A 55,695-nucleotide genomic window follows, 5' to 3' on the forward strand; every position below is an offset into this window, starting at 1 on the left:
CGAAACCGGCGATCAGCCTGAGCAAGGTGGTCTTGCCGCAGCCGGAAGGCCCGACGATCGCGGTGCGGCTGCCGCTTTCCACCGCAAGGTCGACGCCGGCGAGCGCCGTCACCGGGCCGTAGCTTTTCGCGACGCCGCTGAGTTCGAGAAAGCTCATCGTCCGGCCATCCGCTTCGACTGGATGTAGAGCCACCAGGTCATCGGCAATGACATCGCCACCATGATCAGCGCGTAAGGGGCGGCGGAGGCGTAGTCGATCTCGCCGCTATAGGACCAGAATGCCATCGCCAGCGTGCGGGTGCCGTTGGGCGCCAGCATCTGGGTGGCGGTGAGCTCGTTGGTGATGCCGAGCGCCACCATAGCCATGCCGGCCGCGGCGCCCGGCGCCGAAAGGCGGATGGTCGTCGACCACAGCGCCTTGACCGGCGGACGGCCGAGGCTGGAGGCGGCGCGCTCCAGCTCCACCGGCGCCTGCGCGATCGAGGCGCGCAGGCTTATCAGCGCGCGCGGCAGGAACATCAGCGCGTAACCGAACAGGATGGTGAACAGCGTCTGGTAGAGCGGCAGCACGACGCGCACTGTGATGGTCACCAGCGCCAGCGCGATGACCACGCCCGGCAACGCGCCGACGATATAGTTGCAGCTCTCGAGCAGGCGCTGCAGCGGCCCCGGCGCGCGGATCGAAATCCAGGCCATCGGCATGGCGGCAATTGTCGCGAGCACCGCGCCGGCAATGGCGAGGAACAGCGTCTGGCCGAGCGCCAGCCCGATCTCGTCCCAGCGCCAGACTTCGGTGCCCCCGGCAAGCAGCCAGCGGCCGACCGTGACGAAGGGCACGCCGAGCGACAGCAGCGCGACGCCGGCCGGCAAAAGCAGGCAGGGCAAGGTGGCGCGGCCGAGGCGAGCACGCTGCTGCTTGCGCGCGGCGCCGGAACCGACGCGGGCATAGCGCTCCTCGCCGCGTATCATCACCTCGAGGGCGAGCAGGAAGAGGCAGCAGACCACCAGCACGGCGGCCAGCATGTTGGCCGCCGGACCGTTGAAGGTCGACTGGAACTGGTCGACGATCGCGGTGGTGAAGGTGTCGAAACGGATGAAGACATAGAGGCCGTATTCGGCCAAGAGATGTAGGCCGACCAGCAGCGAGCCGCCGCAGATGGCGAGCCTCAGCTGCGGCAGCACGACGCGCGCGAAGACCCGCCACGGGTCAAGACCGAGCGCCGCGGCCGCATCCTCCAGCGCCGGATCGAGGCGGCGCAGCGCGGCGGCGATCGGCAGGTAAAGGAATGGGAAATAGGCGATTACGGAGACCAGCACGCCGGCCCACAGCCCGTGCAGGCCCGGAACGAAGCTGATCCAGGCATAGGAGTGCACGAAAGCGGGGATGGCGAGCGGTGCGACCGACAGCCAGGACCACCAGCGGTTGCCCGGCAGGTCGCTGCGCTCTGTCAGCCAGGCCAGTACCACCGACAGCACGATGGCGATCGGCACCGTGACGACGACGAGGAGCACGGTGTTGACCAGCAATTCGCCGACGCGCGGGCGGAAGATCAGCGCCGCCGCGGTGTCCCAGCCGGTCTGGATCGCGACCCAGACGATGAAGGCGAGCGGCAGCAGCGCAACGAGCGAGATGAGGGCCGCGGCGAGCGTGATCCACGACGCGGACCGGTGCTTCTTCATCCCGGCCGCCGGCAGCATTGCCGGCGTCATGTCGATCGCCGATTGCATCAGGCAGGCCGCTGGGTCGCCTCCGCCTGCCGGCGGAAGCGGTGCGATGTGACACTCGGGCGGGTCGAAGCGCAGTCGACTGTCATCGACGAGGCGATCTCCAAACAAAACGCTCCCGCGGAAGGCAAATTGCCGCGGGAGCACGGTCGTTCGCCCTTTTAGGACGAACGCGAACTAAAGCAAGCCGGCTTGCGTCATGAGTTCGATGACCTTCTTGGAATTCAATCTCGCCGGATCCACTTTCGGCGCCTGCAGATCGGCCAGCGGCACCAGCTTCGGGTTGGACTGGGCATCCTTGCCGACCGCATATTCATAGGACGTTCCGGTCTTCAGCACGTCCTGGCCGCCCTTGCCGGTCACCCACTTCAGGAACGCCTGGGCTTCCTTCGGGTGCTTGCTCGACGCCAGCACGCCGCCGCCGGAGATCGACACGAAGGCGCCCGGATCCTGGTTCTTAAAATAATGCAGGGCGACATTCCGGCTGTTTTCGCCGGTCTTGGCCTGATCGCCGAAATAGTAATAGTGATAGATCACGCCGCCATCGATCTCGCCGGCATTGACCGCCTTCATCACTGTCGAGTTGCCCTTGTAGGCGGTGAAATTCTCCTTCATCGCCTTCAGCCAGTCGGCGGTAGCGGCCTCGCCCTTGAGTTCAAGCAGGGCGCTGACAATGGCCTGAAAGTCGGGGCCGGACGGCGAGGCGGCCCAGCGGCCCTTCCAGCTCGGATCGGCGAGATCGAGCAGCGACTTCGGCAACTGGTCTTCCTTCAGCTTGGCCTTGTTATAGGCAAAGACGGTGCTGCGGGCGGCAACGCCGACCCATTTGCCAGTCGACGGCTGGTATTCCTGCGGAACCTGCGCCAGCGTATCGGCGTCGACCGGCGCGAACAGTCCGGCGGCCTCGACCAGCGCCATTGCCGGCGAATTCTCGGTCAGGAACACGTCGGCCGGCGAGGCCGCTCCCTCGGCGACGATCTGGTTGGAGAAGTCGCTGTCGCCGCCATTGCGCAGCGTGACCTTGATGCCGGTTTCCTTGGTGAATCCCTTCGCCCATTCCTTGGCCAGGCTCTCATGCTGGGCATTGTAGACGATGATGCCTTGATCCTCGGCCATGGCCGGGCCGGCGATCAGGCCGAGCGCCAGCACGGCGCCGGCAAGCGTGGAAAGGGCAATTTTCATGGGCATCGTCCTCACTTCGAGACAGGGGTTTTGGGCACGGCTGCACCTATCAATACATGATTGTTATAGTCAACATTGCGACCCTGCTTCAATCGGTCGCCATTCCGCAAACTTTCGTGATTTTGCGGCAGTTTGGCTTGGACATTATTTCGCCGGCCACGTAACAAACCAGGGCCGAGACGCGAACATTGGGGGTAAACTCTTGTGACCGGCAAGGACGAGGCCGAGCTTTCCCGGCTGCTCAGGGCCGCGATCGCGGGAGACGAAAGGGCGTATGCCGACTTTCTGCACGGGATCGCCGCCCTCGTTCGCGGCTTTGTCCGGCGCAAGATCGTTCAAGGCGGGGTCGATCCCGAGGATGTCGTGCAGGAAACCTTGCTGGCCATTCATGTCAAACGCCACACCTGGCGGCCTGATGCGCCGGTGCTGCCCTGGGTCTATGCGATCGCCCGGTTCAAGCTGATCGATGCGTTCCGCCGGCGCGGGCGGCGCATCGAGGTCGAGATCGACGAGATCGCGGAAACCTTCGCCGAGCCGGAGGCGGAAACAGTGAGCGAGCGCGACATCAACCGGGCGCTAGACGGCCTGCCGCCGGCGCAACGCTCGGTGGTGGCATCGATCTCGGTCGATGGCCATTCGATCGGCGAGACGGCGAGCAAGCTCGGCATCAGCGAGACGGCGGTGCGCGTGTCGCTGCATCGCGGCCTGGCCGCGATCGCCAAACGGTTTGGACGAACAGCGACATGAGGACAGAGGATCTCATCAAGGCGCTCGACGCCGATGCCCGCGACGAGGCGATGCCGATGGGCAGGGCCTGGTGGCTGGCGGTCGGCGTGGCCATGGCGATCGCGGCGATGGTCTTCTTTGCGACCATCGGGCCGCGTCCCGACATCATGCCGGCCATGCACACGATGCGCTTCATGTCCAAATTCGTGTTCACGCTGACGCTCGCCGCCAGTGCCTTCGCGTTGATTCGCGCGCTGTCGATGCCGGGTGCTTCGACCAGGCGGGCGATGACCTCGATGATTGCCGCACCGCTTCTGGTGGTGCTCGCGGTAGTTCTCGAGCTTTTCGTCGTGCCCGAGGCCGATTGGGGCAAGCGGCTCATCGGCTCGAACATGATGATCTGCATGAGCTTCATCCCGCTGATCGGCATCGGCCCGCTGGCTATCTTCCTCGGCATGCTGCGCTATGGCGCGCCGACGCGGCCGGTGTTGGCGGGCGCGGTGGCCGGCCTGCTCGCCGGCGGGCTCGCGGCGACCTTCTACGCCGCGCATTGCTTCGATGATTCGCCCCTCTTCGTCGCCACCTGGTATACGGTCACGATCGCCTTCCTGACCGCGCTCGGCGCGCTAGGCGGACGGTTTTTCGTCCGCTGGTAGGATTAGACACCGATCCTTCGGTACAGTTTTGAAACAGTACCTTAATCATACCGGCAATTGTTTGCCGGTTATCGGAGCGGCCGCTGCCGCTCATGCAACCATTCCTTAAAATCGATCCGCCAGAGTTGTGGCAACGCGCAGTCGCGCATTGGGTGGGATCGCATTGTGGCGTGGTTGAGTTGGAAAGGTCCGCGGGCCGGCAAGCGCGCCGTGCCCGTCTTGATGGCAGCCGGTCTCGTTGCCTTGACTGCATCGGTCCTGTTGCCGGCGCTGGAACTCGGCACGGACGCGTTGAAGGTCTGCCTGCAGATATCCGTCGCCGTCACGGCCGTCACGCTGTTTGTCTCCGCGCTGTCCATCCGCAAGATCATCGACGACCGCCGGCAGATTGCCGAGAGCGAGCAACGCTTCCGCCGGGCCATGGAGGATTCGGCGATCGGCGTCGCCATTGTCGGCCTCGATGGCCGCATCGTTCAGGCCAATCCTGCCTTCGCCGACATGCTGGGATACACCCGCTCGGAAATCGAGGCGCTGACCTTCTTCCAGATTACGCATCCCGACGATCTGCAGATCGGCCGCGAGACGATGACGAGCCTGAAGGAAGGCAAGATCCACTCCTTCCATTTCGAGAAGCGGTATCTGCGCAAGGACGGCACCCCGGTCTGGGCGCAGCTCGCCGGCTCGGTCATTCGTGAAGAGGAGACGGGTCGTCCTCTCTATCTGGTGTCGCAGATTGAGGACATCGATGCGCGCAAGCAGGCCGAAGCGCGCATCGCCGAGGCAGAAGACCGGTGGAATTTCGCGCTCACCAGTGCCGGACAGGGTATCTGGAGCCTCGATATGCGCAGGGGCGGCACCACCTATTCCGAAACCTGGGTGAAGATGCTGGGCTATGCCGATGGCGAGCTCGACGGCGACCCCGATCGCTGGCTGGCCATGATCCATCCCGACGACCAGGAACGCGTCGCCGAGGCGGATCGCGCGCATCTTGCCGGCGAGACGCCCTTTTTCGAGGCCGAGTTCCGCATGCGGCACAAGGACGGCCGCTGGGTCTGGATTCTCGACCGCGGCAAGGCGATCGAGCGCGATGGCGAGGGCCGGCTGATTCGAGCAATCGGCAGCCTGACCGATATCACGGAACGCAAGGAGGCCGAGGCGCGGCTGATGGTTTCGGCGGCCATGCTGGCCGACGAGAAAGAGCGTCTCAGGGTGACGTTGCAGTCGATCGGCGACGCGGTGATCTGCACCGATGCCGCCAACCGCATCACCTTCATGAACCCGGTCGCGGAAAAACTCACCGGCGTCGTGGTCGGCGAGGCCCTGGGCAAGCTGCTCGGCCATGTCTACTGGGCGGTCGACGAGGAAAGCGGGCAGAAAATCGGGCTCTCGCGCCCTTCCGCGAGCGAGCAGCCGCACTGCGACCAGAACACGCGCGCTGTGCTTGTCCGGCGCGACGACACGCGCTGCAGCATCCGCCAGGTGGTGTCGCCGATCATGAACGACCGCGACGAGTTCTGCGGCCTCGTTATCGTCTTCCAGGATTTCAGCGACGCGCGCGCCCTGCAGCGCCAGCTAGCCTACGCCGCCGCCCACGACGCGCTGACCGGGCTCGCCAATCGCTCGAGCTTCATCCGCATCATGGAAGATCTCGTTGACCAGTGCCGCCTCAATGGCGGTGAGCATCAGTTCATGTTCGTCGATCTCGATCACTTCAAGGCGGTCAACGACACCGGCGGCCATGCCGCGGGCGATGCGCTGCTCAAGCGCGTGGCCGACGCCCTGCGCAATGTGCTTGGCCCGGAAGACATCGTCGCGCGGCTTGGCGGCGACGAGTTCGCCATCGTCCTCAAATCGGGCGCCGCGGCGTGCGGGCCGATCGCGGCGCGCTCGATCATCGACGCCATCGGCAATCTCGACTTCAGCTGGGACGGGCGCCCGCATTCGATCGGCGCCAGCATCGGGCTTGCGCCGATCCGCGCCGGTTGCGGCGAAGTGGACGAGATCATCGCCCGCGCTGACGCCGCCTGCTATGCCGCCAAGGCGGCCGGGCGCGGCTGCGTTTCCGCCGCGCCCGACGGAGTTTCGACAGGCGAAATTTCGAACGGCGGCGTGCCACTTCCGCCGCTCGCCGCGGCGTCCTGAGCCGTTTCGAAAGGGTTCAGCCGGGGAAGATCAGCGCGTCGGCACCGGATGGTCGCCGCGATAGTCGTAGAAGCCGCGGCCGGTCTTGCGGCCGAGCCAGCCGGCCTCGACATATTTCACCAGCAGCGGGCAGGGGCGGTATTTCGAATCCGACAAGCCCTCATGCAGCACCTGCATGATCGACAGGCAGGTGTCGAGGCCGATGAAGTCGGCAAGCTGCAGCGGTCCCATCGGGTGGTTGGCGCCGAGCCGCATGGCGGTATCGATGGCGTCGACTGTGCCGACGCCCTCATAGAGCGTGTAGATCGCCTCGTTGATCATCGGCAAAAGGATGCGGTTGACGATGAAGGCCGGGAAATCCTCGGAAACGGTGATCGTCTTGTCGAGGTGCTTCACATAGCTCTTGGCGGCCTCGAAGGTCTGGTCCTCGGTGGCGATGCCGCGCACCAGCTCGACCAGCTTCATCACCGGCACCGGGTTCATGAAATGAATGCCGATGAAGCGTTCCGGCCGGTCGGTCTGCGCGGCAAGCCGGGTGATCGAGATCGACGAGGTGTTTGTCGCCAGGATCGCTTCCGGGTTGAGCTGCGGGCAAAGCTGCGCGTAGATCTTGCGCTTGACCGTCTCATCCTCGGTCGCCGCTTCGATTACCAGATCGGCGGCCGCGAGATCGGCCATGGTCGGGGCGGCGGAAATACGCGCCATTGCTTCGTTGCGCGCCTTCTCCTCGAGCTTGCCGGAACCGACCTGGCGCGCCATGTTGCCGCTGATGGTGGCGATGCCCTTCTCGATACGGTCGGGCGACACGTCGTGGATCAGGACCTTGTAGCCGCCCAGCGCCGAGACATGGGCGATACCGCCACCCATCTGACCCGCGCCGACAATGCCGATCGTCTCGATCTTGCTCATGACCCCGATCCCGTCCGGAGCATCTTCCGCGTCTTGAAGCGCGGAAACGCTCCTGTTGTTCATTTCCTGCAATCCGGACGCAAAATCGCCGGATTGGCTTCAGGCCTTGATGGCCCGCTTTTTGTGCAGTGCAAACTAAAAGGGCGGGGCGACTTCGTCTACCCCACCCTTCCGATTTTAATATGCCAGAACCGGTGGCGTCAAAGCGCCTTTTGCAGCTCCGGCAGGATGACGAAGAGATCGCCGACCAGGCCGTAATCGGCGACCTGGAAGATCGGGGCTTCCTCATCCTTGTTGATGGCGACGATCACCTTCGAGTCCTTCATGCCGGCCAGGTGCTGGATGGCGCCGGAGATGCCGACGGCGATGTAGAGATCGGGCGCGACCACCTTGCCGGTCTGGCCGACCTGCCAGTCGTTCGGCGCGTAGCCGGCGTCGACCGCGGCACGCGAGGCGCCGACCGCGGCGCCGAGCTTGTCGGCGACCGGCAGGATGACTTCCTGGAACTTCTCCGAGGAGCCAAGCGCGCGGCCGCCCGAGATGATGATCTTGGCCGAGGTCAGCTCCGGACGGTCGTTCTCGGAGAGCTTGTTCTCGATGAAGGAGGAGAGGCCTGGATTGGCAGCGGCGTTGACCGTCTCGACCGCGGCCGAGCCGCCTTCGGGCGCCGCCGCGAAGGACGCGGTGCGCACCGTGATGACCTTCTTGGCGTCGGTCGACTGCACGGTCTGGATGGCGTTGCCGGCATAGATCGGCCGCTTGAAGGTGTCGGGCGAGACCACCTCGATGATCTCGGACACCTGGGCGACGTCGAGGAGTGCCGCCACGCGCGGCGCGACGTTCTTGCCCGACGAGGTCGCGGGCGCGACGATCGCGTCATAGGAGCCGGCGAGCGAGACGACCAGCGCCGCCGTCGGCTCGGCGAGACGCTCGGCAAGCTCGTCGGCCTCGGCCAGCATCACCTTGCGCACACCCTTCAGCTTGGCGGCGGCATCAGCCGCGCCCTTGGCGCCCTTGCCGGCCACCAGCACGTCGACATCGGAGCCGATCTGGAGGGCGGCCGACAGCGCCTTGGCGGTCTGCTCGGAAAGACTTGTGTTGTCGTGTTCGGCGATGAGGAGAATTGCCATTTTCTTTGTCCTTTCCCGATCGCTTTAAAGCACGCCGGCTTCGTTCTTGAGCTTTTCGACCAGTTCGGCCACGCTCTTGACCTTGACGCCCGCCTTGCGGCCGCCGGGCTCCTCGGTCTTGATCACCTTGAGGCGCGGCTTGACGTCGGCGCCGTAGTCGGCCGGGCTCTTCTCGTCGAGCGGCTTCTTCTTGGCCTTCATGATGTTGGGCAGCGAGGCATAGCGCGGCTGGTTGAGGCGAAGGTCGGCGGTGACGATCGCCGGCATCTTCAATTCCACCGTCTGCAGGCCGCCGTCGACCTCGCGCGTCACCTTGGCCTGATCGCCTTCGAGCACGATCTTGGAGGCGAATGTCCCTTGAGCCCAGCCAAGCAGCGCCGCCAGCATCTGGCCGGTCTGGTTCGAATCGTCGTCGATCGCCTGCTTGCCGAGGATGACGAGGCCGGGCGCCTCCGCCTCGACCACGCCCTTCAGCACCTTGGCGACCCCGAGCGGCTCGGTCTGCTCGTCGGTCTTGACCAGAATGGCACGGTCGGCGCCCATGGCTAGCGCGGTGCGCAGCGTCTCCTGCGCCTGCTGCGGGCCGATCGACACGACGATGATTTCTTCAGCCTTGCCAGCTTCCTTGATGCGGATCGCTTCCTCGACCGCGATCTCGTCGAACGGGTTCATCGCCATCTTGACGTTGGCAAGCTCGACGCCCAGTCCGTCGGCTTTCACCCGGACCTTGACGTTGGCGTCCACAACCCGCTTCACGGGCACAAGGATCTTCATTTTCCTGTCACCTCTCCTGAGATAGTCGGGGCGCTATAGCAGCGTGCGCCCTGTCAGAGTTGTCGAAAGCCGACATCGCGGACGGAATATCCGCCCAACTGTGCCGTTTCCGTAGTGGCGACAAATCGGCGCGTCAATATCCCACGACGCACCCAAATCGGTTCAGTCCCGGGGCGCCGCTGCTCCACGGCCCCATTGCGCCGCCGGCTGCGCCGGATCGCTCGCGGCCGGCTCAACAGGAACAGGCGGCTGCTGGATGTTGGGCGTCGGGTCCGGCTCGCCGTCGGCGCCGGCCAGCAGCGGCACGCCCCGGCTGCGCAGAACCAGCACCAGGATCGATCCGGCGATGATGCCGCCGATATGGCATGCCCAGGAGATCTGGTCCTCGCCGGCCGCTGCGAACATCACGATCTGGAACAGGATCCATAGGATCAGCGGAATGAAGGCCGGGATGCGCAACGGAATGCGCGCAAAGGCCAGCACCCAGACTTTCACCCGGGGGTAGAGGATCAGGTAGGCGGCGACGACCCCGGCGATGGCGCCCGAAGCGCCGATCAACGGCACCTGCGAATCCCAGGCCACCAACCCCTGGAAGAAGGCGCCGGCGATGGCGCAGGCAAGGTAAAAGATCAGATAGCGGATATGGCCGAGCGCATCCTCGACATTGTCGCCGAACACCCAGAGGAACAGCATGTTGCCGCCGAGATGGAAGATGTCGGCATGCAGGAAGGAATAGGTGAGGTAGCTCAGGCTCTCGGGGATGACGACGAATTCGGGCGAGAGCTCGACCTTGTCGTGAACCACCGACGGGATGAAGCCGAGACCGAGAACCGCGGCATTGGTGAAGTTCTCACCGCCGAGCGTGGTCGCCAAGTAGACCAGCACGTTCGCCACGATCAGGCCGATCGTCACATATTGCAGCCGGATGTGACGCAGCCTGTTGGTGTCGTAAAGCGGGATGAACATCGGACCCTCCCGCCTGCGGATTCAGCGGTTCTTGCCGGGAACCCATAGCACGTCGGCCTTTCCATTGTCATTGACCGCGCGGGCGGCGACGAACAGGAAATCCGAGACGCGGTTGATGTATTTGAGCGCCTCGCGGTTGACATGCTCGGCCGGATCCTGCGCCAGCGCCACCATCAGGCGCTCAGCGCGGCGCGCCACGGTGCGGGCAAGATGGAGCGCGGCCGCGGCGGGCGTGCCGCCGTTCAGCACGAAGGATTTCAGCGGCTGCAGTTCCTTGTTGAGCGCGTCGATGTCCTGCTCGACGCGGTCGGTCTGGGCGGCGACGATGCGCAGCGGCTCGTATTCCAGCGGCCTGCCGTCATCCGGCACGGCGAGGTCGGCGCCCAGATCGAACAGATCGTTCTGGATACGCGACAGCATGGCGTCGATCGCGGGATTTTCGGCGGCGGTGTGGATGCGGGCCATGCCGATGCAGGCATTGGCCTCGTCGACGGTGCCGTAGGCGTCGACGCGCAGGTCGGATTTCAGCCGCCGCTCCCCGGTGCCGAGCCCGGTGGTGCCGTCGTCGCCGGTGCGGGTGTAGATCTTGTTGAGCTTGACCACGCCGTCCCTCTGAGATCCTCTATTTGCGCGTGAAATAGACAACCAGCAACAGCAGCGCCAGGGCCACGGCCTGCAGCATGATGCGCGCCTGCATCAGCTTGTTCGAGGTGAAGCCGGAGCCGCCGCGCATCATGTTGATCAGGCCGCGAACCAGCACGATCACCACGGCGGCCATCGCGACGATGGCGAGAATCTTAAAGATGATGAGCATCTGGCTGGCTCCGGTTCAAGTTCGGTCAGGCGCGCCTGGCGAGCACGCGGTAGAGCAGGGAGGCCGGCAGGATGCGTTTCAGCGCCGCGCCGATCCTGGCCGGCAGCGTTACCACATAGTGCGGGCGCGGGCGCTGTGACAGAAGCGCGTGGCGCAACGCCCTGTGCACGATCTCCGGTCCCGGCTTCAGCTTCGACACGCTGCCGCCCGCCTGAAGCCTTGCGAGCTGCGCCTGATAATCGGCGCGGTGGACGGAATTCTCGACGTCGATATTCTTCAAGAACCAATGCAGGCCATTGCTGGCGATCTTCGACCTCACCGGTCCCGGTTCGATCAAGGATAGGTGGATGCCGCTGCCTTCGAGTTCCTGGCGCATGCACAGCATCAGGCCTTCGATGGCATGCTTGGAGGCTGAATAGGCGCCGCGGAAGCGGACCGGAGCCAGTCCGAGGATCGAGGAGCAGTGGACGAGCCGGCCATGCCCCTGGCGGCGCATGACCGGCACGACCCGCCGGGTGAGATCGTGCCAGCCGAAGAAATTGGCCTCGAACTGCTCGCGAAGTGCTGCGACCGACAGGTCCTCGACGGCGCCGGGCTGGGCATACGCGCCATTGTTGAAGAGCGCGTCAAGCGTGCCGCCGGTCCGCTCCAGCACCGCATCGACCAAGGCGGCGATGGATTCGGGCTCGCGATAGTCGAGATAGAAGGCCTCCAGGCCGTCGGCCTCGAGGGCTGCGATGTCGGCCGGCTTGCGCGCCGTGGCGAAGACCCGCCAGCCTTCCGCCTTCAACGCCCGCGCGCAATAGGCGCCGATGCCGGAGGAGGCGCCGGTGACGATGACGGTGCGCAACTCTTCTGCCGCGGGGCGCGTTGTGAGACCTGGGGTTGCCATTTACCGCAATCACTTCCCATATTCGCGGCGTTGACACAATCGAGCGGAGCGCGGGCCCTTGCTGCGGAATATCGTCGCCCTCAAGCGCGTGCTCTACGATGCGATAGGCCACTTCAACACCGATGACGGCTGGGCGATGGCCAGCCATCTGGCGATCACCTCGCTGATGGCACTGTTTCCGTTCCTGATCTTCGCCACCACGCTTGCCAGCTTCCTCGGCGCGCGCGCCTTCGCCGACACGGCCGTGCATCTGGTCTTCGACACATGGCCGGAGCAGATCGCCAAGCCGATCGCGCATGAGGTGCTCAACGTGCTCACGGTGCGCCGCACCGACCTTCTGACCTATGGCGTGCTGCTTGCGGCCTATTTCGCTTCCAACGGCATCGAAGCCCTGCGCACTTCGCTCAACCGCGCTTATCGGGTTACCGAGACGCGCGGCATCATCCACCGCCGGGTGCAAAGCATCATCTTCGTCCTGATCGCCACCGCCTGCTTTCTCGCCATCAGCGTGCTTTTGGTGTTCGCGCCGCTGCTCGCACGGCTGGCGGAGGCGCATCTGGAGTGGATCAAGCCGTATATGGGCACGATCACCATCTGGCGTTACGTGATCGCCTCGACGGTCATCGTCATCGGGCTGTTCTCCGTGCATATCTGGCTGCCGGCCGGCAAGCGGCGCTTCGTCTCGATCATACCGGGCATCGTCTTCACGCTGGTCGCCTGGCTGGTCGGGTCGACGATCTTTGCCACCTATCTCGACCATTTCTCGTCCTATGTGACGACCTATGCCGGGCTCGCCTCGATCATGATCGCGGTCGTCTTCCTCTACATCATCTCGGCGATCTTCATCCTCGGCGGCGAGCTCAACGCCGCGATCAGCCGTTATCTCGAAGCCCGAGCGCGGGTTGGGTGAGTTGGCGCCGGTCAGAAGAGGAACTGAAGAACTGGAGAATTGAAGAACTGGAGAATTGAAGAACTGGAGAATTGAAGAATTGAAGAATTGAGGAACTGGGGAAAATGCGCCGACGCTTGGCTCCGCCCTTCTTCTTCAATTCCTCAATTCCTCAATTCCCCTTTCCTCGCCTGCCGCGCCGTCGCCAGGGCGACGCCGAGCGTGGCGATCGCCACGCCGGCGATCTGCAGCAGATTGAGCTGCTCATTGAAAAGCGCCCAGGCAATGACCGCGGTTACGGCCGGCACCAGATAGAACAGCGAGGCGACCTTCGACATCTCACCGTCCCTGATCATCACCATCAGCAGGAATATGGCGCCGACCGACAGCACCAGGACCAGCCAGGCCATGGCGAAGATCAATTCGCCATTGACGGTGACGGCGCGGGTCTCGAAGGCGAGCGAGCCAAGGATCATCACGGCGGAGCCGCCGACATACTGCCACATCGTCGCCGACACCAGATCGCCGCCTGAGGCATAGCGCTTCTGCCAGATGGTGCCGGCGCTCATGCCGAGCACGGAGACGAGCGAAGCCGTCAGCGTCGCCGGCGTGACGCCGCCGCCCAGCGCGCCCAGCTTCGGCCACAGCACGATGACGACGCCGAGAAGGCCGACGGCAAGACCGGCCCAATGGCGCGGCAGGATCGCTTCGCCGAGGAACTTTCCAGCGAGCACGGCGGTGATCAGCGGCTGCAGGCCGACGATCAGCGCCGAAAACCCGGCCGGCATGCCCCTGTGGATCGCCCAGAAGACGGCGCCGAGATAGACACCATGCATGAGGACGCCGGCCACCGTCGCGTGCAGCGCCTCTTCGCGCGTCGCCTTGCGCGAGCCAAGCAGAACGGTCAGCCCCGCGAACAGGATCGCCGCGATCACGAAGCGGATGGCAAGGAAGGTGAAGGGTTCCGCCCAGGGCATGGCATAGCGCGCGCCGATGAAGCCGGTCGCCCACAGAACGACGAAGGAGGCGGGAATGAACCGCTTGATGCTCTGCATGGGGGAGGCTGCCGGGATGAACGGTTGATGACGGCGATTGCTCTAATGCCGTTCAATCCCGCAAGCAAAACGAAACGGTTGATCCATAAGCTAAGTTGAATTCATCAAACCGTGCCAAGAGGGGCATGGCGTGTCGCCGCGCCATGGTGAGGCATGTTTTTGCATCTGGACACGACCTGGCTGTTGTTCGCCTTCGCGATCATTGCCGGCTTCGGCTTCTTCTTCGGCACGGCGCTCGACGCGATCATGAAGGAGAGCGGCTTCGGCCCGACCGGCAACACGCTGCTGTTCATCTTCGGCTTTTTCGTCGCGGTGGGGGTCGCAAACAAGCATGGCATCAGCCTGAGCGATCTCAAGCTGGCGGTGGCCTGCGGGCTGGGCGGCGCCTTTGTCTTCATCAGCGTGCTGGCGCTGATCAAGGCCGGGATGGCGCGCCTCTAGCCAGCTAAAAACCGACCAATCGTCTGACGTTCTGCGGCGACATGCCCGCCTCCCGGAGGGAGGCCAGGCCGGTGTCCTTGAAGCTCTTGGACAGTTTCCTGCCGTCCGGACCGAGGATCAGGCGGTGGTGGAAATAACGCGGCTGTGGCAGGCCGAGCAGTTGCTGCAGCAGGCACTGCACCCCGGTCGCCGAATAGAGGTCCTGGCCGCGCACGACATGGCTGACAGCCTGCAGCGCGTCGTCGACGACGACGGCGAGATGGTAACTGGTCGGGATCTCGCGGCGGGCGACGATGACGTCGCCCCAGGCCTGCGGTTGCGCTTCGATTGCTCGCGTCGCGGACATCGTCTCGTCAGTGAACTCCAGCCATGAGAGGCCGGCCGTGAGGCGCGCGGTCGCCGCCTCGACATCGAGGCGCCAGGCGAAGGGCGCGTCCTCGGCCAGCCGCCGCTTGCGCTCCCTGGCCGACAATGCCTTGTCGAGGGGTGGGTAGAGCGGTACGCCGTCCGGATCGCGCGGCCAGTCGCGGCCGCCGGTCTCGGCGATAAAGGCGCGGATCTCGCCGCGACTCATGAAGGCCGGATAGACGAGTTCCTCGGCGATCAACCGGTCCAGCACCTCCCGGTATTCGGCGAAATGCTCGGACTGGCGGCGCACCGGTTCTTCCCAGCGCAATCCCAGCCATTCGAGGTCGCGAAAAATGCCGGCTTCGAATTCGGGCGTGCAGCGGGTGACATCGATATCCTCGATGCGCAGCAGCAGGCGCCCGCCGGCCTGCGCCGTCATGCGCTGGTTGAGCAGAGCCGAGTAGGCATGGCCGAGATGCAATTGGCCATTGGGGCTCGGCGCGAAGCGGAATGTCAGGAGTGTCATATCTCGGGCGGTATTCGGGTTGAAAGGCGCTTCCGCCGGTTGCTAGTTAGCCATCAATTGCCATTTCGCGGGCGCCCTGGGAACAAGCAACGTGCAACGCATCGCCTCGCTGGACGACATTGCGACAGGGCTCGACGCGCTCTGCCGGATCGATCCGCGGCTGGCGACCGTGCGCGGCCGGGCGGGCGAAGTGCCGCTGCGGCTGTCGGAACCTGGCTTTCAGAGCCTCGCTTCCATTATCGTTTCACAGCAAGTTTCCCGCGCCAGCGCCGACGCCATCTTCGGGCGGCTGGTGAAGCTTGTCGACCCGCTGACGCCGCAGGCGATCCTTGCCGCCGGCGAGGGCGTGTTTCGCGAGGCCGGGCTGTCGCGGCCGAAACAGCGCGGGCTGCTCGCCGTCGCCGAAGCGGTGGCCGGCGGGCTCGATCTCGAGCACCTGTGCACGCTGGACGCCGGCGAGGCGATCGCGGCGATGACGGCCGTGCCCGGCATCGGTCCTTGGACGGCGGAATGCTACCTTTTGTTTGCCGCCGGCCACCCGGATGTGTTTCCCGCGCGCGACGTCGCACTGCAGACGGCGGTCGGCCATGCGCTCGGCATCGACCCGCGTCCGCCGGAGAAAATGCTTATCCGGCTGGCCGAATCATGGAGCCCGTGGCGGGGTGTCGCGTCGCGGCTTTTTTGGGCCTATTACCGGGAATTGAAGGGCAGGGATGCGGCGCCGACTGTCGAAATGGCAAAAAAAGCCTGAAAATCATGCGGTTTTGGCGATTTCGACGCACGACAATCCGCTTCACATCCCTGTCATGTCGGGCTTACAGTATCCGCGCCGTTCGGTTCTAGAGGCAAGGAGGCGAAGGTCGTGACGGTTGCCGTATCTCCGGATGGGCTTCCCGCGCTGGTGCTGAACGCGGACTACCGTCCGCTCAGCTACTATCCCCTGTCGCTCTGGTCGTGGCAGGACGCCATCAAGGCCGTCTTCCTCGACCGGGTGAACATCGTCGCCGAATATGAGCACGCCGTCTCTTCGCCGACCTTCTCGATGAAGCTGCCGAGCGTGGTCAGCCTGAAAGCCTATGTGAAGCCGTCCAGGCATCCCGCCTTCACGCGCTTCAACGTGTTCCTGCGCGACCGCTTCCAGTGCCAGTATTGCGGAACGCCCGAGGATCTGACGTTCGACCATGTCATCCCGCGCCATCGCGGCGGAGCAACGACCTGGGAGAATGTCGTCGCCGCCTGCTCGCCTTGCAACCTCCGCAAGGGCGGCATGATGCCGGCCCAGGCCAAGATGTGGCCGCTGCAAAAGCCTTATCAGCCGACGGTGCACGACCTGCACAACAACGGCCGCCTGTTCCCGCCCAACCATCTGCATGAAAGCTGGATGGATTATCTCTACTGGGATGTCGAACTCGAACCTTGAGATCGTTCACAGAATTCGGGAGGCTGGCCGTCTGAAGCAAGCGTCTGCGCTTCCGGTGCTCACGTACTGTAAGTACGCTCCGCTCCGGTCCTCGACGCTCACTTCATACGACTCATCCTGCCGAATTCTGTGAACGATCTCGCGCCGCCGCTTTGGTGCCGGCTCAGTCCCGCGCGAGCGCGCTGCGGAAGGCGACGGCGGCGAGGACGAGGCTGGCGATGGCGTTCCAGCCGGCGAGCGACAGGCCGAGGATGCGCAGCGCTGCCTTGTCGCAGGAGGGCGGCACGAACTTGTCGAGCGCGTCGAGCACGCCCTTGCCGCCAGTGTCGACCGGACCGGCGCCGGCGGTGCAGTCGGCCGGACCTTGCCACCATGCCCATTCGACGCCCGAATGATAGACGCCGAGATAGAGGCCGTAGAGCATCAGCAAGCCGCCGATCGCGAGCAGGCCGCGCGTCATCCAGGCCGGCGCGCGCAGCATCGAGGCGATCGCCGCCAGCACCATCAGCGGCACGCCGATATAGTAGGGCGTGCGCTGCTCCAGGCAGAGATGGCAGGGGATGTAGCCGCCGATATATTGGAAGGCGAGCGCCGAGCCGACCGTCGCGGCCATGGCGACGGCGAGAAAGAGCGCCGCGCGCATGCGCTGGCGTCCGGTGTCGGCATTCATGGTCGCGGTCATCTATCGGGTCCGTTGCTGAGTCGCTATCCGTGGGCGTATCTGACGAGGATATAGAGCAAAATCAGGGCAGCGGCGCCGGCGCCGACAATCAATCCCAAGCGCTTTTCGATGAACTCCCTGATCTCCTCGCCATAGCGGCGAAGCAGCCAGGCAAGGAGCAGGAAACGCGCGCCGCGCGCCACGATCGCGAGCCCGATGAAAAGCAACAGATTGACGCCGATGACGCCCGACAGGATCGTCACCACCTTGATCGGCGGCAGATGGGCCGCGCCCGAGGTGACCAGCATCAGGATGATGAAGCCGACGCCGGACGAGGTGCGCAACTGCTCGAACTCATCATATTTGCCGTAGAATTCAAGCACCGGCTTGGCGACCGCCTCATAGGCATAGTGGCCGATGAACCAGCCGGCGACGCCGCCCAGCACAGAGGCGACGGTGGCGATCAGCGCGTAGCGATAGGCGCGCTGGGGCTTGGACAGCGCCATCGGCAGGAAGAGCACGTCGGCCGGCACCAGGAAGACCGAGCTTTCGACGAAGGCAATGAAGGCCAGCCACCATTCGGCCGATTTGCGCGCCGCCAGCGACAGGGTCCAGTCGTAAAGTCCGCGAAGCATCGGCTCTCCTAATGCGATTGACACAATTCCGGACGGAAAACCGCTGCGCTTTTCCTGGAATCACCTAATGCATGTCACCCCAAACGGCGCAGCGGTTTTCGGCCACCGGCACGCACGAAACAAGGACCCAAAGCGCCGCAGCCGCCATTATCGGCCGGGCACCTTAAACATTCGCCTCTCTAGAAAGGTTTCCCGCGGCGCACAATGGCGGTGGTCCTCACAAGACCGCCGGATGGTGTTTGGCCGAAGCGGTGCCGGCAAATCCGCAACAGGCCAGTTGACGAAAGGCCGTCCAACCGTATAGTCCGCGCCCATCCAGGCCGCCCGGCCTGAGCCCCTATGGCGGAATTGGTAGACGCGCTCGACTCAAAATCGAGTTCCGCAAGGAGTGCTGGTTCGATCCCGGCTAGGGGCACCATTCTTCGCTCTGCGAGCTTCGCATGGCGGGCCTTCACAAAAGTGCCCTACCGCATGTTCCCCGTATGCCCCTGCGAGTAGCGCCCCGGCTGCGGCCACACCGTCAGGCCATGCGGCTCGGCGCCGACGCGGATTTTCCTCACGGCGCCGCTGGTGGTGTCGATCATATAGGCCTCGCTGTCGAAACGGCCCGACAGCCATAGCTGCCTGCCGTCGGCGCTGACATTGCCCATGTCGGGGCTGCCGCCGCCGGGGATCGGCCATTGCGCGACCACGGCGCGGGTGGCGAAGTCGATCACCGTGACGCTGCCCGGACCACTGGCCTTGCCCTGCTCCATTCTGTGCGAGCCGCGGTTCGAGACGTAGAGCCGCTTGCCGTCGCGGCTGACGACGAAGCCGTGCGCGCCGATGCCGGTTGGGATGAAGCCGATTTCCCGAAAACTGTCGCCGTCGACCAGGAACACGCCGTCATTCATCATGTCGGCGACGTAGAAGACCTTGCCGTCGGGCGACAGGCGGATGTCCTGCGGCATGCCCATCCTGGAGAAGTCGAGATGGCCGAGCAGCTTCTGGTTCTTGAGGTCGATCTTGGCCAGGCCGCCGTCGCCATATTCGCAGGTGAAGATCGCGTAGGAACCGTCGGCAGAGAAGTCGGCATGGTTGATGCCCGGGCAAGTCGGCGTCGGCAGCCTCGATTTCAACGCCATGGTGTGCGGGTCGCGGAAATCGAGCTGCTCCATCGCCTCGTCGACGACGATTGCCGCGCTGCCGTCCGGCATGAAATACAGATTGTAGGGGTCGTCGACCGGGATCTGCTGGCCGGGCATGGCCGTCATCGGGTCGATCGGCGTCAGGCTGCCGTTTTTGCCGGTGCCGTTGTTGGCGACCCACAGCGTCTTCAAATCCCAGGACGGCACGACATGCTGCGGCTTGCTGCCGACCGGGAAGCGGCCGACCTCTTTCAAGGTGACGGTGTCGATCACCGAGACGCTGTTGGAGGAGCGGTTCGGCACATAGACGCGCGGCAGTGCGCCGGCGGTGGCGGGGCTCAGATGGCCGGCCGTGGTCTGACTGTAGATGTTGACTGGGGGAGGGGGCGGATCGCTGCAATCCTCCGGGCAGGTGTCGGCCACGGCTCGAGCCGTAAACAAGGCGAGCAGGACAAGCGGCGCACAAAGGCGGGCGAAGCGCAGGACGGTATCGATCATTTGAAGTGCTTTGTGGTGAAGGCAGGCCGGGTCCGGCCGCCGCAAGCCATAGCCGGTGTCTCGCCGCCCATCTAGCGTCTTTTCAGCAGGCTCCGCATGCGGTTGCGCAGGATGCGCGCCATGTTGCGGGTCTCGCGGTAGAGATGCAGTTGCGAGGCGGCCTGACGGGCCAGCCGGTCGGCGTCCGGCGTCAGCCCGATCACCAGCGTGCCCATCGGCTTGCGCTCGCTCCACAGACGGCTCATCACCGGATGGTCCGGAACCGCGCAGGAATCGGTCATGATGATGTTGGGATCGTCGAGATGCTGCCTGGTCACCTCGATCATCAGCAGCGTTCCCGGCGAATAGGCGGAAAGCGCCTCGTCATAGGCCGTCTTCCAGGTATAGGCGACGCCGGCCTCGACGAAGACGACCAGGCAGGCGATGGTGCGGCCGTCGAGCGTCAAGAGGTGGATGCGGCACATGTCCTGCTCGGCCAGCCTGTGCACGGCCTCGCGGGCGAAGGCGGCGCGGTAGCGGTCGATCGCCATTGCGGTGCGCTCGCGGCCTTTCCAGCCGGCCGCTTCCAGCGTCAGGAAGCTTTCGATGGCGTGGCGGATCTCGTCCGGCCCGCGCGCCACGGTGTGCTCCAGCTTGCCGAGGTCGGCGAGACGCCGCTTCAGGCGGCGGAATTCGCGATAGTGATGCGCGCGCAGCGATGCCTTGAGGTATTCCTCGCCGTCGGCGTCGCTATCGAGCACCGGACGCTCGACCTTGCCGGTGGTCACCATGGTCAAGCCGCGGCTGTCGGCAAAGGAGGTGAGCAGGCTCGCCACCGGACCGTCAAGGCGCATATCGGGCAGCACGAAGACCTTGGGCAACTTGAGATGCGGCCGCGACAGCATCGAGAAGAAATCCTCGATGACGCCGACCGGATCGTCGCGATCGACCAGCGGCGTTCCGAGCGGGCCGAACGGGCTCGACCATGTGCGCATCACCGGGACGCCGAGCGGGATCGCCGGCCGCTCGACCGAGAACGGCGCCAGAAGCCGAAGCCGGTTGCGGTATTCGTCGCCGTCGCGGATGACGGCCAGCCGCACCTCGCGGTCTTCCAGCCGCGGCATCGCCGGCGCCAGGAAGCGCGGGTTGAAGAAGACGTTCGGCTCGATTGTGCGGGCGCTGAGATAGTCAAGCTCCTCGACGAGGTCGAAGCCGGCCGAGGCCGGGTAGATGGCGAGCTTGCGCTCCGGCCTGTTGCTGGCGAAGAGCTCGATATGGGCGGGGTCGACCTCGCGCGCCAGGCCGGCAAGGTTGGAAACCATGGCGCCGGCGGTGCCGCCGCTGGTCTCTTCGAGCAACGGGACGGCGGCCATCAGGCGATTTCCTTGTTTGCGGCCACGAAGATCGCCATCACGATGCCGAGCTTGCGCCAGACGGTGAAGGAGAGCGCGCTGGCCTCGAAGACCATGGCCAGGCTGGTGGCGATTGCCGCGCCCCAGAGGCCGAACAGCGGAATGAGGATCACGTTGAGGCCGATGTTGAGCGCAAGCGTCATGGCATAGACGGCGGCGCATATGTTCTGGTTGCCGCTCATGGTGAGCAGGCTTTCGCAGGGGCCGACGGCGGCGCGCGCCACGACGCCCAGCACCAGCAGGAAGAGCAGCGGGTAGCCGGCGGTGAATTCGGGACCGAACAGCACCAGCATCGGCTCGCCCAGCGCCAGCACCAAGAGCGCCATCAGCAGCGAGGGCCAGAAGGTCCAGGAGACGGTCTCGCGGGCGAAGGCGGCGAGCCGATGCGGCTCGCCATGCGTGAACTGGGCGTAGCGCTGTGCAACGCCGGCCTTGACCGCGAAATAGACGAAATGCACCAGCGCCAGCGTCTTCACCGTGGCGAAATAGACAGCGACGTCATTGGGATCGAGATAGGCGCCCACCATCAGCACGTCGGCATTGGTGAGCAGGAAGAAGAAGCCCTCGACCAGGAAGATCGGCAGCGAGACGAGGATCCACTGGCCGAAATGCACCGCCATCGGCCCGGCCGGGATCTTTTTCTCCATGCGCGAGGTGACGGCCATCAGCTGGCCGAGCGTGGTGACATAGGTTGCGGCGATGGAGGCGAAGATCGCGGTCTTGGCGTCTGGCACATAGTGCAGGCCAAGCATCAGCGCCATGAACGCCAGGATCAGCACCGGCCGCACCAGATAGGTGGGCGACAGCGCCAGCAGCGCCCAGGAATTGGCGCGCGCCAGCCCTTGCAGAAGGTCGCCGAGCGCGATCATCGGCAGACAGATGACACCGAGGATGAAGGGGATGACGTAGTAGTTCTCGATCCAATCCGAGGCGAGCCAGACGCCAAGGGCGCCGAGGCCTGCCACCAGCGTCGACGCGACGAGCACGAACAGGCGGCTCGCCTGCACGATGCCGCGCAGCTCGGCCAGCATGCCGCGCTCGCGATATTCGGGGATGAAGCGGATGACCGAGGTGTGGAAGCCGAGACAGGCGAGATTGCCGACGATGACCATCGTCACCCAGACCAGCACCGAGATGCCGTATTCGAACGAGCCCATCCAGCGCGCCATCAGCACCTGGCTGACAAAGGCGATGAAGGCGCTGACGATGCGGATGGAGAAGGCGATCAGCGACATGCGCCCGGCTTCGCCGCGCTCGTCGGCGGTGGACAGCACTGCGTCGATGCGGCCAAGCAATGGCCGCATGCGCAGCGCCCAGCGCTGCGGCAGGAACCGCCCGGCAGTCGTTGCCGCGGAAAAGCGCACCCCGAATACTCTCCGTTTTCCGCCTCTTTCCAAGGTTTCGGGTCTATCCGAAACACCTTAAGAAAGGGTGGGTGGGGAGCGGGCTTTTCCTTCTCCCCTTGTGGGAGAAGGTGTCGCCGAAGGCGACGGATGAGGGGTGTTCCAGGGAACGCAGACGTCTCACTCCGCTGGAACACCCCTCATCCGTCTCGGCGCTATCGCGCCGATCCACCTTCTCCCACAAGGGGAGAAGGCAAGGGCGCTGCTCACATCCCCTTCATCGCGTCGCAGGACACATTCGGGTTCATGTCGGCGAAGGCGCCGGTGGGGTTTTGCTTCCAGGCCCAGACATGCAGCTCGTAGAAGGGGCCGAGGCCGTAGCGGTTGGGCGCGGTGTTGAAGTTGAACAGATGGCCTTCGAGCGAGGCCGGGCCCTTCGCGGTGATATATTCGACCGCGATCAGCTTCAGCGTGCCGTCGGCCATCGGCTCGTACATCACGGCTTCCGGCTTGGCGACGTCGACGGCGTCGTCCTTCAGATAGGCGGCGTTGACGTAGTGGATGCCCATGGCGCCGCCGGTGAGGCCGCTGGCGCAGGGGATCGGCGCGTAGCCTTCAGCTTTCGCCACGGCGACGTCCTCGAAGCGGCTGTCGAGCGCCCGCACCTTTTCGGCAAGCGGATTGACGGTTTCCGCCGTGGCCGCGCCCGCCATCAGCATGATGATCGAGGCAGAAGCGCCGATAACGCATTTGATTAAGGTCTGAACGTTCATTTGTCTCTCCAATTGAGGCGGGCAAGCGGCGGCAGTCGGCCGGTAAGCCAACTCCGAACGCCGGCGGCGCCTGTCGGTAAAAGGGATGATCGCTGATCCCGACCAGAGCGGTTCACCGAACGAACCGCTCCAAGTCTTTGTTTTGCGCAATTCCGGACGGAAAACCCCTGCGCACTTTTCCTGGAATTGCCCGGTGCGGGATCAGCTGTGATGCCACCAATATTCCCAGTATTCGCGCGGGTTTTCCCGCTCGTGCAGGCCGACGTCGCGTCTCAGGTAGTCGTCCTGCGGCGGCAGAAGGCGTCGCCGGTTTCGCAGGGGCGAAAGCAACGCCGACACAGCCCGTCGCATGAAGCCGCGCCGTGGCGGGACATTATCCGCCGCGGCTGATACAGCCTCGTCCTCTGGCACGGCGTCAGGTCCGCCGGCGACGGGTATGGTCTGCCCGACATGGTCTGCCCGATCAGCGATAAAAGTAGGGGTCGAGGACCCGGACCTCCGTGATCTTGTCGACGGGAAGCGAATTCTTCTGCGCGGTGCTGCGGATCGCCTCCGGCGAGGGCGCATCGTAAATGCAGAAGCTCTTGCTCTTGTCCGGCGAGACGAAGGATTGCACCCAGGTGACGCCTTTCTCGGCGTTGCGGGCGATGACGCCGCCCATCGCGGTTGCGCCGGCATCGTTCATCGGCACGTGAAGCCCATCGGGGAAGGTACGTTCAATCAGGTAACGAGGCACGATCGGTTTCCTTTCATTGTGAATTGCGCTCGGTTCAAGCGCGACCCAGCAGAAATCACCTTCGCGGCAGGCGCGCATCGGAGCCATTCCCCATATTGGCCGGGACGAATCCCTATCTTTGCGACGTTTTATGTGGAAGATGGCACCTCAGTGTGTGGAAAGTCACATTTCGGTGCCGTTTCCCGCGTTATCGCGGCGGCCCGCCACGATGGAAATTCTGATTTCGTGAGAGAGTGACGATGCTTCTGGAACGGCAGACGCAACTGCAGCAAATGAATGCCTTGCTGGCGGATGCAACAGGCGGGCGCGGCCGCGTCGTGGTCCTGTCGGGTGAGGCCGGCGCCGGCAAGACGGCGCTGGCCGAGGCGTTCGCAAGCCGCTTGGGCGAGGGACTGACCGTGCTTCGCAGCGCCTGCGAGGACCTCTCCATTCCGGATCCCCTGGGGCCGCTTTACGATCTGGCCCGCGAGGCGCAGTGGGAGCCGCCGCGGGCGATCGACGACCGCCAGGTGCAGCGGCTGCCCTTGTTTTCCGAGGCGCTCGACGTCTTCGAGGCGAAAGGTCCTTGCCTGCTCGTCATCGAGGACCTGCACTGGGCCGATGACGCGACGCTCGATTTCGTGCGTTTCCTTGGCCGGCGCATTGCAAACACGCACATCCTGCTTCTGATCGCGGCGCGCACCGACCGCAGCGAAGGACAGATGCGCGTGCGCCGGGCGCTCGGCGAGATACCGGCCGGCAACATCCAACGCATAGAAGTGCCGCTGCTCAGCGAAAGCGCGGTGCTCTCGCTCGCCGCGGCGGCCGCGCGCGACGGCGACGCGATCTACCGCGCAACGGCGGGCAACGCCTTCTTCGTCACCGAGCTGCTCGCCGCCGCGGTCGATGGCGCGTTGCCGGCGAGCGTCCGCGACGCCGTGCTGGCGCGCGCCGAAAGATTGTCGCCCGGCGCCCGCTCGATGCTCGACGCGGTCTCGGTGTTTCCGCGCCGCGCCGATGCCTGGGCGCTGACCGGCCTTTGCGGGATCGCCGCCGCCGGCCAGCTCGCCGAATGCGTGGCCAACGGCCTGCTTGAGGATTTCGGCGATGGCTATGCTTTCCGGCACGAGATCGCCCGCACGGCCATCGAGATGGCGCTGACGCCCAGCAAACGACGCGAGTACAATGAGCGCGCGCTGGCGGCGTTACGGGAAAATCCGCAAGTCGCCACCGCAAGGCTGGTGCATCATGCCGTCGAAGCACAAAGCCTCGACGTGGTGCGCGAGCTGGCGCCGGTTGCCGCGCGCGAGGCATCCCGCGTCGGCGCGCATCGCGATGCGGCGGGCTATTACGAGGTCGCGCTGCGCTATGCGGATATCCTGCCGATCGAAAAGCGGGCGGAGCTCTACGAGGGGCATGCCTTCGAGTGCCACCTGATCGGCCGCGTCGAGGCGGCGATGGAGGCGCAGGGCCGGGCGCGCCAGCTGCGCCAGGCACTGGGGGATCGGCTGAAGGAAGGCGACAGCCTCAGGTGCTTGTCACGCTTCGCCTATCTGCTCGGCGATCGCGAGTCGGCGGATCGGTTCGGAGAGCAGGCCGTGGGGCTTCTGGAGACCGCGCCCGACAGCGCCGAGCTGGCGATGGCTTATTCGAACCTCTCGCAACTGGCGATGCTGGCCGAGCGGCTCGAGGACGCGCTTTCGCTTGGCGGCAAGGCGGTCGAGCTGGCGGAGCGGCTCAACCGGGCGGACATTCTATGTCATGCGCTGAACAATGTCGGCGCCGCCGGACAATGGCTGGATTTTGCCAAGGGGCGGCGCGATCTCGCCCGCAGCCTTGGGATTGCGCTGTCGGGCAACTACCAGGAGCATGCGGCGCGCGCCTTCACGAACTGCGCCTGCGTCGAGATGAACAGGCTCAACTTCAAGGAGGCGGCGTCGTTCCTGGATCGCGGCATCGGCTATTGCGTCGAGAACGATCTCGCGACATGGCGCGACTACATGCGCGGCGTGCAGGCGCAGCTTTTGCTTCGCCGCGGCTTCTGGAACGACGCCGCGACAATGGCGCATGAGGTTGTCGACGACGACGCAACGACGCCGCTGGTGCGCTATCCGTCGCTGGTGGCGCTGGCACGATTGCGCATCCGCCGCGGCGACCCGTCGGCCGAGCCGATCGTCGAAGAGATGAGGCGGTTCCTGGACAAGGGCATGGAGCTGCAGCGCCTCGTGGCGTTTGCCCAGGTGCTGGCCGAATCGGCCTGGCTTGGACAAGCCGACAAGCAGGAAGCCTTGCGGCTGATCGCGGTTGCCGAAAATCTCGCGCCAACGCCGGCCGTGTTCGGCGAACTTGCCACCTGGCGGGAACTGTTGTCGCCGGGATCCGAACCCGGCGACACGGACGGCATGGCGGAGCCGCACCGCCTGCAACTGACGGGCGATTGGCGCGCCGCCGCCAGGCTATGGGCCGAAATGGGGGCGCCTTTCGAGCAGGCAATGGCCTTGCTGCTCGGCGACGAAGCGGCGCAGCGCGAGGCGCTCGCCATTTTCGAGGACCTTGGCGCGAGGGCGGTCGCGCAGCAGGCGCGCAGCCTTATGCGGGAAAGCGGCGTCAGTCACATCGCGAGAGGGCCGCGACAGGCGACGCGCGCCAACCAGGCCGGCCTCACGCAGCGCCAGATGGAAGTCCTGGAACTTCTCGAGCGAGGCTTTTCCAACAAGAAGATCGCCGCGCATCTGACCATTTCGCCCAAGACGGTCGATCACCATGTCTCGGCCGTGCTGGAGAAGCTGGAAGTCATCTCGCGCGGCGAGGCGGCTGCCGCGGCGCGCGCGTCGGGTCTGGTGTGAGGCTTGTTTTCTGCGCCTGAAGGAAACCGCCGGCCCCGGCGCTGCCCCTCATCCGCCCTTCGGGCACCTTCTCCCCGTTGAACGGTGAGAAGGAAATAGGCGTCAGGCGAACGTGCCGTGGCAGTGCTTGTACTTCTTGCCGGAGCCGCAGGGGCAGAGCTCGTTGCGGCCGACCTTGCCCCAGCTCGCGGGGTTCTTCGGATCGCGGTTTTCCGGTGCGACGACGGCGTTGGTGTCCTGACGCACCAGAAGCGCGGTCTCGCCGCCCTGGAAATCATCCTCGCCGGTGGAGCCGTCGATATGGCTGCCGAACATCTCGGGCGCTTCAGGCGGCGGCGCATCGGCCGCCTGGCGCACCAGCTCGACGCGCATCAGCTGCGCGGTGACGGCCTGCTCCAGATTGCCGAGCATGGCCTGGAACAGCTCGAAGGCCTCGCTCTTGTATTCCTGCAGCGGGTCGCGCTGGGCGTAGCCGCGGAAGCCGACGACCGAGCGCAGATGGTCGAGGTTGACGATGTGCTCGCGCCACAGATGGTCGAGCGTCTGCAGCACCACCGAGCGTTCGACATAGTTCATCACATCGGGGCCGAAGCGGTCGGCGCGCTCCTTGGCGGCGGCGTTGGCGGCGGCCGTGATGCGCTCGCGAATGTCGTCCTCGGCGATGCCTTCTTCCTTGACCCATTCCTCGACCGGCAGGTCGAGGTTGAGGTACTGCGCCACTTCCTCCTTGAGACCGGCGACGTTCCACTGCTCGGCATAGGCGTTTTCGGGGATGTTCTTGGCGACGATCTCCTCGATGACGCCTTCGCGCATCTCGGCAATGGTTTCGGCGAGACCTTCTCCGTCCATCAGCTCGATGCGCCGCTGGAACACCGCCTTGCGCTGGTCGTTGGCAACGTCGTCATATTTCAGGAGGTTCTTGCGGATGTCGAAGTTGCGCGCCTCGACCTTCTTCTGCGCTTTCTCGAGCGCCTTGTTGATCCAGGGATGGATGATCGCCTCGTCTTCCTTGAGGCCGAGCTTCTGCAGCATGCCGTCCATGCGCTCGGAGCCGAAGATGCGCATCAGATCGTCCTGCAGCGACAGGAAGAATTTCGAGCGGCCGGGATCGCCCTGCCTTCCCGAACGACCTCTAAGCTGGTTGTCGATGCGGCGCGATTCGTGGCGTTCGGTGGCAAGCACATAGAGGCCGCCGGCGGCCAGCGCCTTTTCCCTCAGGCGCTCGACGTCGGCGTGGATTTCCCTTTCCCGGGCCTCGCGCTCGGGGCCCTCGGGCATGTCTCCAAGTTCCTCCGCGATGCGCATCTCGGCATTGCCGCCGAGCTTGATGTCGGTGCCGCGGCCGGCCATGTTGGTGGCAATGGTGATGGCGCCGGGCTTGCCGGCCTGAGCGACGATGGCCGCCTCGCGCTCGTGGTGACGGGCGTTCAGCACTTCGAAGTCCTTGAAGCCGTCCTTGCGCAGGCGCTCGGCCAGCTGCTCGGATTTCTCGATCGAGGTGGTGCCGACCAGCGTCGGCTGGCCTTTGGCGCTGGCTTCGCGGATTTCCCTGACGATCGCCTTGTACTTCTCCTCGACCGTCCGGTAGACCTCATCGTCCTCATCCTTGCGAATGACCGGCAGGTTGGTCGGGATTTCGGTGACCTCGAGGCCGTAGATGTTGCCGAATTCCTCCGCCTCGGTCAGCGCCGTGCCGGTCATGCCGGCAAGCTTCTTGTAGAGGCGGAAATAGTTCTGGAAGGTGACGGAGGCCAGCGTCTGGTTCTCGGGCTGGATCTGCACGTGCTCCTTGGCCTCGAGCGCCTGGTGAAGGCCTTCCGAATAGCGGCGGCCCGGCATCATGCGGCCGGTGAACTCGTCGATGATGACGATCTCGCCATTGCGCACGATGTAGTCCCTGTCCTTCTGGAACAACAGGTGCGCCTTCAGCGCGTTGTTGACGTGATGGACGATGGCGACGTTCTCGACGTCATAGAGCGACTCGCCCTTCAACAGGCCGGCGTCGCGCAGCATGTTTTCCAGCTTCTCGGTGCCGTCCTCGGTGAAGATCGTCGTCTTCTGCTTCTCGTCGACCTCATAGTCGGCCGGGCCGAGCTTCAGCATGAAGGTGTCGATGGTGTTGTACATTTCCGAGCGGTCTTCGAGCGGACCGGAAATGATCAGCGGCGTGCGCGCTTCGTCGACCAGGATGGAATCGACCTCGTCGACGATGGCGTACGAGTGTCCACGCTGCACCATCTGCGAGCGCTCATACTTCATGTTGTCGCGCAGATAGTCGAAGCCGAGCTCGTTGTTGGTGGCATAGGTGACGTCGCAGGCGTAGGCCTCACGGCGTTCCTCGTCGGAAAGGCCGTGGACGATGACGCCGACGTTGAGGCCGAGGAATTTGTAGACGCGGCCCATCCATTCGGCGTCGCGCTTGGCGAGATAGTCGTTGACGGTGACAACATGCACGCCCTTGCCGGCGAGCGCATTGAGGTAAACCGGCAAGGTGGCGACCAGCGTCTTGCCCTCGCCGGTGCGCATCTCGGCGATGCCGCCATTGTGCAGCACCATGCCACCGATCAATTGCACGTCGAAGGGGCGCATGCCAAGCACGCGGCGGGCCGCCTCGCGCACCGTGGCGAAAGCCGGAACCAAGAGATCGTCGAGCGCAGCGCCGTTGGCCAGATCCTGGCGGAACTTTTCCGTGCGCCCCGCAAGCTCGGCATCGGAAAGCGCCCGCATCTCGTTTTCCATGGCGTTGATGGCTTCGACCCTTGGCCGGGTCGACTTGACGCGGCGGTCGTTGGAAGAACCGAAAACCTTACGGGCGAGACCGCCGAGACTGACCATCCAATGGCCCTTTCGATAGCAATTTAGCCGTTTGCGACAGGCACCTGGCGGGCCCATCAAATCCGCGTGAGTGCGGACAAACGCAAAAAGCGCCCGGAAAACGGTTCTGGACGCCAAGTCGTTGGACAGATAAGAGGGGGCTCAATCGATGTCAACGCCGCGTTAGCCCTATCGGCAGCGCCAAATTCCGCCACAATTCGACTGATCTGGAACCCTTCCGCTCACGCGATCCTTATTGGCAATCCCCATTGGAGTTTATCTTGATGTCCCTGTCGATCCGCCGCGCCTCGCTCGCCAGCCTCGGTCTGGCCTTCGGGCTCTCGGCTCTTTGCCTGTCGCCGCTGATGGCGCAAGAGACCAAGCCCGCCCAGCCGGACGCCACGGCGCCCGCGGCTGCTCCGGTCGATCCCAATGCCGTGATCGCCACCGTCAATGGCGAGAAGCTGACCGAGGCCGATCTTCGGCTCGCCGAAGGCGAACTGTCGCAGCAGTTCGCGCAACTGCCGCCTGAACAGCGCCGCGCTGCGGCCCTCTCGGCGGCGATCGAAATCCGCGTCATGGCCAAGAAGGCCGTCGACAGCGGCCTCGACAAGGACGCCGACTTCCAGCGCCGCATGGCTTTCCTGCAGGCGCGAGCCCTGCATGGCGAGGTCGTCGAGAAGGAAGTGGTCGACAAGGTGACGGACGCCGAAGTGCGCGCCCGCTATGACCAGGAAATCGCCAACACGCCGCCGGTCAACGAAATCCATGCCCGTCACATCCTCGTGAAGACGAAGGAAGAGGCCGAGGCGATCATCAAGCAGCTCGACGGCGGCGCCGATTTCCAGAAGCTCGCCAACGAACACACCAGCGATCCGAGCGGCAAGACCAGCGGCGGCGATCTCGGCTGGTTCGGCCCGGGGCAGATGGTGCCGGAATTCGACAAGGCGGCGTTCGCGCTCGACGTCGGCAAATATTCGAAGGAGCCGGTGCAGTCGCAGTTCGGCTGGCACGTCATCAAGGTCGAGGACAAGCGCGCCAAGCAGCCGCCGGCCTTCGACGACGTCAAGGACCAGGCTAAGCAGGCGGTGATCCGCGACAAGTATTTCGCCATGGTCAAGGAGCTGCGTGCGGCCGCCAAGGTCGAGATCCCGGACGAGAAGCTCAAGAAGGACATCGACACGCTGGAAGCCGGCAAGTAATCCGCTTGCGGCTGGATAATTCTGAAAGGGCGCCTTCGGGCGCCCTTTCGCTTTCGGGGGTCAAGCGTTCATTATGCCCCGCGTGATGTAGCGAATGGCGGCGCGGATCGCCGCCTTGTCCTCGTCGAGCCGTTCGGTCAGCAGATGCCGCCAGGCGAAAGAAGCGACCAGGTCGGCCACGATCCCGGCATCGACGTCGGCCGTCACCTCGCCGCGCGCCTTGGCGCGCTCGATCATCCGGCCGGTATGGCTGCGGCGTCCTTTTGAATATTCGGCAAGCGCGGCCGCGGCCGTCTCGTCCGACTGCGCCTCTGCGATCAGCGAGCGGAAGATGTTGCCCGACGGGGTGTCGCGCCAATGCGCGAACAGGTTCTCGAGGAAGCCGGCCAGATCGTCCTCGATGTTTCCGGTGTCGGGCGTCTCGACGCGCTTCTGCCGCTGGTAAACCTCGATCAGCAGGGCCGCCTTGCTCGGCCACCAGCGATAGATGGTCGGCTTTCCCGCCCGCGCCCGCCGGGCGACGGCCTCGATCGAAAAGCCGGCATAGCCCGCCTCGCGCAACACCGCCTCGGCGGCGTTGAGGATGGCATCGGCGCTCTCGGGACTGCGTTTTGCGCCGATCGACTTGCGCCCGCGAGCGGCGGCTTCGCCCATCGAGGTCTTCCTTGGCCGGTGAATCTGCAGCCGATCATATTGGCTTCGGCGACGAAACGAAACGACGTGTTTCCAATTGCAAGGCCGCCGGCCAAGCCGGCAAGGCGCGGCCAGAACGCCTCTTGCGCCGGCGCGCGCTATCGGGCAAACCGGCTTCCTTCCTTTCGTGTTCTTGCCGCTCCGGGATACCGATGTCTGCTACGATTTCGCCGCTCGCACCGAAGAAATATCCGAAGATGCCGGTCATCGAGGGTGTGCGCATCGCGACCGCCGAAGCCGGCATCAAGTACCGCAACAGAACCGACCTGCTGGCCATGGCCTTCGATCCGGGCACGGCTGTCGCCGGCGTGTTCACCAGGTCGAAATGCCCGTCGGCGCCCGTCGACTTCTGCCGTCAGAACCTGCCCGCCGGCAAGGCGCGTGTCCTGGTGGTCAATTCCGGCAATGCCAACGCCTTCACCGGCAAGAAGGGCCAGGCTTCGACCGCGCTGACCGGCGAGGCGGCGGCGAAGGCCGCCGCATGCTCCGAGAGCGAGGTGTTCCTGGCCTCGACCGGCGTCATCGGCGAGCCGCTCGACACGACCAGATTCAGCCATCTGCTGGCCGGCCTGATCAAGGACGGCAGGCCGGATCAGTGGACCGAGGCGGCCAAGGCGATCATGACCACGGACACCTATCCGAAGGTGGCGACGGCGACGGTCAAACTCGGCGACACCGACGTCATCATCAACGGCATCGCCAAGGGCGCCGGCATGATCGCGCCCGACATGGCGACGATGCTCTCCTTCATCGCCACCGACGCGCCGATCGCAGCTCCCGTGCTACAGGACCTGCTGTCGCGCGGCACGGCCAAGACCTTCAATGCGGTGACCGTCGACAGCGACACCTCGACCAGCGACACGCTGCTCTTCTTCGCCACCGGCAAGGCCGCGGCGCGCGGCGCGCCGGCGATCGGCGATCCCAAGGATGCGCGGCTCGGCGCCTTCCGCCGGGCGCTCGGCAAGGTGCTGAAGTCGCTGGCGCTGCAGGTGGTGCGCGACGGCGAGGGCGCGCGCAAGCAGGTCGAGGTCACCGTCACCGGCGCGAAGTCCGCCCGCTCGGCCAAGCGCATCGCGCTCTCGATCGCCAATTCGCCTCTGGTCAAGACGGCCGTCGCCGGCGAGGACGCCAATTGGGGCCGCGTGGTCATGGCCGTCGGCAAGGCCGGCGAGCCGGCCGACCGCGACCGGCTGTCGATCTGGTTCGGCGACAACCGCCTGGCGCATGAGGGCGAGCGCGATCCGGCCTATTCGGAGGAAGCGACCTCGGCCTATATGAAGCGCGACGATATCCGCATCCGCGCCGATCTCGGCATCGGCCGCGGCAAGGCGACGGTGTGGACCTGCGACCTCACCAAGGAATATGTCGCCATCAATGGCGATTACCGGAGCTGATGGCGCCGGTGTCGAGGCATCCGGCAAGCGTGCTCGCGGTTGTGCGTCGCTACGAGGCGGCGGGTTTTCGCGCCTGGCCGGCGGCCGCCGTCCATTATGACGGGACCTGGGTCGTGCGGCTGACCGCAGGTCTCCCCGCCAAGCGCCTCAACTCCGTCAATCCGCTCGATCCGGGCGACACGCACGCCATCGAAGAGCGCATCGGCCGCGCCGCAAGACGCTTCGACGCCTATGGCAGGCCGCTCACCTTTCGCATGTCGCCGCTGTCGGGACAGGTCTTGTCCACGCATCTCGACAAGGCCGGCTGGAACATGTTCGACGAATCCCTGGTGATGCGGTTGCCGCTGAAAGAGGTCGAGCTTGGCGCGGCCATGGACCAGATTCCGCTCAAGGACATCAGCCGTTTCATCGGCGCCTCGCTGAGGACGAGCGGCTCGGACGCCTCGCTGCGGCCCGGTCTGTCCGAAGTCATCGGCGCCATCCAGCCGGAAGCGGGGCTATTCGCGCTCGAGGACGGCAACGAGCCGCTGGCGACGCTGATCTGCGTTCATGACGGCGATCTCGCGGGTCTGTTCGAGGTCGCCACCGAAAAGTCGGCACGCAAGAAGGGCCATGGCCGCAATCTCATCCTGTCGGCGCTGAAATGGGCACGGCTCCGCGGCGCGCGGGAGGCCTGGCTACAGGTCGAGGCCGGCAATGCGCCGGCGCTCTCGCTCTACCGGTCGCTCGGCTTCGAGGAAGTCTATCGCTACCACTATCGTCGGCCGCCGGGCGCATGAGCGAGGTCAAGCCGGCCGGAAAGCGACTGCTGCTGGTCGCCGCCTGCGCGCTGGTCGATACCGACCGGCGCGTGCTTCTGGCGCAGCGCCCGGAAGGCAAGCAGCTTGCCGGCCTGTGGGAGTTTCCAGGCGGCAAGGTCGAGCCCGGCGAGACGCCGGAGGAGTGCCTGGTCCGCGAGTTGCATGAGGAACTCGGCATCGAGACCGAGATCCCATGCCTGGCGCCGCTCACCTTCGCCAGCCATTCCTATGACGATTTCCATCTCCTGATGCCGCTTTATGTCTGCCGCCGCTTTCGCGGGATCGCGCAGCCCAGGGAAGGACAGGGGCTCAAATGGGTCAGGCCGCGGCAGATGCGCGACTACCCGATGCCGCCGGCCGATGCGCCGCTGATCCAGTTCCTCATCGACCTTTTGTAGTTTCGCGCCGACTTGGCGGCAGGTGGGCGTTTCCCGGGCGGCCGAGTGTTTCCGCAGGTTTCCGGGAGCTGGTTTAGTCAGCGTTAATGGAAGATTTATCTCGACGTGAAAAATTGCGCGAGGCCGTTTCGCGCGGCGATATCGTCGATGACTGGGAAACACGGCATGAGCCTTGAAAGAGACTGGGATTCGATCCGGCCCGACCGGGGATTTCGCGCGGTGGACGCCGGCATGGGCATCCTGCGGATCACGCTTCTCTTCGGCTCGGCGGCGGTGGCGCTGGCGCTGATCGCAACGCCTTTCCTGGACAACCAGGCCCGGCCGCAGAGCGTTCGCGACGGCTTCGCGGGCGGGCTCGACATGACCGCGACCGGATCGATCGGCCATCGCCCCAATACATATACGGTGCGCCGCAGCGTGCTGCAGCCCTTGCCCAGTTCAATCTGCGTCATCCGCAACGACGGCAGCCGCAGCGGCGAGTGCTGACTTGGTTAACGATTTTCCGGCGCGGCGGCGTTTCACTCGCTGTTAAGCTTTTGCCGTTAACCTTTCTTAACGGGTAGGACATTAGAGTTTCTGCATGAGGGATCGATGATCATGAAAAACCTGCTGCAGCAATTCATCCAAGACGAAACGGGCGCTACGGCCGTCGAATATGGTCTGATCGTCGCGGTGTTGTCGCTGGCCATCGTTGCCGGGGTCAAACAGGCGGCAGACGGGCTGGTGTGGCTTTTCACCGACAACAACAGCAAGCTTGCCAACGCCTTCGCTCACTGACGGCATCACGGGGGGCGCTCAGGTCCTGGACGGGTTCTCCAGGACCGCCTTGAGCGAGACCTTGGCGGATCCCGGCTTGAGCGGCTTTTGCTGCGAGGCGTCGGGCGCCCAGCCGGACATCCAGACAATCGAAAAACTCGCGCGGATACGGCCATCCGGATCCGCGAACCGCTCGGCGTAGAGCTCCGCGGCGCGGGCAAAAAGCCGTCTGCCGGCCGGCCTGCGGCTGCGATCGACGAGCGCGTTTGTTTCGCCCATGGCGCGCAGGTCGGCGGCGAGGTCGAACAGCGTGTCGTAGCGCACCGCGACCGTTTCGACATCGGCGACCGGCAAGGCCAGGCCGGCGCGCTGCAACAGCGCGCCCGCGTCGCGCACGTCGGTGAAGGGAAGGATGCGCGGGCTTGCGCCGCCGTAAATCTCCGTCTCGGCCGCCAGCATGCTCTCGCGCAATTCCGCCAATGTGCCCGCGCCGGCGAAAGCGCCGAGGAAAAGCCCGTCCGGTCGCAACGCCCGGCGGATTTGCGCAAGCACGCCGGGAATGTCGTTCATCGCATGCATCGAGAGCAGGGAGACGACGAGATCGAGGCTGGCCTCCTCGAACGGCACGGTCTCAGGCGGCGCTACCAGGCCGATGCCGCCGGCCAGAAGCGCTTCGTCCATCTCGACGCGCACGATTTCGCCGACCTTGCCGCTGCCGGCAAGCACGTCCACGGCCGCTGAAGTCTGACAGAACAGCGCGGCCGCCTTGCCGAAGCGGCGTTCGACGGCGCCCAGCCGGTCGGCAAGGTCCTCCGCGGCGCGGCGCATCAGGAAATCGGCGCCTTCGACGGGGCGCGCGAGTGCCCGGCGCTTGCGAGCGAGCCAGAGCTCGGTGTCGATCAAGGGCTGCAATGAAAGCTTCCTGTTGTCCGCGCGTGCCGGAGTGGTGTTAAGGTGGCGCGGGGTTTCCTTTCACGTGGCCGATCCGGTGCACAAGATCAAGACCACAGCGGTCCAGGATATGACGCGGCAGGCACTGGCCTGGCCGGCGCGGCTGTTGTTTCCGCCGGTTTGCGCCGGCTGCCGTCGTCATGTGTCGCAACCCGGCGTGCTGTGCGGCGCCTGCTGGCCGAAGCTTAGGCTGCTGGAAAAACCCTGGTGCCCGGTGATGGGCACGCCGTTCACGCACGACATGGGCGAGGGGTTTCTTTCCGCCGAGGCAATCGCCGATCCGCCGCCCTTCGAGCGGGCGCGGGCCGCCGTCCTCTATTCGGGCGTCGCGCGGCAGATGGTGCAAGGGCTGAAATATCAGGACCGAACCGACCTAGCGCCCTGGATGGCAAACTGGATGATGCGCGCCGGCGCGGAACTGATTGCGGAGGCCGACCTGGTCGTGCCGGTCCCGTTGCACTGGCGGCGCTTCTTCCGGCGTCAATTCAACCAGTCAGCGGAACTCGGACGGGCCGTTGCAAAGCTCAGCGGGCTGCCCTTCTCGCCATCCGCGGTCAGGCGCGTGAAGCTGACGCGCCAGCAGGTCGGGCTCGAACGGCACGAGCGCGAGGAGAATGTGCGCGCCGCGTTTCGCGTGCCGCCGGACGCTGAAATCGAGATAGCGGGGCGCCGGGTGCTCGTGGTCGACGATGTCTATACCACCGGCGCAACGGTGCGGGCCGTCGCCAAGGCGCTGAAGAAAGGCGGCGCCGGAGCGGTCGACGTGCTGACCTTCGCGCGCGTTCTGCCGGGGGACTTCCGAGCCGATGAGTCTGCAACTATATAGTGCTTAAGTTGTTGTTTTGGTGCATGTCGTTTTCGCGCAACTGTCGAGCGACGTGGATAGACAGGATTGCTGATTGATGGTCGATGTGACGATCTATACGCGCATGATGTGCGGCTATTGCACGGCCGCCAAGCGGTTGCTCGAGCGCAAGGGCGTGACCTATACCGAGCACGACGCTTCATTCTCGCCGAAATTGCGCCAGGAAATGATTTCACGGGCACATGGGCGCACCACTTTTCCGCAGATATTCATCGGCGACACGCATGTTGGCGGCTGCGACGATCTCCATAAATTGGAGTCGCAGGGGCGGCTGGACGTGCTGCTTGCCAACGAAGCGAGGGCTTGATCATGGGTGTTTTCAAGGCGGCGGCGGTGCAGATGCGTTCGGGGACCAGCCCGGAGCGCAATGCGGCCGACATGGAAAGACTGGTCCGCGATGCCGCACATCAGGGTGCCACCTACGTCCAGACGCCGGAAATGACCGGTGCGCTGATCCGCGACAAGCAGGCGGGGGCGGCCGCCTTCACCACCGAAGACAAGGACGTGGTCGTCGCGACCGCGCGCAGGCTGGCGAAGGAGCTCGGCATTTTTCTGCATGTCGGCTCGACGGCGATTCTGCGCGCCGACGGCAAGCTCGCCAACCGCGCGTTCCTGTTCTCGCCCGACGGCGCCCTTATTGCCGGTTACGACAAGATCCATATGTTCGATGTCGACCTCGACAATGGCGAGAGCTGGCGTGAATCCGCCTCCTACGAGCCGGGAACGGAAGCGGTCGTGACCGATATCGGGGGGACGAGGCTCGGCTTTGCCGTGTGCTACGACCTGCGCTTTCCGCAGCTGTTTCGCGCCGAGGCGATGGCCGGGGCCGAGGTGCTGACGGTGCCGGCCGCTTTCACGCGCCAGACCGGAGAGGCGCATTGGCACGTGCTGTTGCGCGCCCGCGCCATCGAGAACGGCGCCTATGTCATCGCCGCCGCGCAGGGCGGCCTGCATGAGGACGGGCGCGAAACTTATGGCCATTCGCTGATCGTCGATCCGTGGGGGCGCATCGTCGCCGAGGCCGCGCATGACGAACCCGGGGTGACCGTCGCCGAGATCGATCCGGCGCAGTCGCTTGCCGCGCGCCGCAAGATCCCCAATTTGAAGAACGCGCGGGACTTCACCGTCAATGCCGGGACAAGCGAAGCGCCGCGTTTCAGGGGTGCCGCCTCTTGATCCGTTTTTCCCTGATCTGCGAACACGAGCACGAATTCGAAGCCTGGTTCCGCAGCAATGACGACTTCGACACCCAGAAGAAGCGCGGTTTCGTCGATTGCCCGCGCTGCGGCTCGCACATGATAGAGAAGGCGCTGATGGCGCCCGCCGTCTCAACGTCCCGCAAACAGGAGAAGGTCGCCTTGGCCATGGGCGAGGCACAGAAGCAGGCGCTGGCTCAGTTGAAGGCGCTGGCCGAGAAGGTGCGCGAGAATGCCGACTATGTCGGCGACAAGTTCGCCGAGGAAGCGCGCAAGATCCATTTCGGCGAGACCGACCCGCGCGGCATCTATGGCGAAGCGACGCCGGAGGAGGCGCAAAGCCTCGTCGAGGACGGCGTCGAGTTCATGCCGATTCCGAGCTTTCCGGACGACCGGAACTGAGGTGTGTCGATATTCAGGTGATGCCGGCCTGCGAATGGCGGCTTCCTGCGCTTCCGGTGCTCACGTACTTTAAGTACGCTCCGCTCCGGTTCTCGTAAGCCACCATTCTCGGCTCGGCCTGACCTGAATCTCAATACACCTTGGCGCAAGTTCACGAAGGTGGAAAGCAGGAGGCATACGCTAGGCAGAGGTTTGGCCCAAGCTTCCGATCAGTTTTTCCAGCAGTTTCGCCAGCATGTCCCGGTCCTCGCGTGTCAGGCCGGCGAGGATTTCATGCTCGTTGGCGACGTGGGCGGCAAGCGCTTCGTTGATGAGCTCGAGCCCTTTCCCGGTCAATTGCACCACAACACCGCGCCGGTCGTTGGGATGCGGCGCGCGCTGGATAAGGCCGGCCTTCTCCAGCCGGTCGAGGCGTGCGGTCATGGCGCCCGACGTCACCATCGTCGCCTCGTAAAGCTCGGTCGGCGTCAGCGCATAGGGCGCGCCGGAACGGCGCAGCGTCGCCAGCACATCGAATTCGCCGGACTGCAGCCCGAAGCGGGCGAAGACCGGCGCCAAGCGGTCGCGCGCGATGAGCGCCGAGACCTCGTTCAGCCGCCCGATGACGCCCATGGGCGACACGTCGAGGTCCGGGCGCTCCCGTCGCCACTGTTCCATGGCTTTGCCTGCTCGATCCATGTTGCTCACCACAAAGTATCTTGACATAAAGAATCTTGGCATTATCTTACTGCAACAAGAACTGGCCGCCAAGCGGTCTCGCAGCGACAGGACGAACCAATGAGATTTCTCTGGGATTCAGCGATTTGGCTTTTGGTCGTGACGGGCGGCCTGCTCGGCATGACGCTGCCGTTCGGCAAGCTCGCCACCGCGGCCGGAGTGCCGGCCATGGTCTGGGCCTTCGTCATCTCGCTGGGCGCAGGCGGCGTGCTGTTTCTGGCGCTTCTGCTGGGCGGCGAGCGCATCCGGCTGACCCCGCACAAGCTGCGCTATTTCTTCGTCACCGCAGCGATTTCCTACGCCATTCCCAATCTTCTGATGTTCTCGGCCATCCCGCATCTCGGCGCCGGCTACACCGGCATCATGTTCACCCTGTCGCCGGTGATCACGCTGGTGTTCTCGATCGTGCTCGGTGTCAAGCGCCCCAATCTGCTCGGGGTCATCGGCATCGCCGTCGGCTTTGTCGGCGCGGCGATGGTCGCGCTGACGCGCGGCGAGGCAGGGCAGCCGGCCGATTATTTCTGGGTGGCGATCGGGCTGCTCATCCCGGTCAGCCTGGCCGCCGGCAACATCTACCGCACCGTCGACTGGCCGCAAGGCACGGGCCCGATCGAGCTGGCGGTCGGCAGCCATCTGGCGTCGGCCACGCTGCTCCTCATCGGCATTTTGACGCTTTTGGGCGGGCAAGCCTTCATTCCGCTCGGCGGCGTGCCGCTCGTGGTCGTCGGCCAGGTAGCGTCGGCCTCGGCGATGTTCGCCTTCTTCTTCCGCCTGCAGGCGGTCGGCGGGCCGGTCTATCTCAGCCAGATCGGCTATGTGGCGGCGGCCGTCGGCCTGTTCGCCGGCACGATCTTCCTCGGCGAGCACTACCAGCTTCTGACCTGGCTGGGCGCCGCCATCATCACCGCCGGCGTCTTCATCACGACCAAGGCGCAAAGCCAGACCGGCGCGCCGGCGCCGGTCCGGGTCGAGCCGGCGGCGTCCCGCAGCTAGAGCAATTCCAGGAAAAGTGTGAGCGGTTTTCCGTCCGGAATTGCGCCAAAACAAAGAGATAGAGCGGTTCGCCGTTTCCGTGAAACGGTGAAACGCTCTAGTTCTCGTTGCCGCCGGCCACTGGAGGCGTGAGGCGGGCGGTCCGGCTTGCCGCCGTTCAGACCGAAGCTTTCTCCGCCAACACCATGTAGTTGACGTCCATGTCCCTGGACTTCTGCCAGCGGTCGGCCAGCGGATGATAGATGACGCCGGTGCGGTCGATCACCGTGAGCCCGGCGGCGCCCAGCGCCTTCGCCAGCTCCTCCGGGCGGACCAGCTTGCCGAACTGATGCGTGCCGCGCGGCAGCCAGCGCAGCAGATATTCGGCGCCGATGATGGCAAGGCCGAGCGCCTTCAGCGTGCGGTTGATGGTGGCGACGAACATGATGCCGCCGGGGCGGACCATCTGGCCGCATTTGGCTACGAACAGGTCGACATCGGCGACATGCTCGACCACTTCCATGTTCAGGATGACATCGAAGGTCTCGCCGGCATCGGCCAGCGCCTCGGCCGTGGTGGCGCGGTAGTCGACGCTGACGCCGGCCTCCGCCGCGTGCAGCTTCGCCACTTCGATGTTGGTCGCGGAAGCATCGGCGCCGACCACTTCGGCGCCAAGCCTGGCCATAGGCTCGCACAGCAAACCGCCGCCGCAGCCGATATCGAGGAAGCGCAGGCCATCGAAAGGCCGCGCCGCGCGCGGATCGCGGCCGAAACGGGCCGCAACCTGATCGCGGATATAGGCAAGCCGCACCGGATTGAACTTGTGCAGCGGACGGAACTTGCCATTCGGGTTCCACCATTCGGCGGCAAGGGCGGAGAAGCGTTCCACTTCTCCGGCATCGATGGTCGATCGGCGGGGCTCTGGCATAGGCGGGTCTCCTCGAACGCCAAGAAGTCGGGGAACGCTAGGAAGTCGGGCGCGGGGGAGGGAATGTCAAGGCGGGTTTTTGCTGCTGACGTCAGACCGCCGGCAGGTCCAACCATGTCGATGGATCAGGCCGCGTTCTGTCAGCACCTGACAGCTTGGTTGCCGCGCTGCCGAAACAAATCGGATGGGCGAACGAAAAGCTGTCATGAACAGGGAGCGAGACCGAGACGGGAGTGTGCGAAAATGCGAATTCTGGCTTCGATCCTTTGGCAACGGCTCGACCTGGAGGGGCACGACGCTTGCCTGCTTGGCGAGACGGATGACAGCCGGGCTCTCAAGGGCCATGCGCTTTTCGTCCATGACGCCGGTCCGTGCGGCCTTGCCTATGAGGTGGATTGCGACCTGAGCTGGCGTACCCGCAGGGCGCGGGTCGACGGCTTTTGCGGGATGCGGGAGATGCATTATCAGATTGAACGTCTTGCCGACGGCCAGTGGCTGCTGAACGGCGCAAGCCAGGCGGAGGTTGCCGGTCTCGTCGACGTCGATCTCGGCTTCACGCCCGCCACCAACCTTCTGGCGATCCGTCGGCTCGAGCTTGGCGCCGGCATGGCGGCGCCGGCGCCGGCCGCCTATCTGGCCTTTCCTGAACTCAGGCTCTCGCGCCTCGAACAGATCTACCGGCGGCTCGACGACAGCCGCTATGCTTATGCCGCGCCCGTGTACGGCTACGATGCTGTCCTGACGGTCTCGCCGGCCGGTTTCGTTCTCGACTATCCCGGTCTGTGGCGAAGCGCTACCTGAGCCGCGAGCGCGCGACCGGCAATGTCGTGATCAACGCGAGAGCGCGATCGTTGCGTGGTTCATGGCGACGCTGGTCGGCTCGATCGCCTGCACGGCTTCGCTGCCGCCGATCTCGGCCATGATGCGGTCGGCCGCCGCCTGGGCCTGTTCCATGCTCTGCCAGCGCACCACATCCACCCAGCTTCCGTCCTCGCGCCGGCCGAGATGCCGGCTGAGGAAGCCTGGCTGCCGGGCGAGCCAGTCAGTGATGACGCCGTTGCTGGCGACAAAGCCGGCTTCGGCGCCGGACTTGAGGCGGAAGGTGACGATCTCCAGGGTTTCGGTCATGACAATCTCCCAACGGGCCGTTTCGTCGGTCTTATGGCATGATCGGCGACAAGATTCTGTCAGGATAGACGGTGCCGGGCCGCTCTTGGCCGCGCTCGCTTGCGAAGCGTTGCTGTTTTGGCTAAGGAGGCCGCGCATTCCGGCGCCGGGCTTACCCGGCGTTTCCTCTCGTTCCGGGCTCGAGCCGGCTTCAGTCAAAGGCATTTCGCTTCCATGGCGCGTATCGTGATGAAATTCGGCGGAACCTCGGTCGCCGACATCGCCCGCATCCGCAACGTGGCGCGCCATGTCAAACGCGAGGTCGATGCCGGCCACGAGGTTGCCGTGGTGGTCTCGGCGATGGCCGGCAAGACCAACGAGCTGGTCGGCTGGACCCGCGAAGCCTCGCCCATGCACGACGCGCGCGAATATGACGCCGTTGTCGCGTCGGGCGAGCAGGTCACGGCCGGTCTCCTGGCGATCACGCTGCAGAACATGGGCATCCATGCACGGTCCTGGCAGGGCTGGCAGATCCCGATCAAGACCGACAATGCGCATGGCGCGGCGCGGATCCTCGATATCGACGGCGCCTTCCTGATCAAGCGCTTCGGCGAGGGCCAGGTGGCCGTCATAGCCGGCTTCCAGGGCATCGGCCCGGACAACCGCATTGCGACGCTCGGCCGCGGCGGCTCCGACACCAGCGCCGTGGCGATCGCCGCCGCGGTCAAGGCCGACCGTTGCGACATCTATACCGATGTCGACGGCGTCTACACGACCGACCCTCGTATCGAGCCGAAAGCCCGTCGGCTGGCCAAGATTTCGTTCGAGGAAATGCTCGAAATGGCTTCGCTCGGCGCCAAGGTGCTGCAAGTACGCTCGGTCGAGCTTGCCATGGTACACAGGGTGCGTACCTTCGTGCGGTCGTCCTTCGACGATCCCGACGCGCCCGGAATGGGGGATTTGCTCAATCCGCCCGGAACGCTTATTTGCGACGAGGAAGAGATCGTGGAACAGCAGGTCGTCACCGGAATTGCCTACGCCAAGGACGAAGCGCAGATCTCGCTGCGCCGCGTCGGCGACCGTCCAGGCGTCGCCGCCGGCATCTTCGGCCCGCTGGCCGAGGCCAACATCAATGTCGACATGATCGTCCAGAACATCTCCGAGGACGGCAAGTTCACCGATATGACTTTCACCGTGCCGTCCGGCGACGTCGACAAGGCGCTTGCCGTGCTGGAGAGGCTGAAACCCGATGTCGGCTACGACGTCGTCCAGTCGGAAGCCGGCATGTCGAAGGTCTCGGTCATCGGCATCGGCATGCGCAGCCACGCCGGCGTCGCCGCCACCGCCTTCAAGGCGCTGGCCGACAAGGCGATCAACATCCGCGCCATCACCACTTCCGAGATCAAAATCTCGATACTGATCGACGGTCCCTATACGGAACTTGCAGTTCGTACTTTGCATTCCGTCTACGGGCTCGATAAGCAATAGCAAGAACTGAGTCAGTTGTTGCGTGAACGCCGGCCGCGGGAGAAACTGCGGCGGGCGAAATGCCCATTGGAGAACAAGCCGCGATGCGTGATACGGCCAGTGGCCCGCGCGTTCTGCTCAAACGGCTTCGCGAGCTCATGCAGGAGCCGCTGGAGCCGCAGGAGCGGCTCGACCGCATCGTGCGCGACATCGCCTCCAACATGGTCGCCGAAGTCTGCTCGCTCTATGTGCTGCGCGCCGATTCGGTGCTCGAGCTCTACGCCACCGAGGGTTTGAATCCCAACGCCGTCCACCTGGCGCAGCTGCGGCTCGGGCAGGGCCTGGTCGGCACGATCGCCGCCAGCGCGCGACCGCTCAATCTATCCAATGCGCAGGAGCATCCGGCTTTCGCCTACCTCCCGGAGACGGGCGAAGAGATCTACAACTCCTTCCTCGGCGTGCCGGTGCTGCGGGCAGGGCGCACGCTGGGCGTGCTGGTGGTGCAGAACAAGACCATGCGCCATTACCGCGACGACGAGGTCGAGGCGCTGGAAACGACGGCGATGGTGATCGCCGAGATGATCGCCACCGGCGATCTCGCCCGCCTGACCAAGCCGGGGCTGGAGCTCGACCTGCGCCGCCCGGTGAGCTTCACCGGCCTTTCCTTCAATGAGGGCGTCGGGCTCGGCCATGTCGTGCTGCACGAGCCGCGCATCGTTGTCACCAACCTCTTCAACGAGGACAGCGAGGAGGAGGTGCGCCGGTTGCAGTCCTCACTCGGCTCGCTCCGGCTCTCCATCGACGACATGCTGGAGCGGCGCGAGGTCGCGTTCGAGGGCGAGCACCGCGAGGTGCTCGAGGCCTATCGCATGTTCGCCAACGACAGCGGTTGGGTGCGGCGGCTGGAAGAGGCGATCCGCAACGGCCTGACGGCGGAAGCCGCCGTCGAAAAGGTGCAGAGCGACATGCGCGCGCGCATGCTGCACATGACCGACCCTTATCTGCGCGAGCGGATGAGCGATTTCGACGACCTCGCCAACCGGCTGCTGCGCCAGTTGATGGGACGCGGTCCGGAAGATGTCGCGGCCTCGCTGCCCAAGGACGCCATCATCGTCGCCCGCTCGATGGGCGCGGCCGAGCTGCTTGACTATCCGCGCGACAAACTGCGCGGCCTGGTGCTGGAGGATGGCGCCGCCACCAGCCATGTCGTGATCGTCGCGCGCGCCATGGGCATTCCCGTCGCCGGACAAATGAAGGGCGCCGTTTCCATGGCGGAAAACGGCGACGCCATCATCGTCGACGGCGAGGAAGGCACCATCCATCTCAGGCCGCAGTCCGACCTGGAAGCCGCCTATGCCGAGAAGGTCCGCTTCAGGGCGCGGCGGCAGGAGGTCTATCGCGAGCTGCGCAAGAAGCCGTCGCTGACCAAGGACGGCGTTCCGGTCGATCTGCTGATGAATGCGGGCCTGGCCGTCGACCTGCCGCAGCTGACCGAATCGGGCGCCGCCGGCATCGGCCTGTTCCGCACCGAATTGCAGTTCATGGTTGCCTCGACCTTCCCCCGCGCCGAGGCGCAGGAACGGCTTTACCGCGACGTGCTCGAGGCGGCGCGCGGCAAGCCGGTCACCTTCCGCACCATCGACATCGGCGGCGACAAGGTGCTGCCCTATTTCAAGGGCGCGGTGCAGGAAGAGAACCCGGCGCTGGGCTGGCGGGCGATCCGGCTCACCCTCGACCGTCCCGGCCTGCTCAGGACTCAGATACGGGCGCTGCTGAAGGCCAGCGGCGGCCGCGAGCTGAAGCTGATGCTGCCGATGGTGACCGAGCTGTCGGAAATCGCGCAGGCGCGCGAGATCATCGACCGCGAGGTCCGGCATTTGTCACGCTTTGCGCATCACCTGCCCACCAGCCTCAAGCTCGGCGCGATGCTGGAGGTGCCGTCGCTGCTGTTCCAGCTCGACGAATTGATGAAGGCGGTGGATTTCGTTTCGGTCGGCTCCAACGACCTCTTCCAGTTCGTCATGGCCGTCGATCGCGGCAACACCCAGCTCGCCGACCGCTTCGACAACCTGTCGACGCCGTTTCTGCGGGTGCTGAAGACGATTGCCGATGCCGGCGTGCGCAACGACACCCCGGTGACGCTCTGCGGCGAGCTGGCCGGCAAGCCGATCTCGGCCATGGCGCTGATCGGTCTCGGCTTCCGCTCGATCTCCATGTCGCCGGCATCGATCGGCCCGGTCAAGGCGATGCTCACCGAGCTGCCGCTGCAGGAACTGAAGGCCTTTTTCGACGACAATCTAATGGCGCCCAGCCAGAAATTGCCGATGCGAGCCTTGCTACAGGCCTTTGCAGACGATCGCTCGATTCCGCTCTAGATTCATGTGAGGGCGGTCTGCAAATGGCGATTTTCTGCGCTTCCGGTGCTCATGTACCTAAATGTACATTCCGCTCCGGTTCTCGAAATTCCCCATTTTCGGCTCGCCCTGACGTGAATTCCATCGAAGTTCGAAGATCATGATCAACCTGCCCCGCGACCGTATGGATCAAGTCGTCAAGCGTTTCGACATGCTCGAGGCGCAGATGTCGGCCGGACCCGCCGCCGACGCCTATGTGAAGATGGCTTCGGAATATGCCGACATCCAGGAGATGGTGGGCAAGATCCGGGCGCTGCGCGCCGCCGAGCAGGAGCAGGCGGACCTCGAGGCGATGCTTGCCGACAAAGCGACCGATGCCGAGATGCGCGCGCTGGCCGAGGCCGACCTGCCGGAGGTCGAGAGCCGCATCGAGGCGCTGCAGAAGGACATCCAGATCCTGCTGCTGCCCAAGGATGCGGCCGACGAGAGGAACGCCATCCTCGAAATCCGCGCCGGCACAGGCGGCGACGAGGCGGCGTTGTTCGCCGGCGATCTCTTTCGCATGTATGAGCGCTATGCCGCCTCGCGCGGCTGGCGCTTCGAGGTGGTATCGGCGAGCGAGGGCGAGGTCGGCGGCTACAAGGAAATCATCGCCGCGGTATCGGGCAAGGGCGTGTTCGCGCATCTGAAGTTCGAATCCGGCGTGCACCGCGTACAGCGCGTGCCGGAAACCGAGGCCGGCGGGCGCATCCACACCTCGGCCGCGACCGTCGCCGTGCTGCCCGAGGCCGAGGAGGTCGATATCGAAATCCGGGCGGAGGACATCCGCATCGACACGATGCGGGCCTCCGGCTCGGGCGGCCAGCACGTCAACACCACCGATTCGGCGGTTCGCATCACCCATTTGCCGACCGGCATCATGGTGGTGCAGGCGGAAAAGTCGCAGCACCAGAACCGGGCGCGCGCCATGCAGATCCTGAGGGCCAGACTCTACGATCTCGAGCGCAGCCGCGCGGATGAGGAGCGCTCGTCGTCGCGAAAATCGCAGGTCGGCTCGGGCGACCGCTCGGAGCGCATCCGCACCTACAATTTCCCGCAAGGCCGTGTCACCGACCACCGTATCAACCTCACGCTCTACAAGCTCGACCGGGTGATGATGGGCGAGTTGGACGAGATCGTCGGCGCGCTGATCGCCGATCATCAGTCGAAGCTGCTTGCCGATATGAGCCTCGATGGCTGATCGACTGCCCGCCGCGCTCGGACCGCTGCTCAGGGCAGCGCGCGAGCGTCTGGCTATAGCCGCCATCGACGATCCGGCGCTCGATTCGCGGCTGATCGTCGAGCATTTCTCGGGCACGACCCGTACCCAGGCCATCGCCGAACCGGGACAAGAAGTGGGTTCGGCGGCGCTTTCGGCCATCGAAGCGGCCCTGAGGCGTCGCGTCGCAGGCGAGCCGGTGCACCGCATCCTCGGCTACCGCGAATTCTACGGTTTGCGCCTGTCGCTTTCGCCGGAGACGCTGGAGCCCCGGCCGGACACCGAGACGCTGGTCGACGCCGTCCTGCCCTTTGCGCGGGCAACGGCCGAAAGGCTTGGCGAATGCCGCATTCTCGATCTCGGCACGGGCACCGGCGCCATCGCGCTGGCGCTGCTCAGCGCCGTTCCGGCCGCCACCGCGACGGGCGTCGACATTTCGCTCGACGCATTGGCAGTTGCGGCTGGAAATGCCCGGGACCTGAGGCTCGGCGAACGCTTCAAAGCCTTGCATTCCAACTGGTTCGAAAAAGTTTCGGGCCACTACCATGTAATTGCCTCGAACCCTCCCTATATACCCAGTCGAGACATCGGAAATCTGCAGGACGAGGTCCGCGATTTCGACCCGCACCGGGCGCTGGACGGCGGTGCGGACGGTTTGGACCCCTATCGGGTCATTGCCGCTGAAGCGGCGGAATTTCTGCAAGCGCAAGGCAAGGTAGCGGTCGAGATCGGCCATACGCAGAAAAACGAGGTCACCGGGATATTCGCGGCAGCCGGCTATGTGTTAACCGGGTCACATCGCGATCTCGGCGGCAATGACAGAGTTCTGGTGTTCGAGCGTTGAAAGCCCTGATGCAGTGCGAAAAAACCGCTTGGCAATACCCGGGAATGCAGTTAGGGTCCGGCTCAACCGGATGAGACGAAGCAGGCAGTGCTCCCAGCGATTCGGTTTTCCTTGGAAATAGCTGCCTTCTTGCGCAAACGACGCCCAAGCTTCGTGCGGGAATCATCCGGCAAGTGATGTAACCGGGACAGGATGGCACGTGGCGCCAACGCAATTGATGCGGGCGAACGCCGGTGAAGAGACGAAACGGCTGGCTGCATGAGCGCCACCGTTCGTGAAGAGTTTTTCGAAAATTCACTATGAAGAGAGTCTAATGAGGCCACAACAGCAGAACAGGCGCATGCGCGGTCGCAACAACAATGGCGGCGGTGGCAACAACAACAACCGCAAGGGGCCCAATCCCCTGACCCGCAACTACGAGAGCAACGGCCCGGACGTGAAGATCCGCGGATCGGCTCAGCAGATCGCCGAAAAATACGCCACACTCGCCCGTGACGCGCAAAGCTCCGGCGACCGGGTTATGGCGGAGAACTACCTCCAGCACGCCGAGCATTACAATCGCATCATTGCCGCCGCGCAGGCGCAGATGCCGATCCAGAACACTCAGCAGAACCGCGACGACTTCGACGACGATATGGACGAAGATCGCGAGGAGTTCGACAATATCGGCAACAACAGCGGCAACGGCGCCGATGCGCCGGGCACGGCGAGCGGCTCCGGCCCGCAGCCAGTGATCGAAGGCACGCCGGCGGAACTCGCCTACAACCAGGAAAACGGCCGCGACAACAACAGCCGTCGCGACAACAACCAGCGCGACAACAATGGCCGCGACCGGCATCGTGACCGCCGCAACGGCGGCGGCCAGTATGGCCAGAACGGTCAGCGTGGCGAAAACGCGCAGCGCGGCGAGCAGGGCGGCCAGCAGTTCGACCAGAACCGCCGCAATGAGGGACAGGCGCAGCCCGAGGCGACCGGCGAGGCTGGTTCACAGGCCGTGCAGGCGCCGCAGTTCGACAGTTTCTCGCCTGCCGCCCTTGCCGCACAGGCCGAGCTCAACGAAGCCGCCCAGGACAATGGCGGCCGCCGTCCGCGGCGTCCGCGGCGTCCCCGCGGCAGCTATGCCGACCAGGTCGGTGGCGGGCAGAGCGACCAGCCGGAGGGCTCGAGCCCCGAAGGTTCCGGTCCTGAAAGTTCAGGCGAAACGCGCAACGCGGCGAACAATAGCGACGAGGTCGGCGCCAAGCCGGCCGAAGAGGCGAACCAGGCGAGGGAGCCTGCCGCCAGCGAGCCGGCACCTGTTGTCAACGAAGCCGCCGGCGAGCCTGTAGCTGCCGACGCAAACAACTGATCCAGACGCCATTTCAAGCATCGCTGACGGCGGAGAGAAATCTCCGCCGTTTTTGTATATGCGCGCCTGGGAATATTCTGCATTGATCGACATCAAGGCGTCTTGAGGGACCGTGGCCCATACACCATATCTCGGCTGAACAGGGCTCGGCTCTTTTGAGCGGGTCCGTCACCGCAATCTGATCCGGTGCCGCAAAGTGGGCCGGTGATGGAAGGAGACAGCGAATGAATCTTGAAAAATACTCGGAGCGCGTGCGCGGCTTCATCCAGTCCGCGCAGACCATGGCGCTCTCGCGCAACCACCAGCAATTTACGCCCGAACATATACTGAAGGTGCTCGTCGACGATGACGAGGGCCTCGCCGCATCCTTGATCGAGCGCGCCGGCGGCAATGTCCGCGACGTCAAGCTCGGCGTCGAGACGGCGCTTGAGGCGATGCCCAAGGTCGAAGGTGGCAACGGCCAGCTTTACCTCGCCCAGCCGCTGGCCAAAGTGTTCTCAACCGCCGAGGACCTGGCCAAGAAGGCCGGCGACAGCTTCGTCACCGTCGAGCGGCTGCTGCAGGCGCTTGTCATGGAGAAGTCGGCCAAGACCGCCGACATCCTGTCCAAGGCGGGCGTCACCGCGCAGGCGCTCAACCAGGCGATCAACGACATCCGCAAGGGCCGCACCGCCGATTCGGCCAGCGCCGAGCAGGGCTATGACGCGCTGAAGAAATACGCGCGCGACCTCACCGCCGACGCCCGCGCCGGCAAGCTCGATCCGGTCATCGGCCGCGACGACGAGATCCGCCGCACCATCCAAGTGCTGTCGCGGCGCACCAAGAACAATCCCGTGCTGATCGGCGAGCCGGGCGTCGGCAAGACGGCGATTGCCGAGGGCCTGGCGCTGCGCATCGTCAATGGCGACGTGCCGGAATCGCTGAAGGACAAGCAATTGATGGCGCTCGACATGGGCGCGCTGATTGCCGGCGCCAAATATCGCGGCGAGTTCGAGGAGCGGCTGAAGGCCGTGCTCAACGAGGTAACCTCGGCCAGCGGCAACATCATCCTGTTCATCGACGAGATGCACACGCTGGTCGGCGCCGGCAAGGCGGACGGCGCGATGGACGCCTCGAACCTGTTGAAGCCCGCGCTGGCGCGCGGCGAATTGCACTGCGTCGGCGCGACCACACTCGACGAATACCGCAAGCATGTCGAAAAGGATGCCGCGCTTGCCCGCCGTTTCCAGCCCGTCTTCGTCGACGAGCCGACGGTGGAAGACACGGTTTCGATCCTGCGCGGCCTGAAGGAGAAGTACGAGCAGCACCACAAGGTGCGCATCTCCGATTCCGCACTTGTATCGGCGGCCGCGCTTTCCAACCGCTACATCGCCGACCGCTTCCTTCCCGACAAGGCGATCGACCTGATAGACGAGGCGGCGTCCAGGCTGCGCATGCAGGTCGATTCCAAGCCCGAGGCGCTGGACGAGATCGACCGCCGCATCATGCAGCTCAAGATCGAACGCGAGGCGCTGAAGGTCGAGAAGGACGAGGCCTCGAAGGACCGGCTTGCCCGGCTGGAGAAGGAACTCGCCGATCTCGAGGAGGAATCGAGCGAGCTGACCACCAAGTGGCAGGCCGAAAAGCAGAAGCTTGGCCTTGCCGCCGACCTGAAGAAACAGCTCGACGAGACGCGCAACGAACTGGCGATCGCGCAGCGCAAGGGCGAGTTCCAGCGCGCCGGCGAGCTTGCCTATGGCAAGATCCCGGAGCTCGAGAAGAAGCTCAAGGAAGCCGAGGCGCAGGACGGCAAGACCGGCATGGTGGAAGAGGTGGTCACGCCCGACCACGTCGCGCATGTCGTGTCGCGCTGGACCGGCATTCCGGTCGACAAGATGCTGGAGGGGCAGCGCGAGAAGCTCTTGCGCATGGAAGACGAGATCGGCAAGCGCGTCGTCGGCCAGGGCGAAGCCGTGCAGGCGGTGTCCAAGGCCGTGCGCCGCGCCCGCGCCGGGCTGCAGGATCCGAACCGGCCGATCGGCTCGTTCATGTTCCTCGGACCGACCGGCGTCGGCAAGACCGAGCTCACCAAGGCGCTGGCCAGCTTCCTGTTCGACGACGAGACGGCGCTGGTGCGCATCGACATGTCGGAGTTCATGGAGAAGCACTCCGTCGCCCGGCTGATCGGCGCGCCTCCCGGCTATGTCGGCTATGAGGAAGGCGGTGCGCTGACCGAAGCGGTGCGTCGCCGGCCCTATCAGGTCGTGCTGTTCGACGAGATCGAGAAGGCGCATCCGGACGTGTTCAACGTGCTCCTGCAGGTGCTCGACGACGGAAGGCTGACCGATGGCCAGGGCCGCACGGTCGACTTCCGCAACACGCTGATCATCATGACGTCCAATCTTGGCGCCGAGTATCTGGTCAATCTCAGCGACGACCAGGATGTCGACGCCGTGCGCGACGAGGTGATGAGCGTGGTGAAGGCCTCGTTCCGGCCGGAGTTCCTCAACCGCGTCGACGAGGTGATCCTGTTCCACCGGCTGCGCCGGCTGGACATGGACCGCATCGTCGAGATCCAGCTCAAGCGGCTGGAGAACCTGCTTACCGACCGCAAGATCGCGCTGTCGCTGGATCACGACGCCATCGAGTGGCTGGCGTCGAAGGGCTACGATCCGGCCTATGGCGCCAGGCCGCTGAAGCGGGTGATGCAGAAGGAGCTGCAGGATCCGCTGGCAGAGAAGATCCTGCTCGGCGAGATTCTCGACGGCTCGACCGTCAAGGTCACCGCCGGCTCCGACCGGTTGAACTTCCGCTCGAAGCCGACCGTGGTGGCGACGGAAGCCGCCGCCTGATTTCGGGCGAGCTTGAATGAACGCGAAGCGCGTCGCATCGTATGGTGCGGCGCGCTTTGTTATTCGCAGTGATTGCGCATAATCGGCTGCCGATTCGGATGACCGCGAAGGACTTGATGAAGCTCGACGATTACAACGGCTTCTGCGCTTCATTGCCCGCCACGACGCATGTCGTTCAGTGGGGCGGCGCCCATGTCTGGAAGGTCGGCGGCAAGGTGTTCGCCATCGGCGGCTGGAACGAGGGCGGCGAGCTCTTCGTCACCTTCAAATGTTCCGAGATGGCCTATGACGTGCTGAAGGATCAGCCGGGCTGCCGGCCGGCGCCCTATCTCGCCTCGCGCGGCATGAAATGGATCCAGCGTCAGACAAGCCAAAGCATGGATGATGCGGCGCTCGAGGACTATCTGCGCGAGAGCCATCGCCTGGTCGTCCTCAAGCTGACCAGACAGGCACGCAAGGAATTGGGGCTTGCCGCAGGCTAAGGCGCGTCGCGCCGAAACGGATGTGGTCGATGCGCTTTAGCTGTTGTTTCGCATGTCGGCCCCAAGAACCGCTGCGTATTCTTGGGCAACATGCATGAGCTCATATTCCTCAAGGTACCGGAAACCCGCCATCTTCATGCCCGGTTCATGTTGGAATCTTAATTTGGCTAGCTGGTTTGCTGACGAAGGTTCGCCCGCCAGAAGCCCGAGTCGACCGGAGAGCTTGACCCCATGCTGCGCTTGATCTTTTCCCTTTCGGCACTCGCGGCCGGGCTGGTGTCTTCCAGTGCGTTCGCCATGCCGAGCGCGGATGGTGCGCGGCCTGCGCGCCCGGCTGAGCGCGGCGCGCTGATGCTGGCCCAGGACGGCAATATCGATATCTACTACGACGCCAGGGGCAACCGGGTGCTGGTCGATGCCGACACCGGCAAGGTCATCGCCATCCAGCCGCCGGGCAGCAGGCTCGACCGCCGCGCGCTTCGCCGGCAGATGCGCATGCAGGAACTCGGCCGCGCGCCGGCCGAAGACGACGACCGCTATTATCTCGACAATCCCGATGACATGGCTCGCTTCCGTCGTCGGCAATTGGAAGAGAACGGCCGTGTCATCCCGCCGCCGGTCGATGAGTACGACGACAATTCCGTCGATGCCTATCCGCCGGCGCCCAACAACGATGAAGGCTATGCCACCACTTATCCGGAGGCGCCGAAATCCGACACCATCAAGCGCCAGCCGCTGAACGAAGCGTCGATCGACCCGGAGCAGCCGGGCCAGGGCGAAGTGCTTCAAACCAATCCGGACGCCGAGCCGTCGCTGCCGCCGAACACTGGTGGCAAGGCCACGGTCGATCCGTCGCTGTCGCTCGGCGTGCGCCAGGACGTTGCCGCGCTGCAGGTGCTGCTCGATCGCGGCGGCGCTTCGCCGGGCGTGATCGACGGGCGCTTCGGCTCGAACGTCGACAAGGCGCTGGCCGCCTACAACGAAATAAACGGTACCAATCTGAAATCCACCGATGCAGTCGGCATCCAGGCGGCGCTCGCACAGTCGGGCGGCGACGCCTTCGCCTCCTACACGATCACGCCGGAAGACGCGGCCGGCCCTTACGTCGCCTCGATACCGGAGGACTACAGCCAGAAGGCCAAGCTCAACTGCATGTGCTACACCTCGGTCACAGAGGCACTGGCCGAACGCTTCCATATGGACGAGACCTATCTGAAGTCGATCAACAAGGGCGTGGACTTCAATCGCCCGGGCACGACGATCAAGGTCGCCAATTTCGGCAAGCTGGTCTCGACGCCGGTAACGCGTATCATCGCCGACAAGACCAAGAAGGAAGTCTACGCCTATGATGGGAGCGGCAAGCTGGTCGCGGCCTATCCTGCGACCATCGGCTCGGCCGACACGCCGTCGCCGACCGGCATCCATGCCGTCTCGCGCATCGCTCTCGACCCGAACTACACCTACAATCCGAACATCAATTTCAAGCAGGGCCAGAACGACAAGATCCTGACCGTCCCCCCGGGACCGAACGGTCCGGTCGGTTCGGTCTGGATCGCACTCGACAAGCCGACCTACGGTATTCACGGCACGCCCGATCCCTCCAAGATTGGCAAAACCGAGAGCCATGGCTGCGTGCGCCTGACCAACTGGGATGCACGCGAGCTTGCCAAGCTGGTGTCGCCGGGCGTCACGGTGGAGTTCGTGGGCGGATCAACAATCGCGGATGTCGGCGGGACCTCAACCGATGAGTTTACGCAGCAGTAAGGCGCGCGGCGCCGCGGCATAGATGAGCTGCACCAGCAGGATGAAGCCTATGCTGAGCAGCGGCGTGATCAGGCAAAGCGCCGCGCCGACCGCCCACAGGATCTGCGCCTTGACGATCCGCTTGTAGACGGTGCGGCGCGTTCCAGCATCGACGTCCTCGGAGATCATGCCGTTCCTGTCGGCATACCACCAGCTTGCGTACAGTGTGGCGCCCAGCATCAGCAGGTTCAGCCAGTAGACCAGTACCGGGCCCCTGAATGCCAGGAAATCGGCGAGAAGGTCGGTTGAGAAGGGCAGCAGCGCGATAAAGGCAAGGAAGCACAGGTTGAGCGTCGCGAGCCGCCGGTCCGATTTCGCGATCAGGCCATGCTGTGCCTGCTGTCCGAACCAGAAGATGGTGAGCGTGAGGAAGCTCAGCGCATAAGTCAGGAATCGCGGCGCCAGCGCCAGGATCGCGGCGAGCAATTCGCCTTCCGAATGCACCGCCTCATGCGACGGCACTCTGATCTCCAGCACGATCAAGGTCAGCGCGATGGCGAAAACGCCGTCGGTCACGCCGACGATGCGTCCGCGTCCTTCCGCCGACGGTTCGAGCGGCCGCTTCATGGATTCCCCCTCTCACGCATGATCGTGGAACCTAGCACGCCGGTGGCGGTTTGCATCAGGATTGAGCCCACCTCGCCATCCGGCCCTAAATCAAAAAGAGAGAGCATGATGTCGTCCGAAAACCGCTTCACACGTTTCGGCATCATGCTCTGTCATCTGGTTTCAAGAACAGCGATGCCCTGGCTTGTTGTTGCGCCCGCGCAAGGGGGCTAAGCAGGGATCCGATGTCATCAGCGAATGAAACCACTGCCGATTCGCATTCGCCCGCGCGGGCGAACGGCACGTTTTGTCCTCAGACCCAGCGAAAATTCGTGCTGGTCGCTGCGATCCTCGCCTCTGCGCTCGGCTTCATCGACGGTTCGATCCTAGCGATCGCCATGCCGGCGCTGCGCGCGGATCTCGGCGCCAGCCTGGCGCAAGCGCAGTGGATTTCCAACGCCTATGCGTTGACGCTGTCGGCGCTCATCCTGGTAGGGGGCGCTGCCGGCGACCGGTTTGGACTGCGGCGCGCCTTCGTGATCGGGATCGCGCTGTTCGTCGCGGCTTCGCTCGCCTGCGCGCTGGCGCCTGATCCGGCTATATTGATTGCCTTCCGCGCCATCCAGGGCATTGGTGCGGCGATCATGGTGCCGGGCAGCCTGGCCCTCATCGCCAAAGCCTATCCGAAGAAGGAGCGCGGCCGGGCGATCGGCATCTGGGCCGCCGCCTCGGCGCTGACCACGGCGCTCGGTCCCGTGCTGGGCGGCTTCGTGCTGTCGACTTTCGGCAATGGCGTCTGGCGCGCGATCTTTGCCATCAACCTGCCGCTTGGGCTGATCTCGATCTATCTGCTTCTGGCCAAGGTGCCGGCCGACAAGCCGACCGAAAAACGCAGCCTCGACCTTGGCGGCGCGGCGCTGGCGACGCTTGCTTTCGGCCTGCTCGCCTACGGGTTGACGGCGATGAATGCCGAAGGCGCAGGG

At 64.8% G+C, this 55,695-nt stretch carries 56 protein-coding genes and 1 tRNA gene (2 of these 57 only partly in view); 30 read left to right on the forward strand and 27 right to left on the reverse strand.

Going from position 1 to position 55,695, the window contains the following annotated elements:
* From LB552_RS19530 to LB552_RS19540, 3 genes are all read right to left on the reverse strand, one after another.
* Nucleotides 1-157: the 5' end (the start) of an ABC transporter ATP-binding protein gene (locus LB552_RS19530; RefSeq protein ID WP_095767486.1), read on the reverse strand. The gene continues 926 nt to the left of window position 1, outside the view; only the first 157 of its 1,083 coding nucleotides appear in the window; its start codon is at nt 155-157; its stop codon lies off the left edge, out of view.
* Nucleotides 154-1,728, reverse strand: a complete 1,575-nt coding sequence (locus LB552_RS19535; protein WP_224609506.1) for an ABC transporter permease — start codon at nt 1,726-1,728, stop codon at nt 154-156. The genes LB552_RS19530 and LB552_RS19535 overlap by 4 nt, the downstream gene beginning before the upstream one ends.
* A gap of 174 nt (nt 1,729-1,902) precedes the next feature.
* Nucleotides 1,903-2,907, reverse strand: a complete 1,005-nt coding sequence (locus LB552_RS19540; RefSeq protein WP_224608047.1) for an iron ABC transporter substrate-binding protein — start codon at nt 2,905-2,907, stop codon at nt 1,903-1,905.
* 204 nt (nt 2,908-3,111) lie between these two features.
* Between LB552_RS19540 and LB552_RS19545 the strand changes: the two genes are divergently transcribed.
* The 3 genes from LB552_RS19545 (at nt 3,112) to LB552_RS19555 (ending at nt 6,431) form a co-directional block, all read left to right on the forward strand.
* Complete coding sequence (locus tag LB552_RS19545; protein ID WP_095767489.1) at nt 3,112-3,654, forward strand: sigma-70 family RNA polymerase sigma factor; 543 nt, start codon at nt 3,112-3,114, stop codon at nt 3,652-3,654.
* Complete coding sequence (locus LB552_RS19550; protein WP_224608050.1) at nt 3,651-4,289, forward strand: NrsF family protein; 639 nt, start codon at nt 3,651-3,653, stop codon at nt 4,287-4,289. The genes LB552_RS19545 and LB552_RS19550 overlap by 4 nt, the downstream gene beginning before the upstream one ends.
* 243 nt (nt 4,290-4,532) lie before the next feature.
* Nucleotides 4,533-6,431: a PAS domain S-box protein gene (locus LB552_RS19555; protein WP_224608053.1), complete on the forward strand. Its 1,899-nt coding sequence runs from the start codon at nt 4,533-4,535 to the stop codon at nt 6,429-6,431.
* Between the two features lie 30 nt (nt 6,432-6,461).
* Here LB552_RS19555 and LB552_RS19560 read toward each other — a convergent pair whose 3' ends face one another.
* From LB552_RS19560 to LB552_RS19590, 7 genes are all read right to left on the reverse strand, one after another.
* A complete protein-coding gene (locus tag LB552_RS19560) occupies nt 6,462-7,340 on the reverse strand; it encodes a 3-hydroxybutyryl-CoA dehydrogenase (protein ID WP_140632869.1) in 879 nt (292 codons plus the stop codon).
* Between the two features lie 200 nt (nt 7,341-7,540).
* Entirely contained in the window at nt 7,541-8,470 is a 930-nt protein-coding gene (locus LB552_RS19565; protein ID WP_224608056.1) for an electron transfer flavoprotein subunit alpha/FixB family protein, read from the reverse strand.
* 24 nt (nt 8,471-8,494) lie between these two features.
* Complete coding sequence (locus LB552_RS19570; protein ID WP_224608059.1) at nt 8,495-9,244, reverse strand: electron transfer flavoprotein subunit beta/FixA family protein; 750 nt, start codon at nt 9,242-9,244, stop codon at nt 8,495-8,497.
* Between the two features lie 162 nt (nt 9,245-9,406).
* Nucleotides 9,407-10,210 carry a rhomboid family intramembrane serine protease gene (locus LB552_RS19575; protein ID WP_095767493.1) on the reverse strand — a complete coding sequence of 268 codons (804 nt, stop codon included), beginning with the start codon at nt 10,208-10,210 and terminating at the stop codon, nt 9,407-9,409.
* A 21-nt stretch (nt 10,211-10,231) separates the two neighbouring features.
* Nucleotides 10,232-10,813 (reverse strand): cob(I)yrinic acid a,c-diamide adenosyltransferase, encoded by a 582-nt coding sequence (locus LB552_RS19580; protein ID WP_224608062.1) that lies wholly within the window; start codon nt 10,811-10,813, stop codon nt 10,232-10,234.
* 19 nt (nt 10,814-10,832) lie between these two features.
* Nucleotides 10,833-11,024 carry a twin transmembrane helix small protein gene (locus LB552_RS19585; protein WP_095767495.1) on the reverse strand — a complete coding sequence of 64 codons (192 nt, stop codon included), beginning with the start codon at nt 11,022-11,024 and terminating at the stop codon, nt 10,833-10,835.
* A 25-nt stretch (nt 11,025-11,049) separates the two neighbouring features.
* A complete protein-coding gene (locus tag LB552_RS19590; protein ID WP_224608065.1) occupies nt 11,050-11,916 on the reverse strand; it encodes an SDR family oxidoreductase in 867 nt (288 codons plus the stop codon).
* Nucleotides 11,917-11,974: 58 nt separating this feature from the next.
* On the opposite strand from LB552_RS19590, the gene LB552_RS19595 reads away from it, so the two are divergent.
* On the forward strand, nt 11,975-12,826 hold the full coding sequence (locus tag LB552_RS19595; RefSeq protein ID WP_095767497.1) for a YihY/virulence factor BrkB family protein: 852 nt from the start codon (nt 11,975-11,977) through the stop codon (nt 12,824-12,826).
* A gap of 143 nt (nt 12,827-12,969) precedes the next feature.
* Here LB552_RS19595 and LB552_RS19600 read toward each other — a convergent pair whose 3' ends face one another.
* On the reverse strand, nt 12,970-13,860 hold the full coding sequence (locus LB552_RS19600) for a DMT family transporter (protein ID WP_224609512.1): 891 nt from the start codon (nt 13,858-13,860) through the stop codon (nt 12,970-12,972).
* A 153-nt stretch (nt 13,861-14,013) separates the two neighbouring features.
* Here LB552_RS19600 and LB552_RS19605 point away from each other — a divergent pair, with 153 nt between their 5' ends.
* Complete coding sequence (locus tag LB552_RS19605) at nt 14,014-14,301, forward strand: hypothetical protein (protein ID WP_224609515.1); 288 nt, start codon at nt 14,014-14,016, stop codon at nt 14,299-14,301.
* Nucleotides 14,302-14,305: 4 nt separating this feature from the next.
* Here LB552_RS19605 and gluQRS read toward each other — a convergent pair whose 3' ends face one another.
* A complete protein-coding gene (gluQRS, locus tag LB552_RS19610) occupies nt 14,306-15,175 on the reverse strand; it encodes a tRNA glutamyl-Q(34) synthetase GluQRS (RefSeq protein ID WP_224609518.1) in 870 nt (289 codons plus the stop codon).
* 91 nt (nt 15,176-15,266) lie between these two features.
* On the opposite strand from gluQRS, the gene LB552_RS19615 reads away from it, so the two are divergent.
* Both LB552_RS19615 and LB552_RS19620 read left to right on the forward strand, forming a co-directional pair.
* On the forward strand, nt 15,267-15,926 hold the full coding sequence (locus LB552_RS19615) for a DNA-3-methyladenine glycosylase family protein (RefSeq protein ID WP_224609521.1): 660 nt from the start codon (nt 15,267-15,269) through the stop codon (nt 15,924-15,926).
* A 111-nt stretch (nt 15,927-16,037) separates the two neighbouring features.
* Nucleotides 16,038-16,595 carry an HNH endonuclease gene (locus LB552_RS19620; protein WP_027167440.1) on the forward strand — a complete coding sequence of 186 codons (558 nt, stop codon included), beginning with the start codon at nt 16,038-16,040 and terminating at the stop codon, nt 16,593-16,595.
* Nucleotides 16,596-16,758: 163 nt separating this feature from the next.
* Here LB552_RS19620 and LB552_RS19625 read toward each other — a convergent pair whose 3' ends face one another.
* Together LB552_RS19625 and LB552_RS19630 are read right to left on the reverse strand one after the other, a co-directional pair.
* A complete protein-coding gene (locus LB552_RS19625; RefSeq protein ID WP_224609524.1) occupies nt 16,759-17,277 on the reverse strand; it encodes a disulfide bond formation protein B in 519 nt (172 codons plus the stop codon).
* Nucleotides 17,278-17,300: 23 nt separating this feature from the next.
* Nucleotides 17,301-17,891 carry a YqaA family protein gene (locus tag LB552_RS19630; protein WP_224527497.1) on the reverse strand — a complete coding sequence of 197 codons (591 nt, stop codon included), beginning with the start codon at nt 17,889-17,891 and terminating at the stop codon, nt 17,301-17,303.
* A 333-nt stretch (nt 17,892-18,224) separates the two neighbouring features.
* Here LB552_RS19630 and LB552_RS19635 point away from each other — a divergent pair.
* Nucleotides 18,225-18,309, forward strand: a tRNA-Leu gene (locus LB552_RS19635).
* A 46-nt stretch (nt 18,310-18,355) separates the two neighbouring features.
* On the opposite strand, the gene LB552_RS19640 is transcribed toward LB552_RS19635, so the two are convergent.
* The 5 genes from LB552_RS19640 to LB552_RS19660 form a co-directional block, all read right to left on the reverse strand.
* Entirely contained in the window at nt 18,356-19,516 is a 1,161-nt protein-coding gene (locus LB552_RS19640) for a YncE family protein (protein WP_224609527.1), read from the reverse strand.
* A 71-nt stretch (nt 19,517-19,587) separates the two neighbouring features.
* Nucleotides 19,588-20,868: a GNAT family N-acetyltransferase gene (locus LB552_RS19645; protein WP_224609530.1), complete on the reverse strand. Its 1,281-nt coding sequence runs from the start codon at nt 20,866-20,868 to the stop codon at nt 19,588-19,590.
* The gene (locus LB552_RS19650) at nt 20,868-22,271 is read right to left on the reverse strand and encodes a lipopolysaccharide biosynthesis protein (protein WP_224609533.1); all 1,404 of its coding nucleotides are present in this window, start codon (nt 22,269-22,271) and stop codon (nt 20,868-20,870) included. The genes LB552_RS19645 and LB552_RS19650 overlap by 1 nt, the downstream gene beginning before the upstream one ends.
* 245 nt (nt 22,272-22,516) lie before the next feature.
* A complete protein-coding gene (locus LB552_RS19655) occupies nt 22,517-22,969 on the reverse strand; it encodes a hypothetical protein (RefSeq protein WP_224588658.1) in 453 nt (150 codons plus the stop codon).
* Nucleotides 22,970-23,486: 517 nt separating this feature from the next.
* Entirely contained in the window at nt 23,487-23,759 is a 273-nt protein-coding gene (locus LB552_RS19660; RefSeq protein ID WP_095767571.1) for a DUF4242 domain-containing protein, read from the reverse strand.
* Between the two features lie 239 nt (nt 23,760-23,998).
* On the opposite strand from LB552_RS19660, the gene LB552_RS19665 reads away from it, so the two are divergent.
* Entirely contained in the window at nt 23,999-26,584 is a 2,586-nt protein-coding gene (locus LB552_RS19665; RefSeq protein ID WP_224609536.1) for a helix-turn-helix transcriptional regulator, read from the forward strand.
* 102 nt (nt 26,585-26,686) lie between these two features.
* Here the strand turns inward: LB552_RS19665 and secA are convergent, their stop codons facing one another.
* Nucleotides 26,687-29,419 (reverse strand): preprotein translocase subunit SecA, encoded by a 2,733-nt coding sequence (gene secA, locus LB552_RS19670; protein WP_224532542.1) that lies wholly within the window; start codon nt 29,417-29,419, stop codon nt 26,687-26,689.
* A gap of 263 nt (nt 29,420-29,682) precedes the next feature.
* On the opposite strand from secA, the gene LB552_RS19675 reads away from it, so the two are divergent.
* Complete coding sequence (locus LB552_RS19675) at nt 29,683-30,600, forward strand: peptidylprolyl isomerase (RefSeq protein ID WP_095767510.1); 918 nt, start codon at nt 29,683-29,685, stop codon at nt 30,598-30,600.
* A gap of 60 nt (nt 30,601-30,660) precedes the next feature.
* Here the strand turns inward: LB552_RS19675 and LB552_RS19680 are convergent, their stop codons facing one another.
* Nucleotides 30,661-31,254: a TetR/AcrR family transcriptional regulator gene (locus LB552_RS19680; protein WP_224609539.1), complete on the reverse strand. Its 594-nt coding sequence runs from the start codon at nt 31,252-31,254 to the stop codon at nt 30,661-30,663.
* A 191-nt stretch (nt 31,255-31,445) separates the two neighbouring features.
* On the opposite strand from LB552_RS19680, the gene argJ reads away from it, so the two are divergent.
* The 5 genes from argJ (at nt 31,446) to LB552_RS19705 (ending at nt 34,662) form a co-directional block, all read left to right on the forward strand.
* A complete protein-coding gene (gene argJ, locus LB552_RS19685; protein ID WP_224609542.1) occupies nt 31,446-32,687 on the forward strand; it encodes a bifunctional glutamate N-acetyltransferase/amino-acid acetyltransferase ArgJ in 1,242 nt (413 codons plus the stop codon).
* Nucleotides 32,687-33,466 carry a GNAT family N-acetyltransferase gene (locus LB552_RS19690; protein ID WP_181170685.1) on the forward strand — a complete coding sequence of 260 codons (780 nt, stop codon included), beginning with the start codon at nt 32,687-32,689 and terminating at the stop codon, nt 33,464-33,466. Before argJ ends, LB552_RS19690 begins: the two co-directional genes overlap by 1 nt.
* A complete protein-coding gene (locus LB552_RS19695) occupies nt 33,463-33,885 on the forward strand; it encodes a (deoxy)nucleoside triphosphate pyrophosphohydrolase (protein ID WP_095767513.1) in 423 nt (140 codons plus the stop codon). The genes LB552_RS19690 and LB552_RS19695 overlap by 4 nt, the downstream gene beginning before the upstream one ends.
* A gap of 165 nt (nt 33,886-34,050) precedes the next feature.
* Complete coding sequence (locus tag LB552_RS19700) at nt 34,051-34,371, forward strand: hypothetical protein (RefSeq protein WP_224609545.1); 321 nt, start codon at nt 34,051-34,053, stop codon at nt 34,369-34,371.
* A 111-nt stretch (nt 34,372-34,482) separates the two neighbouring features.
* Nucleotides 34,483-34,662, forward strand: a complete 180-nt coding sequence (locus tag LB552_RS19705) for a Flp family type IVb pilin (RefSeq protein WP_140847402.1) — start codon at nt 34,483-34,485, stop codon at nt 34,660-34,662.
* An 18-nt stretch (nt 34,663-34,680) separates the two neighbouring features.
* Here the strand turns inward: LB552_RS19705 and LB552_RS19710 are convergent, their stop codons facing one another.
* Nucleotides 34,681-35,553: a methyltransferase domain-containing protein gene (locus LB552_RS19710; RefSeq protein WP_224609548.1), complete on the reverse strand. Its 873-nt coding sequence runs from the start codon at nt 35,551-35,553 to the stop codon at nt 34,681-34,683.
* 64 nt (nt 35,554-35,617) lie between these two features.
* On the opposite strand from LB552_RS19710, the gene LB552_RS19715 reads away from it, so the two are divergent.
* The 4 genes from LB552_RS19715 (at nt 35,618) to LB552_RS19730 (ending at nt 38,055) form a co-directional block, all read left to right on the forward strand.
* The gene (locus LB552_RS19715) at nt 35,618-36,418 is read left to right on the forward strand and encodes a ComF family protein (RefSeq protein WP_224609594.1); all 801 of its coding nucleotides are present in this window, start codon (nt 35,618-35,620) and stop codon (nt 36,416-36,418) included.
* A gap of 76 nt (nt 36,419-36,494) precedes the next feature.
* Nucleotides 36,495-36,764, forward strand: coding sequence for a glutaredoxin 3 (grxC, locus tag LB552_RS19720; protein ID WP_224609551.1), 270 nt, complete (start codon nt 36,495-36,497; stop codon nt 36,762-36,764).
* 2 nt (nt 36,765-36,766) lie between these two features.
* Entirely contained in the window at nt 36,767-37,633 is an 867-nt protein-coding gene (locus LB552_RS19725) for a carbon-nitrogen hydrolase family protein (protein WP_224609554.1), read from the forward strand.
* Nucleotides 37,630-38,055: a DUF1178 family protein gene (locus LB552_RS19730; RefSeq protein ID WP_224609557.1), complete on the forward strand. Its 426-nt coding sequence runs from the start codon at nt 37,630-37,632 to the stop codon at nt 38,053-38,055. The genes LB552_RS19725 and LB552_RS19730 overlap by 4 nt, the downstream gene beginning before the upstream one ends.
* 180 nt (nt 38,056-38,235) lie before the next feature.
* On the opposite strand, the gene LB552_RS19735 is transcribed toward LB552_RS19730, so the two are convergent.
* On the reverse strand, nt 38,236-38,733 hold the full coding sequence (locus tag LB552_RS19735; protein WP_224546089.1) for a MarR family winged helix-turn-helix transcriptional regulator: 498 nt from the start codon (nt 38,731-38,733) through the stop codon (nt 38,236-38,238).
* A gap of 99 nt (nt 38,734-38,832) precedes the next feature.
* Between LB552_RS19735 and LB552_RS19740 the strand changes: the two genes are divergently transcribed.
* The gene (locus tag LB552_RS19740) at nt 38,833-39,765 is read left to right on the forward strand and encodes a DMT family transporter (RefSeq protein ID WP_224609559.1); all 933 of its coding nucleotides are present in this window, start codon (nt 38,833-38,835) and stop codon (nt 39,763-39,765) included.
* A gap of 157 nt (nt 39,766-39,922) precedes the next feature.
* On the opposite strand, the gene ubiG is transcribed toward LB552_RS19740, so the two are convergent.
* Entirely contained in the window at nt 39,923-40,672 is a 750-nt protein-coding gene (gene ubiG, locus LB552_RS19745; protein ID WP_095767522.1) for a bifunctional 2-polyprenyl-6-hydroxyphenol methylase/3-demethylubiquinol 3-O-methyltransferase UbiG, read from the reverse strand.
* Between the two features lie 243 nt (nt 40,673-40,915).
* On the opposite strand from ubiG, the gene LB552_RS19750 reads away from it, so the two are divergent.
* A complete protein-coding gene (locus LB552_RS19750; protein WP_224609561.1) occupies nt 40,916-41,473 on the forward strand; it encodes a putative glycolipid-binding domain-containing protein in 558 nt (185 codons plus the stop codon).
* 30 nt (nt 41,474-41,503) lie between these two features.
* Here LB552_RS19750 and LB552_RS19755 read toward each other — a convergent pair whose 3' ends face one another.
* The gene (locus LB552_RS19755; RefSeq protein ID WP_224609564.1) at nt 41,504-41,800 is read right to left on the reverse strand and encodes an antibiotic biosynthesis monooxygenase family protein; all 297 of its coding nucleotides are present in this window, start codon (nt 41,798-41,800) and stop codon (nt 41,504-41,506) included.
* Between the two features lie 213 nt (nt 41,801-42,013).
* On the opposite strand from LB552_RS19755, the gene LB552_RS19760 reads away from it, so the two are divergent.
* From LB552_RS19760 to LB552_RS19795, 8 genes are all read left to right on the forward strand, one after another.
* Entirely contained in the window at nt 42,014-43,267 is a 1,254-nt protein-coding gene (locus LB552_RS19760; RefSeq protein WP_140632774.1) for an aspartate kinase, read from the forward strand.
* An 83-nt stretch (nt 43,268-43,350) separates the two neighbouring features.
* The gene (ptsP, locus tag LB552_RS19765) at nt 43,351-45,621 is read left to right on the forward strand and encodes a phosphoenolpyruvate--protein phosphotransferase (protein WP_140632771.1); all 2,271 of its coding nucleotides are present in this window, start codon (nt 43,351-43,353) and stop codon (nt 45,619-45,621) included.
* Nucleotides 45,622-45,760: 139 nt separating this feature from the next.
* Nucleotides 45,761-46,840: a peptide chain release factor 1 gene (gene prfA, locus LB552_RS19770; protein ID WP_224609568.1), complete on the forward strand. Its 1,080-nt coding sequence runs from the start codon at nt 45,761-45,763 to the stop codon at nt 46,838-46,840.
* Nucleotides 46,833-47,702, forward strand: a complete 870-nt coding sequence (gene prmC / locus LB552_RS19775) for a peptide chain release factor N(5)-glutamine methyltransferase (RefSeq protein WP_224609571.1) — start codon at nt 46,833-46,835, stop codon at nt 47,700-47,702. The genes prfA and prmC overlap by 8 nt, the downstream gene beginning before the upstream one ends.
* A 313-nt stretch (nt 47,703-48,015) precedes the next feature.
* The gene (locus tag LB552_RS19780) at nt 48,016-49,050 is read left to right on the forward strand and encodes a DUF4167 domain-containing protein (protein WP_224609574.1); all 1,035 of its coding nucleotides are present in this window, start codon (nt 48,016-48,018) and stop codon (nt 49,048-49,050) included.
* 224 nt (nt 49,051-49,274) lie between these two features.
* Nucleotides 49,275-51,881, forward strand: coding sequence for an ATP-dependent chaperone ClpB (gene clpB, locus LB552_RS19785; protein ID WP_140847370.1), 2,607 nt, complete (start codon nt 49,275-49,277; stop codon nt 51,879-51,881).
* 116 nt (nt 51,882-51,997) lie between these two features.
* Entirely contained in the window at nt 51,998-52,363 is a 366-nt protein-coding gene (locus LB552_RS19790) for an MmcQ/YjbR family DNA-binding protein (RefSeq protein ID WP_140543607.1), read from the forward strand.
* Nucleotides 52,364-52,594: 231 nt separating this feature from the next.
* Nucleotides 52,595-54,127, forward strand: a complete 1,533-nt coding sequence (locus LB552_RS19795) for a L,D-transpeptidase family protein (RefSeq protein WP_224609576.1) — start codon at nt 52,595-52,597, stop codon at nt 54,125-54,127.
* Here the strand turns inward: LB552_RS19795 and LB552_RS19800 are convergent.
* Both LB552_RS19800 and LB552_RS19805 read right to left on the reverse strand, forming a co-directional pair.
* On the reverse strand, nt 54,101-54,733 hold the full coding sequence (locus LB552_RS19800; protein ID WP_224609579.1) for a TMEM175 family protein: 633 nt from the start codon (nt 54,731-54,733) through the stop codon (nt 54,101-54,103). The two genes, LB552_RS19795 and LB552_RS19800, sit on opposite strands and share 27 nt — an antisense overlap.
* Nucleotides 54,730-54,879, reverse strand: a complete 150-nt coding sequence (locus LB552_RS19805; protein WP_224609582.1) for a hypothetical protein — start codon at nt 54,877-54,879, stop codon at nt 54,730-54,732. The genes LB552_RS19800 and LB552_RS19805 overlap by 4 nt, the downstream gene beginning before the upstream one ends.
* Before the next feature lie 78 nt (nt 54,880-54,957).
* Here LB552_RS19805 and LB552_RS19810 point away from each other — a divergent pair, with 78 nt between their 5' ends.
* Nucleotides 54,958-55,695, forward strand: the beginning of a protein-coding gene (locus LB552_RS19810; RefSeq protein ID WP_224608128.1) for an MFS transporter. It continues 816 nt past the right edge of the window; only the first 738 of its 1,554 coding nucleotides appear in the window; it begins with the start codon at nt 54,958-54,960; its stop codon lies beyond the right edge, outside the window.

Source organism: Mesorhizobium sp. CA7, assembly GCF_020165015.1.
Classification (GTDB): Bacteria; Pseudomonadota; Alphaproteobacteria; order Rhizobiales; family Rhizobiaceae; genus Mesorhizobium.

What these genes read in the sequence shown, in the direction of transcription:
- LB552_RS19535 (WP_224609506.1), bottom strand. Translation starts at nt 1,728, where the DNA reads ATGCAATCGGCGATCGACATGACGCCGGCAATGCTGCCGGCGGCCGGG.
- LB552_RS19540 (WP_224608047.1), bottom strand. Translation starts at nt 2,907, where the DNA reads ATGAAAATTGCCCTTTCCACGCTTGCCGGCGCCGTGCTGGCGCTCGGC.
- LB552_RS19550 (WP_224608050.1), top strand. Translation starts at nt 3,651, where the DNA reads ATGAGGACAGAGGATCTCATCAAGGCGCTCGACGCCGATGCCCGCGAC.
- LB552_RS19560 (WP_140632869.1), bottom strand. Translation starts at nt 7,340, where the DNA reads ATGAGCAAGATCGAGACGATCGGCATTGTCGGCGCGGGTCAGATGGGT.
- LB552_RS19565 (WP_224608056.1), bottom strand. Translation starts at nt 8,470, where the DNA reads ATGGCAATTCTCCTCATCGCCGAACACGACAACACAAGTCTTTCCGAG.
- LB552_RS19570 (WP_224608059.1), bottom strand. Translation starts at nt 9,244, where the DNA reads ATGAAGATCCTTGTGCCCGTGAAGCGGGTTGTGGACGCCAACGTCAAG.
- LB552_RS19575 (WP_095767493.1), bottom strand. Translation starts at nt 10,210, where the DNA reads ATGTTCATCCCGCTTTACGACACCAACAGGCTGCGTCACATCCGGCTG.
- LB552_RS19585 (WP_095767495.1), bottom strand. Translation starts at nt 11,024, where the DNA reads ATGCTCATCATCTTTAAGATTCTCGCCATCGTCGCGATGGCCGCCGTG.
- LB552_RS19590 (WP_224608065.1), bottom strand. Translation starts at nt 11,916, where the DNA reads ATGGCAACCCCAGGTCTCACAACGCGCCCCGCGGCAGAAGAGTTGCGC.
- LB552_RS19600 (WP_224609512.1), bottom strand. Translation starts at nt 13,860, where the DNA reads ATGCAGAGCATCAAGCGGTTCATTCCCGCCTCCTTCGTCGTTCTGTGG.
- LB552_RS19605 (WP_224609515.1), top strand. Translation starts at nt 14,014, where the DNA reads ATGTTTTTGCATCTGGACACGACCTGGCTGTTGTTCGCCTTCGCGATC.
- gluQRS (WP_224609518.1), bottom strand. Translation starts at nt 15,175, where the DNA reads ATGACACTCCTGACATTCCGCTTCGCGCCGAGCCCCAATGGCCAATTG.
- LB552_RS19625 (WP_224609524.1), bottom strand. Translation starts at nt 17,277, where the DNA reads ATGACCGCGACCATGAATGCCGACACCGGACGCCAGCGCATGCGCGCG.
- LB552_RS19630 (WP_224527497.1), bottom strand. Translation starts at nt 17,891, where the DNA reads ATGCTTCGCGGACTTTACGACTGGACCCTGTCGCTGGCGGCGCGCAAA.
- LB552_RS19640 (WP_224609527.1), bottom strand. Translation starts at nt 19,516, where the DNA reads ATGATCGATACCGTCCTGCGCTTCGCCCGCCTTTGTGCGCCGCTTGTC.
- LB552_RS19645 (WP_224609530.1), bottom strand. Translation starts at nt 20,868, where the DNA reads ATGGCCGCCGTCCCGTTGCTCGAAGAGACCAGCGGCGGCACCGCCGGC.
- LB552_RS19655 (WP_224588658.1), bottom strand. Translation starts at nt 22,969, where the DNA reads ATGCTGATGGCGGGCGCGGCCACGGCGGAAACCGTCAATCCGCTTGCC.
- LB552_RS19665 (WP_224609536.1), top strand. Translation starts at nt 23,999, where the DNA reads ATGCTTCTGGAACGGCAGACGCAACTGCAGCAAATGAATGCCTTGCTG.
- secA (WP_224532542.1), bottom strand. Translation starts at nt 29,419, where the DNA reads ATGGTCAGTCTCGGCGGTCTCGCCCGTAAGGTTTTCGGTTCTTCCAAC.
- LB552_RS19675 (WP_095767510.1), top strand. Translation starts at nt 29,683, where the DNA reads ATGTCCCTGTCGATCCGCCGCGCCTCGCTCGCCAGCCTCGGTCTGGCC.
- LB552_RS19680 (WP_224609539.1), bottom strand. Translation starts at nt 31,254, where the DNA reads ATGGGCGAAGCCGCCGCTCGCGGGCGCAAGTCGATCGGCGCAAAACGC.
- argJ (WP_224609542.1), top strand. Translation starts at nt 31,446, where the DNA reads ATGTCTGCTACGATTTCGCCGCTCGCACCGAAGAAATATCCGAAGATG.
- LB552_RS19690 (WP_181170685.1), top strand. Translation starts at nt 32,687, where the DNA reads ATGGCGCCGGTGTCGAGGCATCCGGCAAGCGTGCTCGCGGTTGTGCGT.
- LB552_RS19695 (WP_095767513.1), top strand. Translation starts at nt 33,463, where the DNA reads ATGAGCGAGGTCAAGCCGGCCGGAAAGCGACTGCTGCTGGTCGCCGCC.
- LB552_RS19700 (WP_224609545.1), top strand. Translation starts at nt 34,051, where the DNA reads ATGAGCCTTGAAAGAGACTGGGATTCGATCCGGCCCGACCGGGGATTT.
- LB552_RS19705 (WP_140847402.1), top strand. Translation starts at nt 34,483, where the DNA reads ATGAAAAACCTGCTGCAGCAATTCATCCAAGACGAAACGGGCGCTACG.
- grxC (WP_224609551.1), top strand. Translation starts at nt 36,495, where the DNA reads ATGGTCGATGTGACGATCTATACGCGCATGATGTGCGGCTATTGCACG.
- LB552_RS19725 (WP_224609554.1), top strand. Translation starts at nt 36,767, where the DNA reads ATGGGTGTTTTCAAGGCGGCGGCGGTGCAGATGCGTTCGGGGACCAGC.
- LB552_RS19735 (WP_224546089.1), bottom strand. Translation starts at nt 38,733, where the DNA reads ATGGATCGAGCAGGCAAAGCCATGGAACAGTGGCGACGGGAGCGCCCG.
- LB552_RS19740 (WP_224609559.1), top strand. Translation starts at nt 38,833, where the DNA reads ATGAGATTTCTCTGGGATTCAGCGATTTGGCTTTTGGTCGTGACGGGC.
- ubiG (WP_095767522.1), bottom strand. Translation starts at nt 40,672, where the DNA reads ATGCCAGAGCCCCGCCGATCGACCATCGATGCCGGAGAAGTGGAACGC.
- LB552_RS19750 (WP_224609561.1), top strand. Translation starts at nt 40,916, where the DNA reads ATGCGAATTCTGGCTTCGATCCTTTGGCAACGGCTCGACCTGGAGGGG.
- LB552_RS19755 (WP_224609564.1), bottom strand. Translation starts at nt 41,800, where the DNA reads ATGACCGAAACCCTGGAGATCGTCACCTTCCGCCTCAAGTCCGGCGCC.
- LB552_RS19760 (WP_140632774.1), top strand. Translation starts at nt 42,014, where the DNA reads ATGGCGCGTATCGTGATGAAATTCGGCGGAACCTCGGTCGCCGACATC.
- ptsP (WP_140632771.1), top strand. Translation starts at nt 43,351, where the DNA reads ATGCGTGATACGGCCAGTGGCCCGCGCGTTCTGCTCAAACGGCTTCGC.
- prfA (WP_224609568.1), top strand. Translation starts at nt 45,761, where the DNA reads ATGATCAACCTGCCCCGCGACCGTATGGATCAAGTCGTCAAGCGTTTC.
- prmC (WP_224609571.1), top strand. Translation starts at nt 46,833, where the DNA reads ATGGCTGATCGACTGCCCGCCGCGCTCGGACCGCTGCTCAGGGCAGCG.
- LB552_RS19780 (WP_224609574.1), top strand. Translation starts at nt 48,016, where the DNA reads ATGAGGCCACAACAGCAGAACAGGCGCATGCGCGGTCGCAACAACAAT.
- clpB (WP_140847370.1), top strand. Translation starts at nt 49,275, where the DNA reads ATGAATCTTGAAAAATACTCGGAGCGCGTGCGCGGCTTCATCCAGTCC.
- LB552_RS19790 (WP_140543607.1), top strand. Translation starts at nt 51,998, where the DNA reads ATGAAGCTCGACGATTACAACGGCTTCTGCGCTTCATTGCCCGCCACG.
- LB552_RS19795 (WP_224609576.1), top strand. Translation starts at nt 52,595, where the DNA reads ATGCTGCGCTTGATCTTTTCCCTTTCGGCACTCGCGGCCGGGCTGGTG.
- LB552_RS19800 (WP_224609579.1), bottom strand. Translation starts at nt 54,733, where the DNA reads ATGAAGCGGCCGCTCGAACCGTCGGCGGAAGGACGCGGACGCATCGTC.
- LB552_RS19805 (WP_224609582.1), bottom strand. Translation starts at nt 54,879, where the DNA reads ATGATGCCGAAACGTGTGAAGCGGTTTTCGGACGACATCATGCTCTCT.